Source organism: Flavisolibacter tropicus (genome assembly GCF_001644645.1).
In the GTDB taxonomy this organism is placed as follows: Bacteria; Bacteroidota; Bacteroidia; order Chitinophagales; family Chitinophagaceae; genus Flavisolibacter; species Flavisolibacter tropicus.
Map to the genome: position 1 here is coordinate 2,578,358 of NZ_CP011390.1, position 57,671 is coordinate 2,636,028.

Annotated in this window: 53 protein-coding genes (2 of these 53 running past the window's edge); 14 read left to right on the plus strand and 39 right to left on the minus strand. The window is 39.6% G+C overall.

Annotated features, from left to right (window positions below; all coding sequences use genetic code 11):
- The 3 genes from SY85_RS10760 to SY85_RS10775 all read right to left on the minus strand — a co-directional run.
- Positions 1-144 carry the beginning of an SdiA-regulated domain-containing protein gene (locus SY85_RS10760; protein ID WP_066404353.1) on the minus strand. The gene continues 696 nt to the left of window position 1, outside the view, so the window shows 144 of its 840 coding nt (coding positions 1-144); it begins with the start codon at positions 142-144; its stop codon lies off the left edge, out of view.
- 1,514 nt (positions 145-1,658) lie between these two features.
- A complete protein-coding gene (locus SY85_RS10770) occupies positions 1,659-2,612 on the minus strand; it encodes an SdiA-regulated domain-containing protein (protein WP_066404357.1) in 954 nt (317 codons plus the stop codon).
- 268 nt (positions 2,613-2,880) lie between these two features.
- On the minus strand, positions 2,881-4,737 hold the full coding sequence (locus SY85_RS10775; RefSeq protein WP_066404359.1) for an alpha-amylase family glycosyl hydrolase: 1,857 nt from the start codon (positions 4,735-4,737) through the stop codon (positions 2,881-2,883).
- Positions 4,738-4,921: 184 nt separating this feature from the next.
- Between SY85_RS10775 and SY85_RS10780 the strand changes: the two genes are divergently transcribed.
- Both SY85_RS10780 and SY85_RS10785 read left to right on the plus strand, forming a co-directional pair.
- Positions 4,922-5,980, plus strand: coding sequence for a sensor histidine kinase (locus SY85_RS10780; protein WP_158512962.1), 1,059 nt, complete (start codon positions 4,922-4,924; stop codon positions 5,978-5,980).
- The gene (locus SY85_RS10785) at positions 5,967-6,701 is read left to right on the plus strand and encodes a LytR/AlgR family response regulator transcription factor (protein ID WP_066404361.1); all 735 of its coding nucleotides are present in this window, start codon (positions 5,967-5,969) and stop codon (positions 6,699-6,701) included. Before SY85_RS10780 ends, SY85_RS10785 begins: the two co-directional genes overlap by 14 nt.
- An 88-nt stretch (positions 6,702-6,789) precedes the next feature.
- Here SY85_RS10785 and SY85_RS10790 read toward each other — a convergent pair whose 3' ends face one another.
- The 5 genes from SY85_RS10790 to SY85_RS10810 form a co-directional block, all read right to left on the minus strand.
- Entirely contained in the window at positions 6,790-8,352 is a 1,563-nt protein-coding gene (locus tag SY85_RS10790) for a sensor histidine kinase (RefSeq protein WP_066404362.1), read from the minus strand.
- Between the two features lie 538 nt (positions 8,353-8,890).
- Complete coding sequence (locus SY85_RS10795; RefSeq protein WP_066404363.1) at positions 8,891-9,349, minus strand: cold-shock protein; 459 nt, start codon at positions 9,347-9,349, stop codon at positions 8,891-8,893.
- Between the two features lie 423 nt (positions 9,350-9,772).
- Positions 9,773-12,355, minus strand: coding sequence for a zinc-dependent metalloprotease (locus SY85_RS10800; protein ID WP_066404365.1), 2,583 nt, complete (start codon positions 12,353-12,355; stop codon positions 9,773-9,775).
- Positions 12,356-12,669: 314 nt separating this feature from the next.
- On the minus strand, positions 12,670-13,110 hold the full coding sequence (locus SY85_RS10805; RefSeq protein ID WP_066404366.1) for a hypothetical protein: 441 nt from the start codon (positions 13,108-13,110) through the stop codon (positions 12,670-12,672).
- A 194-nt stretch (positions 13,111-13,304) separates the two neighbouring features.
- A complete protein-coding gene (locus SY85_RS10810) occupies positions 13,305-15,125 on the minus strand; it encodes a hypothetical protein (RefSeq protein WP_066409605.1) in 1,821 nt (606 codons plus the stop codon).
- An 832-nt stretch (positions 15,126-15,957) separates the two neighbouring features.
- Between SY85_RS10810 and SY85_RS10815 the strand changes: the two genes are divergently transcribed.
- Entirely contained in the window at positions 15,958-18,378 is a 2,421-nt protein-coding gene (locus SY85_RS10815) for a hypothetical protein (RefSeq protein WP_148661161.1), read from the plus strand.
- Between the two features lie 219 nt (positions 18,379-18,597).
- Here the strand turns inward: SY85_RS10815 and SY85_RS10820 are convergent, their stop codons facing one another.
- The 4 genes from SY85_RS10820 to SY85_RS10835 form a co-directional block, all read right to left on the minus strand.
- On the minus strand, positions 18,598-18,846 hold the full coding sequence (locus tag SY85_RS10820) for a hypothetical protein (protein ID WP_066404369.1): 249 nt from the start codon (positions 18,844-18,846) through the stop codon (positions 18,598-18,600).
- A 234-nt stretch (positions 18,847-19,080) separates the two neighbouring features.
- Positions 19,081-19,422 (minus strand): hypothetical protein, encoded by a 342-nt coding sequence (locus SY85_RS10825; RefSeq protein ID WP_066404371.1) that lies wholly within the window; start codon positions 19,420-19,422, stop codon positions 19,081-19,083.
- A 400-nt stretch (positions 19,423-19,822) separates the two neighbouring features.
- Positions 19,823-20,692 carry a sigma-70 family RNA polymerase sigma factor gene (locus tag SY85_RS10830; RefSeq protein WP_066404373.1) on the minus strand — a complete coding sequence of 290 codons (870 nt, stop codon included), beginning with the start codon at positions 20,690-20,692 and terminating at the stop codon, positions 19,823-19,825.
- A gap of 101 nt (positions 20,693-20,793) precedes the next feature.
- Complete coding sequence (locus tag SY85_RS10835) at positions 20,794-21,102, minus strand: RNA recognition motif domain-containing protein (protein ID WP_066404375.1); 309 nt, start codon at positions 21,100-21,102, stop codon at positions 20,794-20,796.
- Between the two features lie 316 nt (positions 21,103-21,418).
- Here SY85_RS10835 and SY85_RS10840 point away from each other — a divergent pair, with 316 nt between their 5' ends.
- Positions 21,419-21,682, plus strand: coding sequence for an RNA recognition motif domain-containing protein (locus SY85_RS10840; RefSeq protein ID WP_066404376.1), 264 nt, complete (start codon positions 21,419-21,421; stop codon positions 21,680-21,682).
- A gap of 121 nt (positions 21,683-21,803) precedes the next feature.
- Here the strand turns inward: SY85_RS10840 and SY85_RS10845 are convergent, their stop codons facing one another.
- Entirely contained in the window at positions 21,804-22,076 is a 273-nt protein-coding gene (locus SY85_RS10845; RefSeq protein ID WP_148661162.1) for a hypothetical protein, read from the minus strand.
- 898 nt (positions 22,077-22,974) lie between these two features.
- Between SY85_RS10845 and SY85_RS10850 the strand changes: the two genes are divergently transcribed.
- The 3 genes from SY85_RS10850 (at position 22,975) to SY85_RS10860 (ending at position 24,366) form a co-directional block, all read left to right on the plus strand.
- Positions 22,975-23,697 (plus strand): hypothetical protein, encoded by a 723-nt coding sequence (locus tag SY85_RS10850; RefSeq protein WP_066404382.1) that lies wholly within the window; start codon positions 22,975-22,977, stop codon positions 23,695-23,697.
- A 48-nt stretch (positions 23,698-23,745) separates the two neighbouring features.
- Positions 23,746-24,048, plus strand: a complete 303-nt coding sequence (locus SY85_RS10855) for a hypothetical protein (RefSeq protein ID WP_066404385.1) — start codon at positions 23,746-23,748, stop codon at positions 24,046-24,048.
- Between the two features lie 78 nt (positions 24,049-24,126).
- Positions 24,127-24,366: a hypothetical protein gene (locus tag SY85_RS10860; protein WP_066404386.1), complete on the plus strand. Its 240-nt coding sequence runs from the start codon at positions 24,127-24,129 to the stop codon at positions 24,364-24,366.
- Between the two features lie 318 nt (positions 24,367-24,684).
- Here the strand turns inward: SY85_RS10860 and SY85_RS10865 are convergent, their stop codons facing one another.
- The gene (locus SY85_RS10865) at positions 24,685-25,803 is read right to left on the minus strand and encodes an AI-2E family transporter (RefSeq protein ID WP_066404388.1); all 1,119 of its coding nucleotides are present in this window, start codon (positions 25,801-25,803) and stop codon (positions 24,685-24,687) included.
- Positions 25,804-26,411: 608 nt separating this feature from the next.
- On the opposite strand from SY85_RS10865, the gene SY85_RS10870 reads away from it, so the two are divergent.
- A complete protein-coding gene (locus SY85_RS10870; protein WP_066404390.1) occupies positions 26,412-27,056 on the plus strand; it encodes a hypothetical protein in 645 nt (214 codons plus the stop codon).
- A 58-nt stretch (positions 27,057-27,114) separates the two neighbouring features.
- Positions 27,115-27,525, plus strand: coding sequence for a fasciclin domain-containing protein (locus SY85_RS10875; protein ID WP_066404392.1), 411 nt, complete (start codon positions 27,115-27,117; stop codon positions 27,523-27,525).
- 402 nt (positions 27,526-27,927) lie between these two features.
- Here SY85_RS10875 and SY85_RS10880 read toward each other — a convergent pair whose 3' ends face one another.
- On the minus strand, positions 27,928-28,812 hold the full coding sequence (locus SY85_RS10880) for an alpha/beta hydrolase fold domain-containing protein (protein WP_066409608.1): 885 nt from the start codon (positions 28,810-28,812) through the stop codon (positions 27,928-27,930).
- A gap of 122 nt (positions 28,813-28,934) precedes the next feature.
- Here SY85_RS10880 and SY85_RS10885 point away from each other — a divergent pair, with 122 nt between their 5' ends.
- Together SY85_RS10885 and SY85_RS10890 are read left to right on the plus strand one after the other, a co-directional pair.
- Complete coding sequence (locus SY85_RS10885) at positions 28,935-30,215, plus strand: condensation domain-containing protein (protein WP_066404394.1); 1,281 nt, start codon at positions 28,935-28,937, stop codon at positions 30,213-30,215.
- A gap of 15 nt (positions 30,216-30,230) precedes the next feature.
- Positions 30,231-30,944, plus strand: a complete 714-nt coding sequence (locus SY85_RS10890) for a DUF6320 domain-containing protein (protein WP_066404397.1) — start codon at positions 30,231-30,233, stop codon at positions 30,942-30,944.
- A gap of 527 nt (positions 30,945-31,471) precedes the next feature.
- Here the strand turns inward: SY85_RS10890 and SY85_RS10895 are convergent.
- Both SY85_RS10895 and SY85_RS10900 read right to left on the minus strand, forming a co-directional pair.
- A complete protein-coding gene (locus SY85_RS10895; RefSeq protein ID WP_066404399.1) occupies positions 31,472-31,798 on the minus strand; it encodes a hypothetical protein in 327 nt (108 codons plus the stop codon).
- A 683-nt stretch (positions 31,799-32,481) separates the two neighbouring features.
- Positions 32,482-32,904: a hypothetical protein gene (locus SY85_RS10900; RefSeq protein WP_066404401.1), complete on the minus strand. Its 423-nt coding sequence runs from the start codon at positions 32,902-32,904 to the stop codon at positions 32,482-32,484.
- 295 nt (positions 32,905-33,199) lie between these two features.
- On the opposite strand from SY85_RS10900, the gene SY85_RS10905 reads away from it, so the two are divergent.
- From SY85_RS10905 to SY85_RS10915, 3 genes are all read left to right on the plus strand, one after another.
- Positions 33,200-33,631, plus strand: coding sequence for a hypothetical protein (locus SY85_RS10905; protein ID WP_066404405.1), 432 nt, complete (start codon positions 33,200-33,202; stop codon positions 33,629-33,631).
- A 968-nt stretch (positions 33,632-34,599) separates the two neighbouring features.
- A complete protein-coding gene (locus SY85_RS10910; protein ID WP_148661163.1) occupies positions 34,600-34,857 on the plus strand; it encodes a hypothetical protein in 258 nt (85 codons plus the stop codon).
- A gap of 14 nt (positions 34,858-34,871) precedes the next feature.
- Positions 34,872-35,108: a JAB domain-containing protein gene (locus SY85_RS10915; protein WP_066404409.1), complete on the plus strand. Its 237-nt coding sequence runs from the start codon at positions 34,872-34,874 to the stop codon at positions 35,106-35,108.
- Positions 35,109-35,114: 6 nt separating this feature from the next.
- On the opposite strand, the gene SY85_RS10920 is transcribed toward SY85_RS10915, so the two are convergent.
- The 22 genes from SY85_RS10920 to SY85_RS11025 form a co-directional block, all read right to left on the minus strand.
- The gene (locus tag SY85_RS10920) at positions 35,115-36,074 is read right to left on the minus strand and encodes a hypothetical protein (protein WP_066404411.1); all 960 of its coding nucleotides are present in this window, start codon (positions 36,072-36,074) and stop codon (positions 35,115-35,117) included.
- Between the two features lie 32 nt (positions 36,075-36,106).
- Positions 36,107-38,140: a Shedu immune nuclease family protein gene (locus SY85_RS10925; RefSeq protein WP_066404416.1), complete on the minus strand. Its 2,034-nt coding sequence runs from the start codon at positions 38,138-38,140 to the stop codon at positions 36,107-36,109.
- A 42-nt stretch (positions 38,141-38,182) separates the two neighbouring features.
- Entirely contained in the window at positions 38,183-38,557 is a 375-nt protein-coding gene (locus SY85_RS10930) for a helix-turn-helix domain-containing protein (RefSeq protein WP_066404418.1), read from the minus strand.
- A 257-nt stretch (positions 38,558-38,814) separates the two neighbouring features.
- A complete protein-coding gene (mnmE, locus tag SY85_RS10935; protein WP_066404420.1) occupies positions 38,815-40,194 on the minus strand; it encodes a tRNA uridine-5-carboxymethylaminomethyl(34) synthesis GTPase MnmE in 1,380 nt (459 codons plus the stop codon).
- 81 nt (positions 40,195-40,275) lie between these two features.
- Positions 40,276-41,112, minus strand: coding sequence for an energy transducer TonB (locus SY85_RS10940; protein ID WP_066404422.1), 837 nt, complete (start codon positions 41,110-41,112; stop codon positions 40,276-40,278).
- Between the two features lie 56 nt (positions 41,113-41,168).
- Positions 41,169-41,711 carry an ExbD/TolR family protein gene (locus SY85_RS10945; protein ID WP_066404424.1) on the minus strand — a complete coding sequence of 181 codons (543 nt, stop codon included), beginning with the start codon at positions 41,709-41,711 and terminating at the stop codon, positions 41,169-41,171.
- Positions 41,712-41,723: 12 nt separating this feature from the next.
- Complete coding sequence (locus SY85_RS10950; protein WP_066404426.1) at positions 41,724-42,410, minus strand: ExbD/TolR family protein; 687 nt, start codon at positions 42,408-42,410, stop codon at positions 41,724-41,726.
- 59 nt (positions 42,411-42,469) lie between these two features.
- Positions 42,470-43,339, minus strand: a complete 870-nt coding sequence (locus tag SY85_RS10955; RefSeq protein WP_066404428.1) for a MotA/TolQ/ExbB proton channel family protein — start codon at positions 43,337-43,339, stop codon at positions 42,470-42,472.
- Between the two features lie 166 nt (positions 43,340-43,505).
- Complete coding sequence (locus SY85_RS10960) at positions 43,506-44,780, minus strand: ABC transporter permease (RefSeq protein WP_066404430.1); 1,275 nt, start codon at positions 44,778-44,780, stop codon at positions 43,506-43,508.
- A 66-nt stretch (positions 44,781-44,846) separates the two neighbouring features.
- Complete coding sequence (locus SY85_RS10965; RefSeq protein WP_066404434.1) at positions 44,847-46,217, minus strand: NADH-quinone oxidoreductase subunit N; 1,371 nt, start codon at positions 46,215-46,217, stop codon at positions 44,847-44,849.
- A 1-nt stretch (position 46,218) separates the two neighbouring features.
- Positions 46,219-47,691: a complex I subunit 4 family protein gene (locus SY85_RS10970; RefSeq protein ID WP_066404435.1), complete on the minus strand. Its 1,473-nt coding sequence runs from the start codon at positions 47,689-47,691 to the stop codon at positions 46,219-46,221.
- A gap of 98 nt (positions 47,692-47,789) precedes the next feature.
- Positions 47,790-49,661 carry an NADH-quinone oxidoreductase subunit L gene (nuoL, locus tag SY85_RS10975; RefSeq protein ID WP_066409612.1) on the minus strand — a complete coding sequence of 624 codons (1,872 nt, stop codon included), beginning with the start codon at positions 49,659-49,661 and terminating at the stop codon, positions 47,790-47,792.
- Positions 49,662-49,739: 78 nt separating this feature from the next.
- Positions 49,740-50,078, minus strand: coding sequence for an NADH-quinone oxidoreductase subunit NuoK (nuoK, locus tag SY85_RS10980; RefSeq protein ID WP_066404436.1), 339 nt, complete (start codon positions 50,076-50,078; stop codon positions 49,740-49,742).
- Positions 50,079-50,144: 66 nt separating this feature from the next.
- The gene (locus SY85_RS10985; RefSeq protein ID WP_082886373.1) at positions 50,145-50,705 is read right to left on the minus strand and encodes an NADH-quinone oxidoreductase subunit J family protein; all 561 of its coding nucleotides are present in this window, start codon (positions 50,703-50,705) and stop codon (positions 50,145-50,147) included.
- 9 nt (positions 50,706-50,714) lie between these two features.
- The gene (nuoI, locus tag SY85_RS10990; RefSeq protein WP_226999063.1) at positions 50,715-51,218 is read right to left on the minus strand and encodes an NADH-quinone oxidoreductase subunit NuoI; all 504 of its coding nucleotides are present in this window, start codon (positions 51,216-51,218) and stop codon (positions 50,715-50,717) included.
- Positions 51,219-51,386: 168 nt separating this feature from the next.
- Entirely contained in the window at positions 51,387-52,433 is a 1,047-nt protein-coding gene (gene nuoH / locus SY85_RS10995) for an NADH-quinone oxidoreductase subunit NuoH (protein ID WP_066409613.1), read from the minus strand.
- 141 nt (positions 52,434-52,574) lie between these two features.
- Positions 52,575-53,744 (minus strand): NADH-quinone oxidoreductase subunit G, encoded by a 1,170-nt coding sequence (locus tag SY85_RS11000; protein WP_082886374.1) that lies wholly within the window; start codon positions 53,742-53,744, stop codon positions 52,575-52,577.
- Between the two features lie 45 nt (positions 53,745-53,789).
- The gene (locus tag SY85_RS11005; protein ID WP_066404439.1) at positions 53,790-54,167 is read right to left on the minus strand and encodes a GxxExxY protein; all 378 of its coding nucleotides are present in this window, start codon (positions 54,165-54,167) and stop codon (positions 53,790-53,792) included.
- Positions 54,168-54,202: 35 nt separating this feature from the next.
- Entirely contained in the window at positions 54,203-55,555 is a 1,353-nt protein-coding gene (gene nuoF / locus SY85_RS11010; protein WP_066404441.1) for an NADH-quinone oxidoreductase subunit NuoF, read from the minus strand.
- A gap of 65 nt (positions 55,556-55,620) precedes the next feature.
- The gene (locus SY85_RS11015) at positions 55,621-56,034 is read right to left on the minus strand and encodes a nuclear transport factor 2 family protein (RefSeq protein ID WP_066404443.1); all 414 of its coding nucleotides are present in this window, start codon (positions 56,032-56,034) and stop codon (positions 55,621-55,623) included.
- 51 nt (positions 56,035-56,085) lie between these two features.
- Positions 56,086-56,583 carry an NADH-quinone oxidoreductase subunit NuoE family protein gene (locus SY85_RS11020; protein ID WP_066404445.1) on the minus strand — a complete coding sequence of 166 codons (498 nt, stop codon included), beginning with the start codon at positions 56,581-56,583 and terminating at the stop codon, positions 56,086-56,088.
- Between the two features lie 165 nt (positions 56,584-56,748).
- Positions 56,749-57,671: the 3' portion of an NADH-quinone oxidoreductase subunit D gene (locus tag SY85_RS11025; RefSeq protein ID WP_066404447.1), read on the minus strand. 304 nt of this gene lie beyond the right edge of the window; only the last 923 of its 1,227 coding nucleotides appear in the window; the start codon falls outside the window, past its right edge; its stop codon occupies positions 56,749-56,751.

A 57,671-nucleotide genomic window follows, 5' to 3' on the forward strand; every position in this document is an offset into this window, starting at 1 on the left:
TAATATGGCGGGCAGCTCCCATTTACTTAAGCCATTTATTGTATGACCAACATTACTAATGCCAGGTGCAGGAGAGGCTTGTGCTACATTGTTTCCCAAAAGCATCCCTATGAATAGTACTGGTATGATGAATACTTTTTTCATAACTTCTTAGGTTTACAATTACAAAATCGGAGTAGTAGGAGGCTTGTGCTACCTCATCAAATAGTTATGCTAAATAGTTCTCTTAATTCTATGCTGAACGATCATTGGTAGAATTGATCTCAGCTATGCAGTTGCCATTATCCAATACAAAATTAACGCACCTAATTTTTTTATCCTCTCCGCCTGCCCACATTTAACCCTATGTTTCAATTTTTATAACAATACAATTAGCTTTTACTTTAGACTCTTGCCTTATGTGAAGGATGAGATACAGTTATGATCCCAGCTTATGAACTGAGCTGTGAAATGTAGAGGTGAAGCCTATGGAAGACCAGTAATAAGACGCTATGCACCCTATTGCACAGTAGAAGTATACTCAGTGACAATAACCTTCTCTATTTGCGGCTAATAGAGCCTTTAAATAGAGAAGACAGCGAAGACGCTGCCATTCAAATAAAAGGCCCCAGCGAGGAGGCTGAGACCAGCGAACTATAATTTGATTAGGCTTTAGGGGAATGATTTAATCAGCTTTTATCCTCTTCAATAACCTGGTGAATTCGTTTTATTATTTGCTGCATATCACCATTTGTAATAAAAACCCCGTTTTCCGAAAAATCATATTCACCTAGAGAATTTAAACTTATCTGGGGCTTCTCAGGATGATAAGCTTGCCAGTTGGAAATCAAAGTTTTTACGCCGTTGTTAGTGTTCCTCTTGGCCTTGTGCTGCGGCTGCACCAACAACGGCGTACAATCATCCACAACGTTATAAGGATTCCTAATGCCCCACCAATTAGCAGGTAAAGACCTAACGCTCTAAGCTTTGATTGCAACTTTTTCATAAGGGTACTTATATTATTAGCAAGGTTAAATAACGTTCCGGTTAACGCTCAAATATATTCACTAATACTGGCCTTGGTATGCTATGATACTAAGACACAAGTACCCAATTGCACATAAGCCAGTCCGGCATACTTCCGCTAGAAGGGGGATTTGTTCTACTCCCTCACAATGCCCCCTGTTGCAATTGGACGACCTATTTTTCTACCCTAAACCATGTCCCATCGCCGCCTTTTCTTCGGGGCTCCTTCGGGAATTGTTCGAGACTTCTTCGAAGCTGCCCGAAGAAGTCTCGAAGAAACCTCGAACAAGCCTCGAAGCAGTCCCTATGCTGAGGCGAAAATGAGACGAAGCAGAGTACAGCCATTACTTATACTGACGCAAGTACCCATCCGCATATGAGCGATCCCTGCATACTTACGCCTATTGGAGAGGTAGGCGGGTTCTTGAGCCACACCGTACATACCTAGCTGGGTTTTATTTCTGAGAATGATAAAGGAGCAGCGAATAGCATATACACGGGAGCGTTAGCTATTTAGGTTCTACCAGTTAATTATCCTGTCCCAGTCTACACACCATCTATTGCTTTAGACACAGTGCTTGTAACCTAAAAGATATCGATCAACGCTTTGCGTATAACAACAATAACAAAAAAGGCAAACCTATTAAACCTACTTACTGAACTCCGTTTATGTTTACTTTGACAATGCTACCCGTACCGGTTTTTCCCTCGCTTGAAATCATCAACTCCCCTTCAGGAGTAAACGCTACTCCTTCAGGCTGAGGAAACTGGGTTTCATCTAGTGAGAGTAGGTTTTTCTTCTTTCCTTCCGCATCCATAATCAACAGTTTAGGCTTTGCTCCATCAGTAATGTAAATATCACCCGTCAGGGGATGAATGTCTAAATCGGAGGGTTCTATCTTTTGCTTGCTTTTAATATCTTTCCATATCTCATGGGTGAGATCAATCTTCAAAACAGGTGTTTCATTTAATTTTTTATTGGCGAGATCAAAGGCATAAATACCTTTATATTCCGAGGTGTTTGGCTCATTTCCTTTAATAGCTAATAATAACCGGTTGTTCTTTTGATCATAGCATAAGCCTTCTACATCCTGTTTGGCTGTTAGGTGGGTTTGATGTTCTACCACAGTTGGCTTATTGTTATAGTTTGCCACTTCATATAATCGCCCATCAGCACGAAGTACATAAGCTGTATTACCGGCAATGGCAATTCCTTCATAATCGCCTACTGCGGCAAATGGTATTTCTTTTTCTATGCTTTGGCTTTGTGTATTATAGATATAGATCTTTCCCTCTTCATCCTCCACGCAGGCAAAGCGGGCTGCATCAACGTAGGCAATACCGGAAATCTCTTTCAACTTGGCAGGCATATTCCACTTCTGCGCAACAGCTAAAGTAGGGTTTGCTTTTGTCCTTTGGTTTTGATCTGCAGTATTACTTTCAGCTGCACTTTGCACCTGGGGTGCCGCTGTTTTTCTAGCTACCATGGATCTTATCTCATCCTTAAATGGCACAGTGGCAAAGGCCAGCAAAGCCACTATTCCAATTACGGTAAAAGCGATCCGATCTGCTTTGGGAAGCATTGCCTGCTTTGATTCTGGACGCATAGTTCTCGTTTTAAAAAAATAAACTATAGGTTTCGTCCTAAGACCTTAGCAATATACATGCCTGTAAGAACCGTTGCCGACTACCAATTGAAATCTACTTCAGCTTTGCTATAGACTTTCAGCAAAAGGGTCATGTTAACAGTATCCTGCAGATAAAGGGTCATTTTTCATAATCCATACTGGCCCTCTTCTATCGCAATCCAATAAGTTAACACTGTATTGCAGCCTGTAAACAAACTTTCGTTTTGTTGACAGGACCTAGATCAAACTATTTCTTCAATTCCAACACCCACATGCGCATCGGTGCGATGGTTGCTTTTTGAGTAGTAACCAAGGCATCTTTACTTAATACATTTTCGGCCTTTGAAAAACCAGCGGTGCGCTCAGCATACCGGTTAAAATCAATTGTGCGCTCTTTTGTGTCCGTATTCATGACACACATAATGGTTTGTTTTTCGTTGTAACGGAAATAAACATACAAGCCATTGTCTGGCACATAATGCATATACTTACCCGTTTGTAGTGCCGAGGAAGTTTTGCGAAAGGTGCCCAGTTGCTGCACCAGCTGCTGTACAGATCGTTCATCGGCAGTGAGTCCCTGGCCTGTAAAGGCATTCTTTTGATCGCTGGGCCAGCCGCCGGGAAAGTCACTGCGCACCTTACCATCTGGATTGGTAAATCCCTTTAGCAGCACTTCCGATCCGTAATACATCTGTGGTACACCCCTACAAGTGAGCAACCACTGAAATCCCATTTTCTGTTTCTCTACATCCTCTCCTACTACGGAAAAAAAGCGGGGCTCATCGTGGTTGTCCAGCAGCAGCACATTGCGGGTAGCATCCTGGTTTAACCAATCATTACTAAGGGTATTATACAATTTATTCACGCCTTCTGTCCAACCAAAGGGCTGCGTTAAGGCGGGTATGATACCAAAGTACAGACACTGGAAATCTACAGAGCCGGGCAGGTTGCTTTTGAAGGGAAGGTTGAACACATTGGTATTGAAATACGCCTGGTTGGGCGTACCGAATACCCTTGTTTCTCCAAACAAGGTAATGTTTGGGTATTCATCCATAATGGCTTTGTTGCAGCGGTTAGAGAACTCCAGGTCGCTATAAGTGTAGGTGTCAATGCGAACGCCGTCAATGCCAAACTCCTGTATATACCATACCAGGTTTTGAATAATATAGTTGGCCATGTAAGGGTTTTGCTGGTTAATGTCCGGCATGATATTATCAAACCAGCCATCACTCATTCTCTTACGATCGGATGGAGCGGCATACGGATCAAAAAGCGTTTGTTCCTTATAGGTAGTTTGGGTATAGGTGGGCCAACGGTGCATCCAATCTTTGGCAGGTGGGTCTTGCTCCAAAAAATGCTCCAGGCCTATATGGTTGTATACCGCATCCATGATTAGCTTCATACCATTCTTATGCAGCACATCGCTCAGTTCTTTGTACTTAGTAGCACTACCAAAGCGGGGATCAATCTTATAATGATTAGTAATAGCATAGCCATGTTCTGTACGCTCTGGCCGGTCGTTTTCCATAACAGGCAACAACCAAAGCGCTGTTACACCCATACTTTTAAAATAATCGATATGGTTGATAATGCCCTGAAAGTCGCCCCCATGTCGGAGATACATAGAGTCGCGGTTCAGCGACTGATCCCGCATGCTCGCCACACGGTCGTTAGAGGGATTCCCGTTGCTAAAACGATCGGTCAGCATCAGGTTAACAAAATCGGCCGATGTAACACCCTGCGCATAGCTGGTGCCTTTGCCTTTGCGTTGTTCCTGTAGCGGCCATTGAAGCGTTTCCGGCGCGCCCTGCCCGGTAAGCTGGAAAGGTATCATACCAGGCTTGGTACCGGGTGCAATGACAACATCTACCGCCAGGTAACGCGGGTTCTCAAAACGATGCGTTTTAAGAACAGAAACACCGGGGTAGCGGGTGGTGAGTTGTTTGCCTTCAAACGACTGACTGGTGCTGCGCAACAGTAATTGCAGCTTGTTCATCTTCATGCCTGTCCACCAATTGGTAGGGTAAATATCAATGGACTGCCCCAGAACAGCGGGTGCCATAGCGGCAAGGAAAAGAACCAGCAGGAATGTACACTTCTTCATATAGCTTATGGTTGTACAGGCAAATTAGATGGCCGGCAGCAGGCCTGCAATTACTGTATACAAACAACCGCTTTTCCGGTACAAACAGCAGCCTGGCAGGACAAAAAGGATACACGCCGGTTATTCACCATTTGTATGTAGTACATTCACCTGCAAGAAGACAAAGCAAGCTGCTTATTATTCCATGATCAGTATATCCACCATAACCAAAAAAGAAGAGCGCCAACTGCTTGTACTATACTGGATAGGCTACCTGGTACTCTTTAGTTTTATACAAGGCTTTGCTGCACATGACATCAGTACAGCGTTTTACAATGAAGTGTTTAGTCTGCCGCCAAAGCTTGTATTTGTTTGGTTGGTAACAGGCCCTTTAATGAACCGCTGGTTCTTTGCCAAACGCTTTGGCATTTTCTTTCTTTTCTATGCCATGTTATTGGTCGTTTTTGCCATACTTCTCCGGCTGGTTGACAACTATATAATCCTAACCTATTTTCTTACCCATTGGAGCAAACAAGCCTTACTAAGCACTTCCCCGCTGGTCTACAACTTAGTAAAGCTACAGTTCGTTGTTACCATACCGTTTTGCTTCAGGCTCTTTCAATATTGGACAAGAGAAGAGCAGCGGGCACAGGCCATTCAATCTGAAAAACTGCAGGCCGAACTTCATGCCCTGCAAAGCCAGTTTCATCCGCATTTTATGTTCAATGTGCTGAACAGCCTTTATGCAAAGATTCTCACTAAATCAGATGATGCCGCCGATATGCTATTGCGCATTTCGTCCTTACTCCGGTTTACCGTATATGAAGCCAATGGCAAAACCATTCAGCTGGAGCAAGAGCTCAATTACCTGCGGCACTATATAGCCTTGCAGGAGTTGCGGTTTGGCAGCCGGGTGGAGGTTTGTTTTACCGTAACGGGTAATACGGCAGGCAAAATGATTGAACCCTTCCTAATTCTACCCTTTATAGAAAACGCTTTTAAATATTGTTTGAATAATGAAGAGGAAGAAGGCTGGATAACGATCTATGTTTTTGTGAATGAAGAACAGTTGTCTATACAGGTAGAAAATAGTCTGTCAAAAACAGAGAAAGCAGACAATACTGAGGACCAACAGGGATTTGGCATTGCTCATGTACAGAAGCGATTGGAGTTGTTGTATCCCGGCAATTATTCACTGAAGCTCACACCCGGTAAAGAAAGCTTTTTTGTGTCATTAAAATTGCCCCTGCATGCTGCCTGCTAAGATCAATTGCCTGGTATTGGAGGATGAAAAGCCAGCGCAGGATATCATGCTGCTGCATATTCAACGCATTCCCTCCTTGTCGTTGCGTGCAGTGGCTGGAAGTGCAGCACAGGCATTGGACTACTTACATACAGGAAACATTGATCTGTTGTTTGCCGATATCAACCTTCCCGGTATATCGGGATTGCAGCTGGCACAGTCGTTGCCGGCTACCACAGGTGTTATCTTCACCACTGCCTATGAGCAATATGCGGTAAAGGGCTTTGAGTTGAATGCAGTGGACTACCTGGTAAAGCCGATAGCTTTTGAACGGATTGAAAAAGCAGTAAATCGCTACTTTCAGCATTTCCACAAACAGCCGGCAATAGTAGCAAGAGAAGGACAGACAGCACAACGTTCCTTTCTATTTATTCGCTGCGAGCGTAAGATGATGAAGCTCCATCTAGATGAAATACTTTACCTGGAAGCACAACGCAATTACCTGATTATTCAAACAAAGGAAGGTGTACACAAAACCTATCAATCCATTTCTGAGATAGAAGACAAATTACCTGCTGGTCATTTTCTGCGCGTGCACCGCTCCTTTATTGTTTCAGTAGACCAGGTAACCGCTATTACCGCCAGTCAGATCCTTATTCAACAGCACACGATACCAATTGGAAGATTGTACCGCAAGGAGGTGGTGGATGCTATACATCAATTGAAAAAGGACTCTCTATAATTCTTCAGCACCCGGTGAGGATCTAAATACAAAAAGCCTACTTGTTGTAGGCTTTGACTTAAACAATTTACTTATTGGCAATAATGAATTAGACCGCTGGCAATAAAATTTTAAACGTTGTTCCTTCACCTGGTTTACTTTCTGCCCACACATATCCATTATGGTTTTCTGCCACCTTTCTTACAATAGAGAGGCCAACACCGGTTCCTTTGTATTCAGCCATACCATGCAGGCGGGTAAAGACATTGAATATGCGTTCAGCATCGGCTTGCTCAAAACCAATCCCATTATCACGCACTTCAATTAAATGATACGCTTTACTTTCTTCTTCTTCAGACAGGTGTAAGGCCGTATCGCTTCCTTTTATACGTGTAGATGAAAGCTTAATTACTGGCGTGCTATCTGACTTGCTGTATTTCAGCGAATTGCCAATGAGGTTTTCAAATAACTGTTGCAGCTGCAGCCTATTTCCTTTTATAACAGGCAAAGCATCAATTATTATTTTGGCATCCTTTTCTTCAATACTCAATTCCAGATCTTCCAATACCATTGGCAATGTTTTATTAAGATCTACCACCTCTTCATGACTTACGCCTCGTGAAATATGGGAATACATCAGCAGATCATCAATGAGGATGCCCATTCTCTTAGCTCCCGTTTCCAGGCGATCAAAATAGCGCAGGTCTTCATCCTGTAGCTTTTCTGCAAGCCGCTCTCTTAACCGTTCCGTAAAAAAATGGATCTTCCGGATAGGTTCTTTCAGGTCATGAGAAGCTGCATAAGTAAATTGCTCCAATTCTTCATTTTTCCGGCTCAGTTCAAGAGTTCGTTCCTTTACCTTATGCTCCAGCTCTGCATTGGCCTTTGAAAGAAATTGCTCAGCTTTCCTTTTTTCAGTAACATCTAAAGTAAAGCAGCGGGTATGCACAAAATTCCCATCTTCCCAAAGAACATTTGAGTTGATAACTACATTCCGGATTGTACCATCCTTACAGCGCAGCAACGCTTCATATTGGTTTAGTGTTTCATTTCGGGAAAGACGTGTAAGAATATCATCAATGATTGGTCGGTCTGCATGAAATTCAGCAATATGATGACCAATATATTCTTCTTCCGTATAGCCTAACAATTGCAGCTCTGCTTTATTAGCCCAAACAATAATACCATTACTGTCTACCCAATGCAGGCCTACAGTAGCATTATCAAAATAATCCTGGAGCTCTTTGGCTTTTTTCTGTAGCTCAACCTCCATTTCTCTTTTCTCTGTTATGTCGCTTACTAAAACCATTAAGCCCCCAACTATTCCATCATTGTCAATGTCTGGTATGTATTTAAGCTGCACATAACGTATTCCTTTTTTATAAGGAACTTCTGCTTCAAAATCTAACGCATTGCCGGCTAGTGCTGACTGTATTTTATCTTTAAGGATTTCAATGGCAGCTGCTCCCATCACCTCGGCAAAGGGTTTCCCAATAATATCTTTCTGTGCTAATTCAAGCCAGCCCTCACAAGCCTTGTTGGCATATTGATAACACAGCTCATTATCAATATAATAAGTAGGAATGGGTGATATATCTACAAGACGGTTTCTAATATCTTCCTGGGACTTAGATAACAGAATAGCTTCCGTTATTGGATTTCGCGTTTGCATGGTTAGAGTAATAAGAGATATAAGGGTTATAGATAAAATTACGTATGATACCTCTACCTTTTCAAAAGAATCTTTTGGCTGGCAATGTCTTGGAATAACAAAGGAACATTATTCTTGATCTGGGCGCTGCTACAAAAAAAGGCTTCAAAATGAGCAGCATGATACAGCTCTGCTATTGGGAAAGTAGTAGGTTCGTAAGTCATACAGGGTTAGCAAAGGTAGACTTATAAACGTCTCTATAAGGCAGTATAGTGGGGTTTTGTGGTTTCTTTGACTTAATAAAGCAGGCTATTGCTGAACATTAATACTATTCCACTCTCTTTGCTTTTTTCAAGTTTTCTTACCCACAAGGCATGTGGGAAAAAGCCTCTGCCATTGCAGCACAGAGTCCACAACCTCAGCAACATAGGCAGAAACAAGGCTTAGGCGGAAAGGTAAAAAAGAACTGTTAATCTTGACACCTAGAACCGTTGGTTAGACCACCAACGGCAACGGCAGGTTATAGGTATATAGCACACCTTCCCTATTTTGATCCTAATTATTTTTTAGGCAGTTTCTTTACATTAACTGCATTCCATCCTCTATCGCCTTTTTCCACTTCATAAGTCACTTTATCATTTTCATTTAGCGGCTCCAACATTTGACTCATGTGTACAAAAATGCGTTCACCGGTTTGCGCATCATTTATAAATCCAAAGCCTTTCCCTGTATTAAAGAAGCTCAGCACTCCTTGTCTAAGAAGATCTTCTTCCTGGGGCTCATATTTAGGAACACCAATTTGGATGTCTTCCAGGTTGTACACTTTTCTCATTTTGGGATCTGGTGGCGTAGAAGTAATGTTTCCATTTTCATCTATATAAGCCATCATATCATCCAATGATTTGGTTTTACCGGCATTTGCCTTACGCTCTTCCATTTTCTCTTTCTTTTCCTGGCGTTGTTTCAGGCGTTTCTTTTCTTTCTCTTTTTTATTGAAGGTTTCTTTTGATTTAGCCATATATAAGATTTAGGTTAAGAATGACATATTTTACTATAGAAAAAACATGCCGTAGTTTAAAAATATGTTTTAATTGCTGAACTATGAGGCGTTAAAAAGCCCTGCATTACAGGGTTTTTCAATAATCTACCATCTGCTTTTCCTGTAACCTCCGCCCTTAAAATTGCGGAAGGGAATATTACCGGCAGGTTGATCTCCTATTGGTGTTGCTACCATCGGTTTAATGGAGCGTTCCACAAAGGTACCATTTTTCCCGCTCTTCAATGGCTTTTATGCAGCAGAGCCGTTTACCATTTCTACAAAACCCAAGCCCACCCTCACTTTCAGGCGAGCTTCAGGCTCTAGCTTTGGCCAGGTCCATACACAAAAACGCCGGAATACGAGTATTCCGGCGTTTGAGATTGTTTTAACCTTAAACAAATATTATTTAGGATTCAAGGTTTGATCAATACGTTGAGCAATATCCATCAGGTGGTATTTGCTCACTTTGTCGTTTGTTCTATTAATTGCAGAACGCACTTCGGCTAACAATTCTGTTAAGTGCCCTCTTGCAATAGATGGAACATCTGTATTTTTTGTATTGATAACCGGTACAGGTGAAGCACTCGGTGTAGCTGCCGCGTCTGTTGGCAATAAAGCAATCACTCTTTCTACATAAGCCTTTTGCAGATTTCTGCGGTACATATCGGTGGCACTGCCTGTACGTAATTCGCTGAAAATACCAGCTTTCAGATCAGCAATCAACTCCAATGCGCTGTAGTTAGTACTACCAAAGCGCTCTGATGCTTCAATCATTCTGGCTAGTCTTGACGCAGATAAAACACTGCTTAATACGTTTGTCTGAAGCGTATTAACATTGTTATTTACAGGTTCTGCAATCTTATTCAGAATGTTTTTATCCAGCAACCAGCTAGGGGTAGTAAATACTTGCCCTTGCAACCAGTTTACTGCTTCTCTTTGTTTTGCTTTTGGTGTTGGCGCATACACATCACCGGCTTGCTCAATGCTCTTGTACGTTTGCTCTACACCGCCAATATTTCTGGCAACGTGGTTGGCATAACGGTTAAACTGGCTTAGCACGGCACCATACATTTCACTTAGGTTCTCAAATCGATCACCTTCTTCTTTAGTCCACTCAGGTAGATTCTTTACAACGTACTTTAAGTTTTTAACACCATAGTCGCTTGCTTTCATGGCGTTATCACTTAAGTCTTCTGTTTGTGCACGAGGGTCATTACCGCGGCCTTCACCACCAAACCATAGTTTTGGATTCTTGCTCAAGCGGTCAATGATCAACTTATTGCTTTCTTTTCTGTCTTCTTCTTCGCTTTTATCTGTCCAGCGGTAACCCCATTCAATAGCCCACATATCATACTCACCGATTCTTGGATACAGACCTTTGCGGCTAATATTATCACCAGGTTGTGCTACATAGTTAAAACGGGCGTAGTCCATAATAGAAACGGTATGACCATTCTTTTCAACCCATTCTTTGTCGCGTAACTTTTCAACAGGAGTAAAGCTGCTGCTACCCATGTTATGGCGTAAGCCCAGCGTATGTCCTACCTCGTGAGAAGAAACAAAACGAACCAGGTCTCCCATTAACTGGTCATCGAATACCATTTTACGAGCACCTGGGTCCACAGCTGCAGCCTGGATAAAGTACCAGTTTTGCAGAAGCTTCATTACGTTATGATACCATCCGATATGGCTTTCGAAGATCTCACCACTTCTTGGATCGTGAACGTTTGGACCATAAGCATTAGAAATATCACTAGCCAAATAACGGATAGCAGAATAGTTAGCAGCCTCCAAGCTCATGGTGCTGTCTTTAGGCCATTCCTTACCAATGATGGCATTTTTAAAACCAGCTTTTTCAAAAGCTACCTGCCAGTCGTTGATACCAGCAATCAAATAAGGCTTCCATTTGTCCGGAGTAGCCGGATCAATGTAATAAATGATTGGCTTTTTAGGTTCTACTAATTCACCACGTTTGTATTTTTCAACATCTTCTGGTTTAGGTTCCAGTCTCCAACGAGCGATGAAAGTTTCAGTGCTCGCTCTTTGAGCTGTATCCGCAAACTCAGAGATCTGGTCGGCAAAGAACCCTACACGAGGATCAAAAGCACGACGCTTCATAGGTACATCTGGAAGACGTATAAAAGAGGTATTTGTTTCAATGGTCACCACACCCGCAGTTCTTGCCGCCGGTAAGCTGGCAGGTCCGGCGGCAGGTTGTCCAAAGCCACCAGAAGAGGGAACTGACGTGAAGGTTTTTGAAGTGCGGATCTCAGTATTATCGTTAAAAGAGCGAATGGTTTCGATATAAGAGCGGTCCGAAGCAATACTAGCCAAACCAAACTGGCGCTTTGTATTGGCAGAAAGTGACACCACCTGGTTATCGCCTTTAAAGAAATCCGTAACATCGATAACTACGCCTGTAGTATCTCTATTAAAGGCCTTAATATCAAAAGCCGCAACGATAGGATCTACGTTAGAATTACGCACGGCCTGGTAGATAGGTTTTGTGCTATCTGGAGAAGCCACTACGTTTAATACAGTACGTAAGAACACTTTGTTTTCTGGCCCCTTTTCAAAACGTAAAACGTTTTCATTGGCCTGTTCACCACCATAAACGCCAGCGCCTGGTGTCATACGCACGTAACGGGTAACCGTTAAGAAGTCCTTATTCATTAAGGCGTTGGGAATTTCAAAATAGTATTTGTCATCTTGAAAATGCACAACAATCAGTCCTTTCTCTGTACGCAACTTAGAGCGGTCGAAAAAAGAAGCAAATGATTTTGGACCTGATTTTGGAGCGACAGCCCCTGGTGTTCCTGTTCCGGGAGTTCCATTTGTACCTCCTGTTCCATTGGTGCCAGCCGGAGGCATGGGTCTGACGGCAGTTGTACTTGGTGTAGTAGTTTGCTTATTGTTTAGAGTGGCGCAGCCAGTAACCACCATAGCAGCTGCAGCCCCCATAATAAGCGAGATCCTTTTTCCCATCGATTCTCATTGAATTTTAAGTGTGATAAAACGTTGACGTTATCTAAAAGGGTAACAAGTTATTCATTTTAAGTATATGAAAGTCAACACTAATTGTATACACTTAATTAACCAACTGTTTCAAACAGTTGATAATCTTCCAAATCCCTACTTTGACAAGATGGTGTTAGAAGCGAAACAAGGAAGAAGGGCTCTGATCCTAACAGGATCTCGAGAGCGAAGGTTTAGACCTAATCCTTTGAGAAAAGTATCATTGACCAGACTGTCAACGGCAACGATAGGCCGATCTATTTTAAAGATGCTGATGTGTCCGTTTAGTTTTTCGTTTTAAGATTCAATTCAAAAATGCCTCCTACAGCCTCACCAATGATGTGGACATAATACTTACCATCAGGCAGTGAAGTCAAATCAATAATAGGATATCCATCTTCTTCAATATAATTATCGATGATTGGCTTTATTGGCTCATCGCGAACAACTTCCATTTGTTTTGGGTAAGAGGAATCAAAAAGCTGCATTTGCATATTTCTTGTACTTATCAGAAAACGAACAGTTGTTTTAGCCTCTTTGCTTTGTCTTTTTACTTCAATGGGTAGACAGTTTCCCTGTCCCGTTTCGCAAGCAGCCAACTGTTCCAATTGCACTTCAGAGGCAGGCTTTGCACCAGTTTTAAGTTGTGCACCCGGCGCAGATGGAGTGGGTTTACAAGAAGTAAAGAATAGGATTAATCCAAGGATATATACAGAAGCTTTCATAAAGTAACACACAATGGGACAGATTTTGCTGCCACAAGTGGCATTCTATGTTCTGTTGTTTAGTTAAAGATAAGAGTTGAAGCTATATATAATCAGGGCACTTTCCGATACGGCCATTAAGGAACTGCATTTCCCGCATAGTTATTATTGAATAGTAACCAACAAAGACTCTATTCAATGTCTTCGGTTATTTATCATGAAAGAACAGCTGCCTTTAAAACTACTGTAGCAAAATTCAAATCGGATTCTAAAGCATCTAATTCTTCTTTCATTTTCTTTTTAAACTCAACGGGCTCCTCTACCATCTTTGTCAGAAGAGTTCTGTAATATTCCATTCCTTTAAACAGATTGCCCTTAAAAGAAGAAAAATATTTTGCCTGCTTTTCATTCATTGAGATTACATTTTTATCGATCTCCTTTCTCAGGTAATCAACATACATTTTAAATTCATTGATAAACATGTGTGGCCGATACAATGAATTTAAAATAGTAGTACGTCCGTAAATGTGCCCAACCATTTCTTCTAAAGAGAACACTTTGGAAAAATAGGCCAGGTTGGGGCCTGGACATATAGTAACAGCTACCAGCTTATGAGGGTCGGGAATATTGTTCGTTAAGAGTGCAGATGAAGCAAGGCCTTCGCACAAACAGTCTTTTTCCGTGATCTCATTGCTTCGCTCCGCCCTCTGCTCCTCAGACAAATCAGGATCGGCCAGTACAGCTTTTAATTTTTTATGTTGGTATTCCCTTGATGCCGTGCAAATAGGTTGTTCGGTAAACTCAGTATTAAAAGCAAGGAGTTTCTTGTAACAAGGGCTTCCCGGCCTGTTTTTTTGGATCCGTTCTTTCCGTTGTTCTTCAGAAGAACTTTTTCTGAAGTTGTTAAAGGGAACCCCAAGTGGTGAGGCATGGCTCAAAAAATAATCAGCCTGTTTTGCATGGGCAAGCTGTTGCAAGGTTGCCTCATCCACGTTTGTAGCTTCAGGCACCAGTAAAAATGGGCTACCCCACCCGGTGCTGTCTATATTGTAATATTCTCTTAGAAATTTATCCTCGCGGCTAGTTCCAATTCCCCCTTGTACTGTGATCTGAATTTCGGAGTTTTCTGAAAGCCTTAGACGGTTTTTCTGGCTTAAAGCCTGATTGCATATTTGAGTTAGCTCTCTTGCCAACTCTTGTTTTTTAATTTTGAATTCTTCCAGTATTGGTCCAAGTAGGTAACCCTCTGTAGGAAACGCATGGCCGCCACAATTTAAACCGGACTCGATACGAAATTCGGAAACCCATAATCCCTTTTTCGCTAAAAATTTTCCCTGGATAATGGCCGAACGATAGTCACTTACTTTAAGAATTATTTTCTTTCTGATGATCCCGTTCGCATCGGGAAAAAAATCTGGAAAGTTTTCAAGGAACGCGAACAAGCGGGGATTTAAACCAGCAGAAAAAACAACAGATGAATTAAGTGTACTGTTAGCAAACCCACGAAGTGCAGATGTAGCATCGGAATACTCTACAGGAAGAAGCTGGCCATCTTTTGCATAATTCAGGTTATCCACCTTGGTCATAATGTTTACATTAATGGCGCCTGTAACAATCTTTCCTCTTAGTTGTATTTGAGCAACATCTTTCTCCGCCCCCTGCATCTTGGTCATTTCAACATAGAGGCCCTTTAGAGGAGAATCTTCCGGAAGCAGTTTAAAGTATTTTACGATATCGTTTCCTTCCTCAAAAGGTTCATTTTTCATGTCTTCTACTTGCTTATCTACAATTCGCTGCATTAAATCGAGATAGGCTGTTACTCGCTTTGCCCTATGATCTACGTCCTCAATCGGAATAGGAGTGTATTCCTCACCAGACTGCTTACAATAAAACTCCCGCATCTGTTCAATCAAATCGACCTGTATAATTGATACTACAGATGATATTCCGAAACGGGCAACTTTTATAGGAGAATCAATGGTAAAGCCCAACCCCATAACAGGAATATGAAATGTATGCCCGGATGCGTTTTTCATAGATAATAGCATATAGAAGGTCAACTAAAAATTTAGCACTCGTTATTTGCGTTCAAAAGTATTGGAAGAATAATACCTGAAAATATGACACTAGTCATAGTTGCAGTTCTTATCAAAGCGTATCACTGAGTATAATGATATCCATTCTTCCAACTTTTCTTTATAAGATCCTGCCTTTTCAATTTGGAACCACCATCACAAGAAAAAGAGCTATTAAAAGCAGCTAAATACTTTCTACCTTATTGAAAAGCGAAGAAAGGCAACAAAGAGAATAGTGCATTACTTTCAGATGTAGCACTTGCCCACCTTTATTTAGCGAGGCCTTCGGGGCAACAGGCAGAGGAGATGTTCAAAATAGCGGTGTCCCTTTTTCTTTAGATCATACTCCTTAGCATAACTCTAAGCGCTGCATTCAGCTTTAACTGAGGTACTACCTTCTGATTTATTGCTAGGCTGTGTTTTTGTAGCAATAAAATTATTTCTGGTCGCTACTTTTTGTGTGTTTGTCTCATCTACAAGGCACACTACTTAACAATATCTCGGCTTTACTTACAAAGGGGATTTTTTTACTAATTATTTCATGAAAAGGATTATGCTGCTTATCGCTATTTCAGACTTATCATGTTCGACCAACGTCTAACTACTATCAGGTGCAGACTCTTTTATTAACGTTCAGCCAATTAGTGATAATCACTGAACGCATTATAATAAATACGCAGTTCCGCAACAATGGTTATAAAAAGAATAGTGATGCGCATTTTTCAACACTATACTGAGAATAGCTTAACATTATGTAGAATTCCTTATGTCTAGCAAATTTTACAGTTCTGTTATGCCCAAGCGTTTAATCATCTTACTACTCCTGATTTTAAGTTTTCAATCTGTCTTCAGTCAACAGCTGGACTCTCTATTAGCCATTCAACAAAAAGCAGACCCCCAGGAAAAAATATATATTCATTTTGACAAGGGATATTACAATCCCGGTGAAACCATTTGGTTTAAAGCTTATCTTTTTTCGGGTATTTATCCAACGGAGGTAAGTAAAACCTTTTATACTGAATTGCTAGATGAAACGGGTAAGATTCTATATCAGAAAACAGCACCTATATCTTTTGCTAGTGCAGTTGGCAGCTTTGATATTGATTCCAACTTTTCGAAGCCTGTTATTTATTTTAGGTCCTATACCCTTTCGATGTTGAATAGCGATACCAACTTTATCTATACAAAAGCGATTCGCATTCTTTCAACAAAAGAATCAGTAACAAAGCTAAAATCTTCAGTCACTAAAACCAGGCTTAGCTTTTTACCCGAAGGTGGTGACATGGTTGCAGGATTACCCTCTACCGTTGCTTTTATTTCAACCAACGATGAAGAACTCCCTATAAAGATAATCGGTCAGGTATTGGATAATCAGAGGAAGAAGGTTGCTGAATTAAAAACACTCCATGATGGAATGGGAAAGTTTGTTCTTACCCCGGAAGCAGGTAAAACATATACTGCTACCTGGCAAGATGAATTGGGGAAAAGCTATTCTACTGCATTACCCATTGCCAGCTCCCAAGGAGTAATTCTAAAAATAAATGATGAAGAAGCAAACAAACGCTTTACCCTTTATCGTACAGACCAGGCACCAGAGGAAATGAAGCAGTTACATGTTATCGCTTATATGAACCAAGAGATAGCATTCAGGGCGGATGTAAATTTGGCAAACAAACTTACTGCCACCGGAATATTTCCAACGAATACCTTACCCTCAGGCATTTTACGAGTTACCGTTTTTGACAACAATTTCAAAGCAGTTCTTGAGCGTATAACATTTGTAGACAATGATGATTATGAGTTTGACGGTGATGTTTACATGGTGCAGAAAGATTTAAAGAAACGTGGCCTAAACAAGGTAGAAATCCTAATTTCTGATACCATACCCTCTAATATCTCGCTGTCAATAACAGATGCGGATCTACAAGAGTTTAACCCTTTGGAGGATAACATTGTAAGTCACCTGCTCTTAACCGGTGAGTTACGGGGTAAAATTGTAAATCCTTATTACTACTTCTTCATCAACAATGACAGTACTTCCTTTTACCTGGATCTGGTAATGTTAACGCACGGCTGGCGCCGTTACAATTGGGACAATGTATTTGCAGGAAAAACAGTTCCACTACAATGGAAAGAAAATAATTACCTGGCTCTTAATGGACAAATTTCTGGTTTACCACCCAATAGTATTGGACCAGACCTGCAACTAAGTGGCATTTTGAGAACATCAGATTCAGCAAATAACTTTATTGTGCTGCCAGTAGATCGTAAAGGAAAAGTATTTTCGGATGGTCTTATTTTTTACGACAAAGCCAAGCTTTTCTTCAACTTTAATACACAGAAGTTGATTTTTGATAAAAGTATGCTGGTTTTAGATAATGGTTTACGTAAGAATAATACAAAGGCCTGGTTAGATTCAAACCTCAAAAAGAGTTTACCCCAATTAAATGCGGCTGTTGTAACAAGCAATAACCAGGTAAACAAAAAAGCGTTACAAATGCGACAGCAGGTTAAATCCATAACGCTGGAAAACGTAACGGTGCAAGCAAAGACCAAAACATCCAAAGAAAAAATGGACGAAAAATATACAAGTGGCTTATTTTCTGGTGATGCCTATAGTTTCGATTTATTAAATGATCCCTTTGCTTCAAGTGCATCTGATATTTTTCAATACTTACAAGGCAAAGTAGCAGGTCTACAAATTTCAACTGGAGGGAACGGACCCTCACTAAGCTGGCGGGGTGGCACACCCGCTCTTTACCTGAATGAAATGCAGGCAGATGCAAGTTTGCTTTCAGCAACACCCGTAAGCGATATTGCCTACATTAAGATATTCAGGCCCGGTGAAAGTATTGTATCGGGAGGTGGTGGCGGAGTAATAGCCATTTATACACGGAAGGGCGGCGATGTTAAACCTGACCCCAATACCAAAGGCCTAAATTATGTACAGGTAATGGGCTATTCCGCAGTAAAAGAATTTTATTCGCCGAATTATGCAACTGTTGCAGAAAAAGATGTAGAGGACGTACGCACAACTCTTTATTGGAATCCCTCCATTTATTTAGACAAAACCAAACGGCGTATCCGGTTCCAATTTTATAACAATGACATAACCAAACGCTTTCGCCTGGTTATGGAAGGGATTAATGCAGCTGGCAAGCTGATACATGTAACAAAGGAGGTGATTAGTGCCTCTAATGAACCCTTAAAATAATCATACAACCTTTGTGTGGGTGCTGGCAAGAAAACAACCACCACCCTTTTCAAAGTACCTATGCAAGGAATAAGTAGTGTCGCAAGAAGTTGCCCGATTTGAGACGATAATTTTTTAAGTGATCCTATGTCTATTCATTCACCCATAATACACGAATAATATTAGATGCAACTTCACTCGCACTTTAGTATTCTACTTCAATGAATACTTGCACCTACTTCAGTTTAACAGATCATCAATATTGATTGCCTCCAAATAAGGTGTTAGTGTTTGCATATTTACCGACACCCGAACTTCCTCTACTGCTTTGCTTGCCTTATTGCAATACATTTCAATATAATAATCATCCAATTGAAATAGAAACACCATGTGTGTTGAATGGTTTCGCTTGGCTATCAATACGCCTTCATGAAGAAGGATTAACTGCATTTCCTGTGCATTTAATAAGAAAAAATCAGAAAGCTTCATAGTTTGCAATTTTTAATACGGTTAACTAAAAGGCTTACCACTAACAAATGCTGAAACGATAACTGATGCTAAGAAAACTAACGGGCTTAAAGATGGGCTTAACTAGATAAAACGGAAAACGTGGACAAGAAAACAAACAGCCCTAAAAATATAAACTGAGGCGATTATTTTACAAAAGTATTTCTATTGCTTGACTGCTTTAGCGTCTTTAACAAATTCATACAAGCAGACGCATTAATTTGATGTATTACCAGCAGCATTATTCATGTGCTGTTGATTCAGATGAAAAATTAAGGCCGATATCCCTTCTATCGCCATTTCACTGGCATTTCGAAAGCCTGTTATGCGTTGTTTTTCGTCATGGCCATACCTGGCATCTTTTAGTTCATTTTCCAAAGCATCTATTCTTTCACGATAAAACATAGTGTTATTTTCCGGATCAGCTGTTTGAGCAACCTGGTTAAGTATTTCCTGATAACGGGTAACCAATTGCTCAAGTGAATGCAGGTTATCGTCGGAATAATTCTCAGGTAGTTTTTCCAGTAACGTTTTTAAAACACGATAATGTTCTTCCATAGCTCTATAGATTACTTAAATCATGCCTTATTTGTTAAAACAATTAAATTAATTGACAGTTCCTACCAATAGTCCGTATTTAATTGTAACTGGGTATGGTATTACCAGTCTATAGGTATGACTACAAATTGGATAAAAAACAGGATAGGATATAATGAAGAATATTTCAATTGGAAGGCTGTCGTTTTGGTATTATTCTTATTTATTCTCTTTATTGGAGCGCAGGTCTACTTTATATTGGAATACTTTCTTTCTACGTAATTGTAGGAAAGCAATTTTGAATCAGTATGTTTCCGCCTGCAAAGGTATAAAGGCAGGTTCTCTACCCACTAAAGCATAATACAGATTCTGAAGGTCATGCATAGTGTTTTCTTCTCTCAGGATTAAGCAATGTGCTTGACTATGAACAGAGGTAGCTTCTTAAAAGATCATGTTTTTGCGAGGTCCGCAACTTTACAATTGCCGATTCTTTTATTTGACGGACCCGCTCACCACTTAAACAAAATTTCTCACCGATCTCATCTAAACTCATAGCTTCTAATAGCCCAATTCCATAATAATCACAAATCACTTCACGTTGCCTGACGGTTAATACCTGCAGTACGCGCATTACCTCTATTCGTAGCGATTCTACTTGAAATAATTCCTTCTCAATATTCTCTGTATCCTCATTGGCTATTGTATCTGCTAAACAAGTTTCTTCGGCTTCTGAAAGCGGCGCATCCAGACTTATATGCCGACTTGAACCATTTAGTGCAACAGATACTTCAGCAATATCAATTTGCATTTCTTCAGCTATTTCGGCTGAAGATGGTTCCCTTTCCAGCGTTTGATAAAGGGAAAGCGAAACTTTTTGAATGCGGTTCTGTTGCAGTGCCCTATTTGAAGGCAGCCTGATCATTCTGGCATGTTCAATTATAGACTGCAGAATGCTCTGTCTCACCCACCAAACTGCGTAAGAGATAAACTTAAACCCTCGCGTTACATCGAATTGCCGGGCAGCCCTGATCAATCCCACATTGCCTTCATGTACCAAATCAGGAAGTGAAAAACCCATATGTTGGTATTGTTTTGCTACCGATACCACAAACCGCAAATTGGCTTTGATCAAAGCATCGACGGCCTGTTGATCTCCTTGTTGTATTAAAGAAGCTAAGCGCACTTCTTCATCAAGCGAAATCAATTCCAGCTTGCCTATTTCTTGCAAGTATCTTTCGAAACTCCGTGCTTCACGATTGGTAATCGATTGGCTAATCTTTAACTGTCGCATAGTGAATAAATATCTTAAGCAGTTTAATTAGTTAACGCTTGAAGAAAAAAATATAAGAGCCCTATTAAATAGAGCTCTTAGAAATCCCACAAGCATATACATTACCAGCGGCTCTTGTTATATGAGCTACTGTCGTCTCTGAAATTATTACTTCGCTCAGGTCTTTCTTCTCTAGGCCTGGCCTCTACTACGCTTATTGCACTTCCGTCTACGATGCCATTATTTAATTCCGTAATAGCATTTCCGGCTTCTTGTTTATCCGGCATTTCTACAAATCCGAATCCCCTTGATTTACCTGTAAACCGGTCCAAGATTACTTTGGCAGATTCTACCTGGCCATAACTACTAAAAGCACTTTTTAAAGCCTCATCAGTTGTATTGAGACTCAAATTGGAAACATAAAGGTTCATACTAAAATTTTAATGATAAGAAAAATTGAGTAAGGCAAGAGGCTAGACTGATAAAAATGCAGGTTGCTAGTGCTGTATGATTAGGAGAATACTACTGCAAGGCTCAATAGATTCCCTCAAGATACCACTATTAAATAACAAAACGGAAAATGCTTTCTATTTAATTAATAATCTTGTAAGCCAGTCAGCTTATTGCAAAATCTTAACGTAATGGCTTAATGATTGAGCATACCTTAGAAAGAAGAACTATTTCATCAGTACCATTCAAGTACACTTCTTTTCTGCAATTTGAAATTAATATCATTAACATTCTGACATGAACATCTATGTATATAATATTCCGATCCATTTAAGCAATAAAGAATTGGAAAGCCTGTTTTCATCATACGGAGAAGTATTGTCTGTAGAAATTGAAAAAAATAAAGAAACCAGTCTGTCGCTTTGTATAGCATATGTGCATATGCCCATAGAAACACAAGCCCAGCGAGCTATCGTTGCATTAAATGGAATGGAACTTTATGGCAGAAAGATCATTGTACAGCAAGAAGGTGGCTCAAATTACCTTCAAACATTTACGTAGGCAGTTTTCAGGCCATGATCCAAATCCTTAACTTATCAAGTACAGCAGCTATTAACCGATTGTTTATCCCTACCTATTATAACTATTCAGATCGTCATTGCCGGCTTCATTTGTTCATTAATCAACTTCTTTTGGGGGGATTTTGTTGTTGTGGAGGAATATTACCTCCTATTTGTTGTTTTACTGTATAACAAAGTTCATCCATTAACTCTTGGTTATTGGTGTTGCCAAAACAATGTCTGCCTTCTTCTATAAATTGTAAATGGCTTGGTGGCTCATTTATGGGCGCACCACCATATCTGGTCAAGTGAGCTTTATAGAGTTGCCCGCTACCCTTATCTACTATATAGTAGGCTAATGCACCCTTATACATCACTACTGCGCTAATTTCCATACTTGCATTTACTGAATAAGATACAATGATGGTGCCCATTAATAATTGACTCCGGTAATGCTGAAATTGCAATAATTAATAGGTCCATAACAAATTATGGGTAATTCTAGTATCTATATTGACCTTACTGGGCAATCCTTTACCGGTAAAGGACTACTTCAAGCATTTTTCGTTGTCCGTTGAGCGAACGGTTTAGGTCTCTTCACGCCACATTACAATTTTAAAGTGATGCTTTCTTTATTTAACCGCAAAAACAGTTTAAACAGATTGGCCGTAATTGAAAGGAAAATATATAGGCAGGCAACTAAGCATTTAATGAAATAAAATTTTTCAGGTGAGATGCTTAGCTATCTCAGATTTATTTATCGATGCAAAATTTACTAACGCTTATCCAGCAAGGCCTTCAGTGCAACAGGTTCAAGAGAGGTATCAAAACAGAAATTGCATTATCTAAGAACCTATGATACAAAAAACATCCAATCAGAGTTATTTACTATTCAATACCCACGAGGGATTCGACTCCCGCTCTGCACACTAACATTACACAGGAACACTATAACTCCGGAGTAACAATCTAATGACTTTACAATTTATCAGAAGACCCGAAAAACAAACGTAAGACAACAATTAATCATAACAGATTCAATACAATAATTCTCAAATAATATGCAATATGAACGTCTATTGTATTTATCAATAGTTCAATAGGCCAGCTGCATATTATATACTGTATTGGCGAGCACCCTCCATTAAATTTACTGTTACGAATAATAAATAGTGGATATCCATTTTACAAGCGTACCTTACACTATTAGACAGAAGAACCTAAGTATCAATTTAACTCCTCTCGTTCCATTCTTACATCTTCTTCCAGCTTTATTCACTTTTAAATGATTGTATGAAAAAGAATCTCATTCTGATGAGCTTTCTTGCCCTGTCAATCTTCGCATTTGGACAAGCTCAAGAAAGCATTACACCGCAACACAAAGAAAAAATAACAAGCACGGATGCAGTAAAAATCACCCTCCCTTATTCCCCGGAAGTAGTGGTTAAAGCACTCAACAACTTCGTTCTTATAACTGGAAGAGCTGAAGCAATAAAAGCAAAAGGCTTTAACTTATCAGAGGACATGCGGTTAGTAAATAATAACATAAACGGCGTTGATATGCACTTCTTTGTTACTCTTAAAGAATCCGACAATCCGAATGTAACTGACCTGTATTTGAACCTGGCTTCTTCAACAACCAATAATGAAGACAATGGTGTAGTATCTTACTTTGATATGAAAGAAGCAAAAGATTACCTAGACAATTTGGAAATTGCCATTACGCACTTCGCAACCGATTTGCAATTGCAACTCCAAAATAAAAACCTATCAAAGTCTAAAGCTGCAACTGTACGGTTAAATGGAGAAGCTGATAAGTTAAATAAGAAACAGCAAAGCCTGCAACAGGCCATCAATAGAGAATACGATTCGAAAAAATATGATCGACTTACCAAAAGAATACATGTCGTCAATCAAAAAGTTGATAAAAATATCATCAATCAGTCCAACCAAAGAGCTGAAACCTTTAAACAAAGTATTGCTTTAGCCATATTGATAAATCGGATAAAAGCATAATCTTTTTCCTTCTGAAACCTATTATACACAAGCTTAAAATTAATTCCAATGACAAAGGTTACAGAAGTAAACTTGGATGAAGAAACTATACGCCAGGTAGGTTTACAACAAACAGACAAACCCATTAATGCACAAATAGCCCCAGATGCCAGGGTCTTCAGCTATCCTTTTTTAGAGGAAGTCTATATTATGGAAAGTGATCTTTATGGCAATACAATGCCTAAGGGTTCCTGCTTCCTGGCTTTTAATGGAAAGCATGGTTTAATAGGAAAACACTTAAAGGTGGAAACGCTTAAAAATGCCAGCGTAGAAGAGATCAAAAAAATGATTGAAGCCAACTCCGAAGGATAAAAACCTGGCAATTGATAAGAAGAAGGCAGTCATAAAAAATGACCTGCAGGCATAGTAGTAAATGCACAAAAAATTATTATGGCAACACTTAACCGCATACTTGTTTTGAATACCCTTATTAAGCATGAAACACTCACTTTGACAGATATTGGCAAAGAAGAAAACCTAGGCATGATTCCGAACAAGCAACACCTCCAGTTTATATTAGAGGAACTGGGTGAAAGTGGATATATACAGAAGCTTAATGGAGCTATGGTATCTACATACACAATAACTGATAAGGGAATTGCAGAAGGTGAAAGATTAAAAGAAGTATAAATGATCTCAGAATCCATATCGTACCACCCGTAGGTAGCATTAAAACAAAAGCACACATCTCACACAGCTCACTATACCGGAAACTGTTCAGTATAATTTGACCATTTTCAGAAGTAGTTGCAAAAATGCAGACCATTCGAACAACCCTGCTCTATAAATAACATATAATCCTGGCAAAATAAAAAAATAGCAGGGCCCCTGTTAAAGATCAACTTTGCCTGAATAAAAATCATACATAAAGCGACTGAGGGCATTCTCTATAAATAATAAATTTAGTTACAAATTATTCAAGGCATCAACGCTGGAAGACCGTTCTTGTTATTTAGTATTCTTTACAATTTCTTCAGAAAGGGAAGCTTTTGTATTTCTTCGCCCCGAAAGTAACCCTCCGTATTTTGTGGGTACCTCATCGCCCAATAATTTACCAAAAGGGCGGAGCCCTTCTACACGATCACAAATAATTTTAACTATGGCAATAAAGGGAATTGACAAAAACATTCCAGCAATCCCCCACAATGCACCCCCCAGCAAAACAATCAGAATAGAAACTAAGGCATTGATTTGCACTTTGGATGATACAATTTTGGGGACCAGGAAATTGTTATCAACAAACTGTATTGCGACGTAGGCTATAATGATGCCGAGTTGCGTTGAGTATCCTTCCTTTGTAACTGTTGCCATGAGAACAGGCAGTGCTATGGCAATAATTCCTCCGATATAAGGCAGCATATTGAGCAAGGCTCCAAGCAGGCCAAGCAGAATGGCATACTCTACACCAAGAATAAGAAGGGCAGTTGAATTCAGGGTTGCCACAATCAGCGCTTCGATAAGCAAACCAACCATATAACTCTGTATAGCCGATTTGGTTTGCCTGAGAATATCAGCTACCTGCCCTGAGTTTTTTTCTGCAAATGATTCGTATATAAAATTCAGGATAAGCGTTTTGTAATATAACAGAAGAAAAACATATACAGGCAATATGAAAACAAGCAGCAAGGTGGTAAGGGCAGAACCCAGTGTTTGGCCAACAAGCCCGTTACTGCTGCTGAATGCTTCGTTAACTAGTTGCACCTGTCGGGCAAGGGAAATGCCAAAAGTTGTTTGCACCCAAGCCTGGAAATGCACCAACAATTCGAAGAGTTTGTTTTTAAGGATAGGCAGTTTTTCACTGAAGCCAATTATTTGGGAAGAAATAAAATACATAATTCCCCCAAACACAAGAAAAGCTATCAGCATGGAAAAAATAATGGCAAAGATTTTTCCTATACCCTTTCTTTGAAAATAATTAGCCAAGGGGTTGAGCAAAATGGCAATAATCAGCGCAAAAGAAAAAGGCACAAGTATTCCTCTTAGGGAAGCCATCGCATATACCAGCAGTATAATCCCGAAAAGGATAATAGTGCTTTTAAAATAAAAAGGGAATTGCCTGATTTCCATATTTAAACAATAATGTTTTCAAGTAAATCTATCATTTCATGCTGAGGCCATTTGTATCAGCCTGCCAACTTTTGCTTTCCTATCTATTAATCTAACAGGAGCAATCAAGTAAGATCTTCATATATACTTAGTGGCGTGATAAACTACTGATAATTCCAGGGCTTATCAAGCAAATCCAGCACTTCTACTCTTGATAGTGTATCTTTTAGAAATACTAAAAGATAGGTTGACCGCATATCATCTGCAACATCTTTTGTTGCCTGAATTATTCAATTAAATCCAAATCAATTATATAGTTGGCAAGTATCCCATTGCGTCATACCCAATGTTTAATCGATTGCATACTATTCTCATAATAACTTATATTCTAAAGTTACCACATATAGTATAGGCCCCGGTATTATTCTTTAACTGCACATACATAGAAGTAACACACGTCTCCGGAGCCACACAGAATAATATATCATTAAGTATGGATTATTAAGCGTACCTTACATATATTCAATTAGAGCACTTTGTAATCTCTCCAACTTCCTTCTCTTCCTTACAGTTCCATTCCTTACAGTGTCTTTCCTTGAGTCTAGATTTAATCATCTTAAATTCTTTTTATGAATAGAACTATTCTATTGTTCTGTCTTCTATTAACTATTAGTATAGCATATGGCCAGGCCCAGAAAGGGTCGGTCTCCTATCAAAAAAGACAGCAGACAGCGGCTGTAATCGAATTACCCTATACGCCCAATATTGTAATGGCAGCACTCAACGACTATCTCTCCAAAAAAGGCCGGTCAAAGAGCACAGACTTAAAGGGCTTTACTACTTACAGAAACACTACGCCTGTGGCGAACGACAGTACAAATGCAGATCTATACTTCAAAGTAGAACGCAAAAGCAGGCAGGACAAAGAAACCACTATTGTATCCTTATTGCTAACCATGCCTTCAGATGAAACTACTAATCCAACTAATCAACACTATCTGAACATGGATGAAGCTAAGGTTTACTTAAATGAGCTAACACCAGCTATTGAAGCCTATAATCTCGAATTGCAGATAAAGGATCAAAACGGAGCAGTAACCGCCGCCGAGGATAGATACAAAAACTTAACAAATGAAGGCTCCAACCTTGAAAAAAGAAAGGAAGAGCTGGATAAGAAGATCCATAATAACAAAATGGAACAGCAGGCACAGCTTAACGAAATAGAACTGCAAAAACAAAAGCTAGCAACCAAGGTTAGTGAAAGAAAAGCTTAAACGATATTACTATAACATGCCCTTTGCTTTCAAATACAAGGACAACAAATAAAACGATATGACAAATATAACAACGCTTCTCGCCAAGGATAATTACATGACCACATTCGTAAAAGGGGTAAAGATGACAGGATTAGAAGACACTTTAAATACCGATGGCCCATTTACAGTATTCGTTCCCACCAACCTATCTTTTGGAAAGCTTGATCGTGGTGTAATTAAGGAGTGGGAAGAAGGCAATCATACACCCGAGTTAAGAGCCATTTTAAACCATCACATTATAGCAGGACGTATTAACATTACTGATTTAACCGATGGAGCCATCATCGAAACAATTGATGGGCAAAGGCTGGCCGTTACCGTTATTGGTAAAACCGTAATGATCAATAATGCAGTAGTGCTAGGACATGACCTGGAGGCATCCAATGGTGTTATTCATTCCATTGACAGGGTGATTGTAAGTAATTGATTGAGTCCGCTAACCATTTACAGAAGTTTTGCAAATAGACCTTTTATGAATACGGGGTCAAACTTTACTCACATTATCATGTTTGTTCCTTTTCCAAGATCAGGCAATGCTGTCACCAATAAAAGGGTTGTTTTCCACGTTCAACAAGGAATCACTATTTCATCGCCACACCTATTATAAGCCATGAAGAAAAGATACTGACCAACCTACTCCAAGAATTGATTTAAAACTCATTAATCAAGCATTTACTTCCAGCATGGGTAGTAATGAATAAAATACAGATGTATTAACAGGTATTGTACAGACATTAAAGGAAAAACTATACACTTCAAACCTGTTGCAAGAACGTAAAAAAAAGTTTCTGCCTCCTGTAAGATCCTTTCCGCAACTTCTTTAACCCATTTAACTTCGCCCTATTAAATCAATAATCTGTTGCCGGGCTTTTTTAGCTTCAGGAAAACGCAAAAGCATCCAGGCATGAAACATATCGGCATATTCAAAATAAGTAAGGTCAACTCCTTTTGAATCAGCCAGGGATTTTAATTTTCTGGCATCTGCTACCAGTATTTCTTTTGAACCAGCAAACACAGTCATTTTCCCAAGATGCTCTATGTCGCCATTAATTGGACTCAGTAAATAATGATCCGGATTGGTATCTCCGGCATATAATTTACCGGCTTGTTGCAGGCTTTCTTTTTCCAAAAAAGGATCCACGGGGTCTAAATCGTTTATATCTGGATTTGAAAGCGTTATGTCAAGCCAGGGAGAGAGTAAAATAATTTGACTAGCCTGAGGTATATGCTCGTCCCTTATTTTTTGAGCTAACGCCAATGCAAAACCGCCACCGGAAGAATCGCCCATAATAATCAGATCGTTAGTATCAACAGCAGAAAGCAATTGCCGGTAAAGGTCAAGTACCATAGCGAAGGAGTCTGTATAGGTATAAGCTGGAGCCAACGGATAATCCGGCACCGTAATAGTACAGTTTACGGCGTTGACTAAGGCAGCTAGAAAATACCAATGAAACCTGACAAAACTCTGGATATAGGCACCCCCATGTAAATAAAGGATATGTTTGCTACTGCTTTTCCCTTTGGGTTGTAACCTAAATACATTCCGGCCTTTCACTTGAAATCGGTACACCTGACAAGTCTTGGAAAGGCTAACCGGCGGTTCTGGGCAACTAAATAAGTCAAATCTCCTACTGGCCAGTTGTCTTTTAAGCAGCTTCTTTTTATTGATCATCTGGAGGAGTATTGTAAATAATTTACTCTGGGAACTTGCCAATAGGAATGGTTTAATAATTGCAGAATTAAAAGAACAGCTGACTTCAGCCAATGAAGTTACCGTTTATTTACTGGTTAACTCCGGCAGATGGTTGTTAATCCTGGAAAAGGAATTCCTCAACTATGATAGAGGCAATTAGCAATACCAATGACTTTTGGCTACGTCTGGATAACGCGGCCAAAATTTACCCTGCTGTAAAAGACAAGGAGCTGACATCTGTTTTCAGAATAGCCGTTGAGTTAAAAGAAAGAATAAAAGCCAAACCATTTTTAGAAGCCGTGCAGGCTATTGAAGAACGGTTTCCCTATTATAAAGTCACCTTGAAAGCAGGCTTTTTCTGGTACTACCTTCAACCACATTCATTACCTATAGCTGTAAAGCCTGACCATACCCTACCCTGTCGTGCTTTCGGTAAGCGCGAACCCATGTTCCGGGTATTGGTAAAAGATAACAAGATCAGTGTTGAGTTCTCTCATATTCTAACAGATGGAACAGGGGCTTTAGAATTTTTGAAAACATTGTTGATTACTTACTTTGAAAAATGCGGTTTGCACTTTTCAACAGCGCTTTCCTTTTTTCATCCAGAAGAAACACCATCAGCAGAAGAATACGAAGACGCCTATAATAAGTATTTTAAAAAGATAGATGCCCACCCGGTAAAAGGACCAAGGGCATTCCATGTGCCGTTTCCCCTAAAACGCACCCCCCGGTTTGAAGTATTGTCTGCTGTGGTACCAATGGAAGCTATTACCCAAAAAGCAAAAGCCTATCAGGTAAGCCTGACCGAATACCTGACAGCTGTTTACCTGCATTCACTCCAGCAAATTTTTAATCAACTACCAACTTTCAAAAAACGAACAAGCCATAAAATACTGCGCATTGAGGTGCCGGTTAATTTAAGAAAGCTATTTCCTTCCCGTACTATGAGAAACTTTTCACTTTATGTACTCCCCGGAATTGATCTGCGTCTAGGGCAGTACACATTTGAAGAGATTATAAAAACAGTTTATCATCAAATGCAGCTGGAGACAGATAAAAAACTGATTAGCAAAATGATCTCAAAAAACGTAGGTGGCGAAAAAAGCCAGTTTCTTAGACGTGTACCACTTTGGATCAAATCGTTCATCTTATCAAAGTTATATGCGCGGGGAACACAGCAATACAGTGGGGTCATCACCAATCTAGGGAAAATAAATTTGGGTCCTGACATCAATAGCCTGATCCATAAATTCATTTTCATTCCCCCGCCACCTAATCAGATAATAAAAGTCAATTGTGGGATTGCAGGGTTTGACAATCAACTTGTATTGACTTTTGGAAATATCACTCAATCAAAAGAACTGGAAAGACAGTTTCTGACATTTTTAACTGCACAGGGCATACCTGTTAGCATTATTAAATAAAAGAGTTGATTAGCTATGATTTGCAAAAACTGCGGTGTACAGCTGGAAGAGACAATGCAAACCTGCCCATTATGTGGAGAGTCTGCTATTGGCGAAAAGCCAAGCACTAGCACATTCTCCCTTTCGTATGGCAAGCGCCATCCTTCACATCTTGCAGCTGTACAGATGAGCCCGCCTCAGAAAAAATTTACCTGGGAAATTGTGTCGATCATTTTACTTTCCGGTGCCTTAACCACTTTTGTTGTTGACTTTATTCTCAACCGGCGCATTACCTGGTCGGAATATCCGCTGGCCATTTGCCTGACCATCTTTTGTTATTTGTCTTTGTTTGCCTTCTGGAATCAACCTACCTTACTTAAAATGACCGGCGGGTTGCTATTGGCTTCTTTATGTCTCGTAATTCTGGATGCCGTTACAGGAGGTCTTCACTGGTCTGTTCGGTTAGGGATACCGTTACTCCTAATAAGTAACCTGATCGCTAGCGCTTTGATTGTTATTACCCGCCGATCCAGATACAAAGGCATTAACCTGATTGCCTATATTTTTTTGGGAGTCGCCCTGATATGTATAGCTATAGAGGGCGTTTTGTCCTTCTTTGAAATGGGATGGGCTCAATGGCACTGGAGTGTGATTGTGGCTGCCTGCATCATACCGGTGGTTGGTGTGCTACTTTTTGTACACTTTCGATTAAAAGAAGGACGCAGCCTCGAAAAAACGTTTCATGTCTAACAGAATTGTTGGTATTTAATTAGGGCGCTTCCTTTGGGTAATTGAAATGCAATCATAAAGCTGCAACCTGCTTGTATAATCTCTTTTACCCTTATAAAGAGTGCACTGCTTTTTCGCTCTGCACATTTCGCACTGTGACTTCTACTGCACCTAGCCACTGCGGGCAATAAAGCCTACAATGTTCAGAGCCTGTAGTATAGGCAATATCATTAAGCATCTTTTATAAGGATAAGGAAAACCTGACCTTAAACTCGAGATATCTATTATTATCAGTAGTAAGTAGTACTTTTTACAGCGGTGGCGGTTGCTGTTAAAAGTACAATTTCATAGCAACTGCATAACCGGATTGATATACTACCATTGTTGGCATCTTGGGTAAAAAGCTGCCCTTGAGACATACTATTCTTTACGTTTCATACATTCTATTTTATATAGCAAAACCAATCTCAATAGCAGATTGCTGATACTTCATTTGCAACAACCATCGTCTATACGCTAACAAAAAATACCAGTGTTTACATAAATCATTACCCTGCTTGAAATCTTCTTGTTAGATATTGTTCAAATTGCTGTTGAAAAAAGAAATGTTTGCTACTGGTTTCAAATAAAGATTCCATATTCACTATAGGTAATACACCCGAAGTAACTACTGCAACAAACTTTGGGTTAGCCATAATCCATTCGTTTTTTAACGAATGAGTCTTAGCAAATGAAATCAGTATTTCCGCTTTGAAATGATGAGGAAGATCAGCTGTCCTGTTACTTATTTGATTCAGGTCCTCGATTAGATCGGGGTATTTGTTTATATCAAATTCATCAAAGTCTTTAATGAAGTTTTTTGAGTATTTAAGCATTATATATTTTTTAAGAAATTATGTATTGAAAGTTTTTATATCCTTATTAGAATTGAAGTAGACTGAACCAAAAATTTCGCCTAGAAGCAGATTCGCCAGCACTTACACATTCGCAGTAATATTTTTTACCAATTTCTGCTTCACATCGTGCATCTATTCCCTGTTCAAGTAAAAAACTAAGCCTCTGCCATCCGCTGTTTCTCGGTGTGGCCTTATCTGGATCTTATAACTACCCCCTGGTACATTTATCCTCTCACAATAATGCAAGATGTTTTTTCAAGATCGGCTGGCTAAGTATTTCCTGATAACAGTAGCCAATTGCTCAGGTAAATGCAGCTAGTCATCAGAATAAGAATCAAGCACATTTTACTGTAAAGAGATGATAGCACTATAAGGTTCTTAGCGTTTTAGAGTACTTGAATCATGCCTTAACTGTCTGTACGGATCCAATTAAGCTAGACGTTAATAACAGTTGCCTCTGTATGAGTGAAACAAGGCATGTTATAAACAGTTGTTAGATATAACTATAAATTAGATAAAACAGCACCGGGAATAATGAAGAGTCTTTTAACTCGAATGAAGTAATTATAATACTTTTACTGCTTATGTTTTTCTTTAGCACGCAGCTTTATTAGTATTGAAATATTTCCTCACTAAGCAAAAACATAAATGCATTAATTGTCTCAATACGTTTCCGCTAGTACAGGCTCTAAGGCTAGTTCTCTATCTAATAATGCATGATACAGGTTTTGAAGTCTATGCATGCTCTTTACTTCTTTCAAGAGTGGCCGGCGCATAAAATCCACCACATTAAATTCACGATCCAGTTCCATTTCCATACCAGTTCCGGTAGCCGTTTTCGCTTTCTGCCACAGCTTAAAATAGTTGTCAAACGAAAATCCACTTTCCTCTAATATGTTGACGGTTAGCGGCAACGCCTGCAAGTACTTGCTGTCACAACCAATATTTTGCAGATGCGCTCCTACATAATAGCCAACTGAGGGAAATTGTTTTTTATCTTCTATGCTGCTGACCATGACAATCTTTCTTACTATAGTATTAACTAATACATAATTGCCTATGCGTAATTCACTAAATGGTATCATATAATTTGCTTTAAAATTGTAACCAGGTATTCGCAACCGGGTTATAAATGCTTTTGAAGAATAATAATCAGTGAAGTGCAGCTATAAGGATTAGAACAAAGCAGAATAATGTAAAATAATTATAAGGTGCAAACCTGTTAACTGTAAGATACGCTTAATAATTGGCATTCACTTTATTATTATAAATAAAGCAAGCACGCATCCAATATTGGCGTAACTTACAGATACGCTTTTCTCTTTTCATTGATTAGCTCGGCTATTTGCATCTCTCATCCTAAATATCCTAGATAAAAATATGACGCGATTTAAAACATGGAAAAGTAGTGTACTACTGATTGCTCCGCTTGAGTTGTTATTATTGGCCGTAGTGATTAGCTTATTTATAACTGCCTTTATCACAGCAGCCAAGTTTACAAAAGGCCCTTTAAGTATTACGGCATTAAAAGAATATCTTTTTGGTCTGCGGTCTTTGCTGGAAAGCCGTACCGATCTGGATGCGGATACAGAGCGAAGCACTTTGGAAAAGCTATTCAACCAAGTAAAAGCCAATTGTGCAGGCACCGTAATCACTAAAAATGAGGAGTTAAAAGAGGTTTTACAAAGCACTTGCCAAAATATTCAATTAACAATGGAAAGCAAGAAAACCGGACAAAGAAATGCCTGGCAACAATTAAAAGACACAGCATTTGGCTTTCATGAACAATACTTCTCCAATGCAATAGCTTAGCAGCACCCATATAAAGAACTAATCTTTATCTACAAGTATAACCACTACCCTTAGTCTATTTCGTATTCTCTTAAGTAAAGCGGAACGCTACAAAGCACTCTAAGAAGTAAGGAAATAGTCAAAAATTGTATTTATAGCCAGTTTAACACTCTTCAATCAGGCTGTTCTATTCTTTAACGTTTTATCGAGATAAGCATTAGGATTATGCTCCAAAGCTCCTTTGGGCAGCCCCCATGCAACTAAACAGAAAGATATTCAACAATTTCTTCCGTACATCTCGTTTTATATGAAACGAGAGAGGTAACCTACGATCTATCGCAGGTTTTCTACAATAACTCTTTGAATATCAATAATACGATATAGCAGAGTCATAAGCAATAAATACAGAAAATGTAACGTCCGCGATCTCCTGAGCGCCGATTTCCACTAAAAAACAAGCAACTTAATCTCCGATCTATCGCATGTATTTCTTTCTGAACCATAGAAGCTCAACATCAAGCATCACAGGTACAAATTGGGATAAAAAAAGTCAGAAAAGACCAAATTTGGTCAAAGTCTGACGCAATGTATTAATTTATAAGTTGTTGCAAACTATGAGATAGTTTGATTCAGTTAGATTTATTTAAATGGAATTACTTTCCAATACAGAAAGTAATCATGCTTTTAGCCAATAAAACTGCTAAATCCTACAAATCCTATGAATCTGAATTCAATAATTACATCTCTAAGTTTTTATAGACTAGATTCTCTAATTAAGGGATAAAGACTATTATTTGATGGTTTACGCACCTTAAAAACGCCTGGAATAATAGACAAGATTACACTTGTTAACTACTGTGCTATTTACGCTGATGTACAAGGAGTTAGCCAGAAATCTCCATAAAAAAAATATCGTCAAATTTTACATTAACCGTTGCCTCCTCCTAAAAGTCTGTGGAACTTTAGCTTGGCAAACTATACAAACAACAATGAAAGAAAACCAGAAGAGAAATCGCCTCAAAAAACTTAGCGGAGAAGAAAGCTTACAGAAAATAAAAGGAAATTGTACAGTATCTAAGAACAGCATTAGTTATAAGCCAATCATTTCTAATCTGCCAACAATTAGTTCAATTGAAAATACTCATGGTTTAATCCGAAAGCTGTGGGACAAAGAAAACCTTTCCACTCAAGAACAGTTTGTCGCTTATTTTTTTAATTCTAACTCTCATCTATTGGAGATCGGATAATTTCAGTAGGAAGAATGAGAGATTGTTTAGTAGATATGAAGCTTTTGTGCAGTGTGGCTTTGCAACTCTTATGTTCATCTGTAGTAATTGCGCACAATCACCCTTCTGGCAATATTAAGCCAACTAAGTATAATGAAATAATTTCAATTAAGATCAGCCAAGCTTTAAGGCTAATTAATGTAGAACTTTTGGACCACTTTATACTTGTAGAAGATGGTTATATATCGTTTGCAGATGCTGGACTACTATAATATATACTAATTGATCATTTTTGGATTAATAGTGCTTAATGAATTCCTGAAATGCACATTGTTTCTTAACCTAGCCCACTGTTTATCTAACTGACTATGAACTTCAATATCCTTGAATTGGTCTTTATTACTTTTATCAAAAGCATCTTTCCACTTTTCAAACCGCTGTAAATTGACAGGATCATCTATTGCCTGAAATAATACATTTCCTCCATTACGTTCAAATATGATTGTCTTTTTACTGACATCCATTTTAACATTTGTCGCTTCTAGTAGTGTAGCAAACGGTAAACTATCGTCTTTCCCACTATCAGTTTCAAGCTTAAAAATCGTTTTGTAAAAGAAATGATATGTAGATGGTGTATTTACATTATCAATGAATAAAACCTCTGCGGAATAAATTATGTATTTTATTTCTCCAAAAATTACAAAGCCTCCATTGCCAACTATCTCTTTTAAACTAGCATTAATTTCTTTCCTCTTTTGAACTCTTGCATTTCTCAACTCCCGATCTTCATATAAATCATTAATCATTCCTACACAATGGTCAAATATGTTCATTATACCAAAGCCTCCTCCGAAATGCTTCTCTGGATGTGAAAAGTTATTACGCATACTTCTCAGTGCATCCAACAGGCCTTTTCTATCAAATTCAAAGAATCCATTGTCATTAAACCAATACATCAATGATTGTAAGTTATGATGTCTTCTTGTTTCACCGATCTCTTTATACTTGACTTTTAAAGCCATTTCAAAGGTTGTCAATGCCTTTGCCATTGCAGGATCCAAAAAGTCATACTCATAATATGCATGTATTAAAAGCTTGCGAATAATTGCAAAGCTTTTCTGCACTTCATCTGGAACTTCATCTTTTAACGTGAGCATTGGAACTACTTTCGTACAATAAGTAGCAAATGTTTCTGCGCCTACTATACAATTCCAAAATTCTTCCTTCTTCAAATCCATTATTAACTTATCAATTTGGTCTCAAATGTTATTTAGATACAAAGCTTATCAAATAGTATTTTGTTTCTCTCTTGTGCATCTTTTAATAATTTATTAAAAGTGATCAATTCTAAATATGCATTTAATTCTTTCTTAAAGCAGAAATAACCTAATCCATCTGGTGTTTTGGTAAAATCATGCCTCCTTAACAACACCTCTAATTTGGATGTATCATCACTAACTATATAGGCATAGAATGGAAGATTCGCAGGAACTTTGATTGGTCTTCCTTCGTATGTAACAACATTTCCATCCTTTATTAATTCTATATATTCCAATACTTGATCAATAGGATTCTTTTCAGGATCGTCTGGTTTATAGTCATTTCGCATTGGCCGTTTAAACTCCACAATAGTTATTGACCCAATATTTAAATGATTATCTGCAAATGCAATGGCCTTATTAAAAATCAGCAGATCTGCCCTTTTTGTTGAATCTAGTTCGTCCAAAACATCGTTAGAACTTAAGGGTTTATCTGAGGACAAGTATAAATGATAATTAAATCTATCATCTATTAGCCATAAATTCTGATCGTCATAATTTATATCATCAGAAGTTGTACGCATAGGAAAAAACAGCTTGTGAATTGCGTTTTCCCATTCATACTTCTTTTCATCTTTCTTTTTCAATAAATTACCCAAGTGGTCAATAATAGCTTTACGCTGTACAATATAATTAGCAAGGTCACTTTTTGCAATATCATTTTCTTTTTCAATGTACTTATTATAGCGTGCTATATAGTCTTCTACGTTCTCTATGTTTGAGCCTGTTAAAATATTATTGGATAATACTTTAAGCTTAATAACTTCATTAGCCTTTATTTTGTACAATTCTATATTTAGCTTTTCTTCCGATAAGTCAGGCTCGAGCCGTTTCAGTTTATCCAAGCAATGTTTAAGTAGGAACCTAAACTCAGGAGCTTTATTTTTTATATGTTCTTCTATCTTTTTGATTTTCCTTTCTCGATTCTCTGATAAAACATCAGAAAAAAGTTCTTCAATTTTCTGTGTAACCCTTTCAAAAATATCTTCAGAAGTAATAAGTTCTTCGGCTCCATCATCCTCTTTTCTTTCAGGGAAATTAAAGCTCAATCTTTCCTTGTTTACATTCGTATCCAAATACTCTCCAGTTACATAAACAGCTAGACTATAGCTTAAATTATCTTCTTCAACTTTTTGCGGAAAATCTGGTATATAATCTGAAACCTTTCTTGATGTAACCACACGATTATGCCCGCATAAATTACAAATATTTGCTTTCTCCTCCCTCGACTTTACAATATATAAGTTGAATACTTTTTTCTTAAATTCAACAAAGTCTTGTAGTATATCTGTTTTGAATGTTGTTTCATATATCTCATCTAAATCATAAATAGTCCCATAATCTTCTAAGCTTATCTTCGGAATCGCATCTAACAAATAATAAAGCTTGAAATGATTTATTATTTCCAAACATATTTCACTAGCGCTTTTGGGGCATTTAGAAGAATATCTTTCTATAAAATCATTTAAGTAAGCGATAGTACCTGCTCCATTTTTGCCATTATATGGCGAAACTTTCAGATCAAAAATTCCAGGCTCTTTTGGCTTCATTTCAAAAGACCGCTGGACGAAAGTTTCTCCTTCTTTATAAAAGCTTTCATAGCTAACTGACTTAAACGCTTTTAAGCAAACGAATCGTCCGTTTCCTTTCCCTCCTTTACTTTTCTTATTTGTAGTATCGGACTTTAAAAAGTGCTTATAGTTATGTTTATTGAAGCCGATCCCTGAATCTTCAACTTTGAAACCTATAATTGGGTATTGATCAAAATTTGAAATGGAAGCAAGCGTTTCTTTCTTTCCCTGCCTTTTTAATGTAATACGGATAACGCCCCTTTTGTTATTCTTTAATTCTTCAATAGCATGTATTCCATTGCTTATTAATTCAAATAAAGGAAGTAAAGGCTTGCTGGTCGGAAGACTAGTATTTTCGATTTTGCCTTCTATATCAGAAGTGAATGAAACTTCGTTTTCTATTACGGTTTCCATAAACAGTTAGGTTTAGTAAGATTTATGATCCAAGCTCAAAAATCATGTTCTTACAAGGTTACTAATATTTTCCTTTTTAAATATGTGCTTCTTCCCTATTTTCTCGGAATTTATCTTTCCACCTAACACCCACCTCCGCAATGTGAGTGGTGTTATATTCAACAAAATAGCCGCTTCTTTAAGTGTTAGTAGCTCTTTTGCTTGAATAACCTTAATTAGCTCTTCATTTATAAAACCTTCTGGCCTCCGACTTATTTCAGTTTTTAGTTCAGCCTGAGCAATCTTCTTATTTTTTTGATTGAGCTTATACAAACGCTTTGCGCAAGGATCAGAACAAGTTTTAGAAGTCGTTTTCTTAGCGATGAATTCGTTTTTACAGTATTCACAGATTTTTACAATTCTAATATTACTACTCATAGTATTTGTGGGATTTGCATGATTTACTGTATAATTCTGTATCAAACCGTATCATTGAGTATCATATCGTATCAACTTTTACGGCTTCTACAGTATAAAATCCCACCTTTTTCAATTTGTAACCAACATAACAACAAAAAAAGAGCTACTAAAAGCAGACAAAAGCCTACTAAAAGCAGCTCAATACTTTCTAACTTATTGAAAAAGAGAGAAAAAGCAACTAAAACACTACTAACAGCAATGAAGTGAATAGCAGCTTACTTTCCGATGCAGAACTTACTAAAGATGTAATCCAATTGATCGTCGCTTGTCACTTCCCCGGTAATCTCACCAAGAAAGTACAGGCAGCGCCTTATATCTAAAGCCAATAGATCGCCGGGAATACGTTGTTCTAGACCGTTATAAACATCCTCCAATGATTTCAGCACCTCCTGTAAGGCATGGAAATGGCGTGCATTGGTAACAATCACATTTTCGGATTGAACGGTATCTTTCAATACCAGATCTACCATGCGCTCTTTTAATACTTCCAGGTGTAAACCACTCTTGGCTGAAATAAATATAACATTTGGAATAGCAGCATAGAGGCCTTTGATATTAGAGTCGGCATCTGCTTTATTACCTACCAGCAAATAGTGTAGTCCTTGTTGTTGCAAATCGGCGCTAATGGTATTCAACTCGTCTGCGTTTACTTCATGGACGTCAAACAAGTAAATAACAATATCTGCCTGCTGCATTTTCTGATAGCTCTTAGCAATACCCACACTTTCAATTACATCCACTGTATGTGCGCGAATGCCAGCTGTATCAATCAAGCGAAACAAAATACCATCAATATTAAGTGTCTCTTCAATAGTGTCTCGTGTAGTGCCTGGTATCTCGCTTACAATAGCCCGGTCTTCATTTAAAAAGGCATTCAACAAGGTAGACTTACCGGCATTTGGCTTACCTACAATAGCTACCGTAACACCATTTTTAATGACATTACCCAATTTAAACGACTGTAGTAAGGTGTTGGTTTGATACATGGCATTTTCCACCAAGGCTTTCAGTTTACTGCGATCGGCAAACTCTACGTCTTCTTGTGAAAAGTCAAGTTCTAGCTCTATCAGTGCAGAGAATTGAATCAATTGTTCCCTCAGGTCCCTTAGCGCTGATGAAAAGCCTCCTCTGATATTTTGCAACGCGGTTTTATGAGAGGCTGCGGTGTTACTGGCAATCAAGTCAGCAACTGCCTCCGCTTGAGTTAAATCTAAACGACCATTTAGGAAGGCGCGTTGGGTAAACTCTCCTGGCTTGGCTAGGCGGGCGCCACCTTGCAAACAGGCATCAATTACCTGTTGGTGAATAAAGGGTGAACCGTGGCAGCTAATCTCTACTACGTTTTCACCGGTATAAGAACGCGGACCTTTAAAGAGGGAAATCACAACCTCGTCTAGCACCTGAGCGTTTTGTGTTAACATACCTACGTGTAGGGTATGGGAGGACTGTGCGGCCAAATTTTTAGAGGGGAACAAGTCATTTACAATATCAATGGCTTTTGCACCACTTAAGCGAATTACGCCAATTGCACCAACCCCAGGCGGCGTTGCTAAGGCTATAATTGTATCATCCCACCCTAAAAGCTTTGTACTCATATTTGTCAAAAGTAAACTGCTTCTAATAAAAAAATCCCTCCTAAGCGGAGGGATTTGTAAGTAAGTATGCGAAAGTGATTATTATCCTTCAGATACAACGAACGTAATAGGCTGCTTACGATAAGCTTTTACCTGGCGTCCGTTTTGGATAGCAGGTGTCCATTTTGGACCTCTTTTAATTACACGTACCGCTTCATCTTCCATACCGTAGCCATGGCTGGTTAACGCTTTTACATCTGATACGTTACCTTCTTTGTCCACGATAAACTGAACCTGTACTGTGTAAGATCCGGGAGGTGCACCGTTATCAACTGGAGCAGAAGCGTTCAGGTTTCTTTCCAGGAACTTACGCCATTGGCCTTCACCACCTGGGAAAGAAGCTTCTACTTCCACTTTTGTAAAGGTTTGGTCGTAGTTAGTCTCATCTTTAGGAGCTTCTACTACAGCCTTTCCTTCGTCAACAACAGGAGCAGCAATACCTTGATCCTTGATACCTTCCTGGCTGATCACGTCAATTTTAGTGTCTTCCAGTTTTTCAACCTCTGGTGGAATGTCTTCTTTCTTAACCTCTTCATCTTTTACGATAACAGGAGGGGTGAATTTGGTCATTTCCACTTTTGGAGGTGGCTCTTGTTTTGGTGGTGGCGGTGGTGGCGGTTCAGGCTTCTGCTCTTCGGGCTCCTTGATATTTGCAAGCACCACGTCTTCTACTTTCAACTCCTTAGACCCCTTATCTTCCAATTGATTGGCTAAAAAGGATGTTAAGAATATCAGTAAAAGCAAACCAGCTGTAATCAACAAGGCCGTTGTGATACGCTTGTTATACGTTTTTCTGAGCTGATAAGCACCGTAAGCCTTGTTACGATCTTCAAACAGCAGATCCAGAAAATCAGTTTTTAAAATCTTGTTTGCTTCCATTTTAGTTATTTGTATTGAGATGTCTGTTTCAACATCTTTCCATAAAAAATAGCTACTTATTTAACGCCATTTCTAGCTTCTGTTGCTTTCAGCGGCTCATTTTCATTAGGCGTAATGTCTACAAGGGCAAAACGCTTAATTTCATTGATCGCCATTTCATCCAGAATGTCTACTGTATTCTTATAGGTAGCTTCATCATTTGGCTTAATAACCACTACCAGATCTTCTGCATTTGTTCTGCGCTTCTTATCGATCAGCACTTCACGAATACCTTTGAAATTAGTAGACTTGAAATTAGAACCATCTGGTGCTAACTGACCTTCATAATAGTATACTTGGTCAGCTTTACCTAACATGATGGTTAAGGCGCCGGACTCTTTAGCTTTGTTCTGCTCTTCTTTCTTATCGGTATCCTTTGGCATGAACAGCTGCATAGCTGCAGGTGAGCTCATGGTTGAGGTAAAGATAAAGAAGGTGATCAGCAAAAAACCCAAGTCCACCATTGGAGTCATATCTACACGGGTAGAAAGCTTTTTGGCCTTTTTGACCCCAGGTCCTTTCTTATGGCCACTATCTCCACCAGTATCTAAACTTGCCATTTCTGAGTTTTTTTAGATTAAGAAATTATTTTTTTTGGGTACACGACCTTCACTTCTGGTTTTGTAAAGATCAGTACCTGCAGGTGCATCTTCAGGAGATGTAACTAACTGAAACTTATAAATATCGTTTCTTTTAAACGCATCAAGTACGTTTTTAAAAGCAGGATATTTAGCTGAGTTGTCACCCTTGATAAGGTAGTTAATCTTTCTCTGCTGAAAACCTTTAACACCGGCATTCAGCCAATAATACAGTTCATTGCTGGCTGAATCTGTAATAGGAATGCCTGGCACAGTTGCCATTACGGATTTCTGTTTGTCAGCAGGCAAAGCCAGGAAGCTTTTTAGCTGTGTAAAAGGAACGCCAATAGACTGCCCTTTTACGAAACTATTGATCTCGTTAGGTGTCAAACCCAGGTTCTTAGTTTGATTGATATTATCAATAACATACTTTTTTGCCTCTGGATTAGCGTCAGCCAATACTGTGAAAAATACACGGCCTTTGGCATCCATTTCTACCAGCAACGCATCATTTTCAGGAAGCTTGTCTGTTGAAACAGAGTTAGGTGTAGTGATTGATACGGGCTCTGGTGGCTTCATTTTAGTCGCCATAATAAAGAAGGACAGAATCAGGAATGCAATATCCACGAAGGGCGTCATGTCATTCTCTGTACTCTTCCTTGGTATCTTAACACTTGGCATTATTAATTAATTTTTAATGAGATGCAATGGGTTTACAAATTCCATAAAACGTTTGCTTCTTATTTATACATAGAAGCAAAGCTCTGTGTCAATGTAAAGCCAGACTCATCAATACCATAAGTAATGCTATCGATCTTAGTAGTAAACACGTTGTACATTACAAGAGATAAGGCAGAAGTACCGATACCTAATGCTGTGTTATAAAGGGCCTCAGAGATACCAACCGCTAGGTTACTAGCTGCACCGGCACCACCTTCAGCACCCAACGCCGCGAATGAACGGATCATACCTAATACCGTACCTAACAACGCTACCAGGGTACCAAGAGATACGATTGTAGAAAGGAAAACCAGGTTCTTCTGTAACATAGGCAATTCCAAAGCAGTAGCTTCTTCTACTTCTTTCTGGATAGCCAATACTTTTTGATCAGTATCTAAATCAGTTACGTTGATCATTTCTTTGTAACGACGTAAACCAGCTTTCATAACGTTAGCTACTGAACCACGTTGCTTGTCGCACTCAGCTAAAGCAGCGTCTACGTTACGGTTAGCCAGGTGATATTGTACTTTTCTTACGAAGTCAGCAATAGAACCTTTACCTAACGCTTTGCTGATGGTCATGAAACGCTCGATAGAGAATGATACCACCATTAACAATAAGCCAATCAATAAAGGAACGATAATACCACCTTCATAAATTGCATTGAATGCGCTTTTTGGGTCGCGGTGGTGAGGCCAGAAGCCACCTGTAGTATCAGGTGTCTTAAAACCATCTGGATTACCCATTGCAAAGCGCCAAATAGAATAACCAACGACGATACATAGGATTGGAGCTAACCAGGAAATAAGGTTAGAGCTTTTCTTAGCCTGAACAGATGTCGCCTTTACTGTTGTGTTTGTAGTACTTGCAGATGGTCTTTGTTCTGCCATGATCTTAATTTTTAATTTTTAAAAATGAAAATTGATATACAAATTTTAAGCGGTCACAATTCTACTGAAAAAATGCAATAAATGTTTACGAGGTTGCATTTTTTTCCTTATTTAATTTTGGAAAGATAATACATTAGTTTTCAAAACTTTCTATTCTTAGCTGTACTTATTCATAGCGAAGTGCTTCTATAGGGTTTAATTTGCCCGCTTTCAGAGCCGGATACAAGCCAGCTAATAATCCAACGCTAGTACAAATAACAATGCCGTAAGCTACCCATTTCCAAGGTACTACAAATCCTGTGCTCAATACCATTGAAAACAAATTGCCAACGAATATTCCCAGTACAATACCAAAGATGGCTCCTAAGATACTAATCAAAATGGCTTCTGTTAAAAACTGATGCCTTACTGTTTTACTTTTTCCTCCAATTGCCTTTATTAAGCCTACCTCTTTAGTACGTTCTGTAACAGATACCAACATGATATTCATCAAGCCAATGGCGGCCCCAATCAACGTGATCATTCCGATAACAATAACTGCGGTTGTTAGACTTCCCAATATATTCATTGCCTTTTCAGCAATGCTATCGTTACGATCCAATACAAAATTGCTATCTTCTGTGGTGCTTAATTTTCGTATAGATCGGAAAACACCTTCTGCTTCACCCATGGCCTCTTCAACTTGATTGATATCATCTGTCATCACCCCTATGGTCGCAGATACATTGGAAGAAAAATTACGCCGAATATTTTTATATCCTGTTAAAATCAAGTTATCTCGGCTTATTCCAAAAGAGCTGCCACGACTGGCCAATACACCAATTACTCGATAAGGAAGACCATTGACACGAACAATACTATTCACGGCCTTGGTTAACCGATCTTTGAATAATTTGTTAGCCACATCATAACCAAGAATAACAACATTACTGCCGCTTTGAACTTCCTGGCGACTAAAATTTCGACCATTAAAAAATTCATATCCATTTAGGGCTATATAATTCTCGTCTCCGCCAAAAACCAAAATATTGGGACTAGTCTTTTTTTGTTCATTGTTTACAATTGCATCTCTGGCAGCAAATAAAGAGATACCAATATGTGCAGGAAATTGATACTGTTGTACAAAAAGTTCCGCCTCATCTACAGTAATTGGGCGCCCCAAACTGGATGTTTTTTCCTTGCGGTTATTTCTTTTTGAAACTTTCAGTTCTGAATTGTTACCACCGATTCTAATATTACGCTCTTTAAAACGGATGGTAAAGCCATTAGCTCCCATGGTAGAGAAGCTTTCACTAAACTTTTGATTCATGGCTTTAATGGCTGTAACAATACCAATTAAGGCCATAATGCCAAAAGCAATAATGGCGACGGTTATACCCGTACGCAACCTGTTAGCACGAATCGTTCTAAAGGCAAGAGAAAAAACATCACCGGTTTTCATCAAAAAAAAGAAGGTCTACTAAAATTAGTAAACCTTCTAAACAATTTTTCAAAATATTTATTACCACTAGAAGTAAAGCCAATAGAGCAATACATTAGGGAATAAGCCCAAGATAATAGTTGCAGCCGCTAAGCCTACTAACGTATATTTAAAACTGCTAGTCAACTCCAGAACCGGAGCATTGCCTGTTTTAAAATACATAGCTTGTATAAGGCGGAAATAGTAATACACGCTTATTGCAGCCATTAATACAGCAAAAATGGCTAACCATAAACTTCCACTTTCCACAACCCCTTTCAACATATAAAACTTCGCCAGGAAGCCCGCCGTTAATGGGATACCGGCTAATGATAACAGAAAGATAACCAAACTAGCGGCTACTACAGGTTGCGCTTTGGCAAACCCGTTAAAGCCGTCGAACGTATAATCCTGCATCTTGATGAGTACTGCAAAAATTCCAATTGTAGCAAATGAATAAGCAGCGGCGTAAAGTAACAAACCGTCTTTCGCTTCAGAGCTCAATGTATAAACAGCCAACATCATGAACCCTGCTTGTGCAATGGAAGAGTAGGCCAGCATACGCTTTACACTTTGCTGAAACACTGCAGTGATGTTGCCAATAAATAAAGTAATGACAGTTATAATGGCTACTATTAGTTTCCACTCTGCTCTAATACCACCAAAAGCTTCATCAAATAAGCGCATGAAACCTATAAAGCCGGCTGCTTTCACTACTGTTGCCATAAAGGAGGTAAACACAGTTGGCGCGCCATCGTACACATCTGGTGTCCAGAAGTGGAAGGGAGCAGCTGAAACTTTAAATGACAAGGCAAACAGCAACATCAACAAGCCTGTAATAAACAAAACAGGTACTTGTCCTTGAGGCAATTGCATCATTGTGGTATAAAAAGTTCCGGTTGCGCCATAGATCAAGGTTATACCCATCAACATCAAGCCTGTTGAAAAAGAACCCATTAAGAAGTATTTCAACGCAGCTTCATTGCTTTTCAGGTTGCGTTTATCGCTACCGGTAAGGATATATAATGGAATTGATAAGATCTCTATACCGAGGAATAAGATCAACATTGACTTGAAAGATGCAGTCATGGTAATTCCGCAAAGCACAAAGAAGATAAGAGCAAAGTAATCGCTGTAATTCATCCCTACTCTTTCCATATCTTTTGAGGATAAGACAAAGAATATAAGCGTGCTAAGCGTAGCAATGATCGTAAATAGCAATGCAAAATGATCAAATACCATCATGCCTTTTGTATCAACCGCTACTAATTGAATACCACGTAGCTCTAATACTGCTACAGCTATAATTGCAATCAATAAAATATGTGCTAATGTGCGAACAGCTGACTTTGTCTTTAAGAAAAAGCCACTGAACATCATGATAACACCACTAAGAGCCGATAAGATTAATGCGTTCATATTATTTTACCAGTTGCGCAACGTTTGCATCTTTTAATAAGGTTTCAACAAAACCATCTGTCAGGTTCAGTAATGGCTGAGGATATACCCCAAATACCAGGATCAATAGAACAATAGCTCCTAAAGCCAGGCGTTGGTTCATAAGGATATCTGTAGCAGTAGCCGTCAATTTATTAGTTGATCCGTAAAACACTTTCTGGATCATATTCAGTGTATAAACAGCAGAAAGAATTATACTCAACCCAGCAAAAACGGTGAAAATGACTTTGTATTGGGTTAGGCCATTCCAAATACCATTAAACATCAGGAACTCACCCACAAATGCATTTGTTAGCGGCAATGAAATATTGGCGAAAGCAACAATAACCAATAGTGTGGTTAGACCGGGTGCCTTTTGAGCAATACCTCCTAATTCAGACAGCTTACGCGTTCCGAACTTATGCTCAATTGCGTCGACTACAATCCAAAGTCCGATAATGTTTATTCCATGGTTAAACATCTGGATCATTACACCTTGCCATCCGATGTGATTTTCAGCAAAGATGGCCATTACCATTAACCCTATGTGAGCTATAGAAGAGTATGCTACCAGGCGCTTAATATCGTCTTGACGCATAGCAATTAGTGAAGCGTAAATAATACCGATAACAGCAAGACTCATTACCACATCACCCCAAGCATAAGATGCAGATGGCACTACAGGTAGTACCCAGCGAATGACAGCAAATACACCCATCTTCACCATGATACCACTTAGTACCATTGTAACAGCAGTTGGTGATTGTTCATAAGCATCTGGCTGCCAGGTATGGAATGGGAACACGGGCATTTTAATAGCAAATGCTATAAATAACATCCAAAAGATCCAGGATTGAGTAGCAGTAGGAAGCTTCAAGTTATAGAATGCTTCCATTGCAAAAGAATGATCTGGTGTTTGAAAATAAAGATATAATAAGCCGATCAGCATTAATACAGAACCAGCAAATGTGTAGACAAAGAACTTAAAAGTAGCCTGAATACGTCTTTCACCACCCCAGCCAGAACAAAGGAAATAAACAGGGATCAGTGCTAACTCCCAGAAGAAGTAAAACAGTAAGGCGTCTATAGCAACAAATACACCTATTAACCCTGCTTGCGTTAATAACATCAGCGCAAAGAAATTGTGCGCATTACGATATTCATTTTTCCATGTGGCCAGGAAGATAACCGGATATGCGATCCCTGTTAATAAACACAGTAATGACGACATACCGTCCAGGCGAATAGAAAAAGAGCTACCTAATGTACCCAACCAAGGAGCAGTATAACTCAAACTATCTCCACCGCCTTTTAACATGGTTGCTCCGGCAATAGCCACAGCCATTGTAGCAAAAGATACCAGCAGAGACCAACCTTTTGCAGCTGGCTCATTCTTCAAGAAGAATGTTACAAGTCCACCTATCAGTGGCAGTAATATCAGTAACAGTACGATCATATTAAACCCCCATTCCGCCTAAGGCGGACTGTTTTACATTTATTATTTCAACTGGCTTAAGAGATAACTCTTTATCTCCTTTACCTCTTACTAATCTCTTAGCGTTTCAAAAAGAACTGTAACACAAAGAATACCACCATGCTAATCACCATCAACAGTACATAGCTTCCTACTTGTCCACTCTGTAACCAGCGCATTTGGCGACCACCATAATTGACTAAACGTCCAACTCCGTTTACAATTCCATCAATACCTAAGCGCTCTACAAAACGGTTCAACACTCCACCAATAGCCGATACAGGCTTTGCGATAATAGCATCATAGATCTCATCAACATACCATTTGTTTTCAAGCACCTTTCCAAAAGCACCCACCTGCTCCTCTTTATAAGTGCGGTAGCATACCCATGCAATCAGGATAGCAGCAACAACTATAGCTGTAGTCAATCCCATCAACATCCATTCTGTAGAATGCTCTACATGATGGGCTGCAGAAGGAACAACAGGTGCTAAATACTCTGCTAATTTTTCACCGCCGTGTACAAACAGCTCAGGAACACCAACAAAGCCACCAATGATAGAAAGCACTGCCAATACAACCAAAGGAATGGTCATGGCTGCAGGGCTTTCATGTACATGATGACGCTGCTCTTCTGTGCCTCTAAAGGTGCCAAAGAAGGTAATGAACAACAAGCGGAACATATAAAATGCCGTTAATGCAGCGGTAATCAATCCTATAGCATATAATGCTTTATTATGCTCAAAAGCACCTAATAAAATGGCATCTTTTGAGAAGAAACCGGAGAATGGAGGAATACCGGCAATTGCCAAACAACCAATCAGGAAGGTGATATACGTGATCTTCAACTTTCCTTTCAGGCCACCCATAAAACGGATATCCTGTTGTCCGCTCATGGCATGAATAACACTACCTGATCCCAGGAACAACAAAGCCTTGAAAAAAGCATGTGTCATTACATGGAAAACGGCAGCTACATAAGATCCTGTACCTAAAGCCAGGAACATATAGCCAAGCTGGCTAACTGTTGAATAGGCTAATACTTTTTTAATATCGTTTTGTCTTAACGCAATAGTAGCAGCAAACAAAGCCGTAGCCGCACCAATAATAGCAACGATATTATTCGTTAGTTCAGCATGTGCATACAAGGCATTGCTACGAGCAATCATGTAAATACCAGCCGTTACCATCGTTGCAGCATGGATCAAGGCTGAAACTGGTGTAGGACCTGCCATGGCATCTGGCAGCCAAGTATAAAGCGGAATCTGTGCACTTTTACCGGTTGCACCTACAAAAAGCAATAAAGTAATACCAATGATATCTGTAGAAGTCAGTTTGCTTACGTTAGCAAATACAGTAGTATACTCTACGCTACCAATCTTTGCAAAGATCCAGAACACCGCCAGCAAGAAACCCAGATCACCGATACGGTTCATCACAAAGGCTTTTTTAGCAGCCTTGGTGTAATCAATATTCTTAAACCAGTAACCTATCAATAAGTAAGAACATAACCCTACGCCTTCCCAACCAATGAACATAATCACATAGTTAGCGCCCATTACCAGTAGCAACATTGAGAAAACGAATAGGTTCAGGTAGGAGAAATATCTTCCAAAATGCTCTTCTTTTTCTTCATGCATATAAGCAGTGGAATACACATGGATCAAAAAGCCCACACCAGTAATGATTAATAAGAACAGTGTAGACAACTGATCAATTTGAAAAGCAAATGGAATTCGCAAGTTGGCTACTTTGATAAAATCAAAATAGCTGATTGGCGAAGTGGAATAGTCCTTTTGCAAGAACAGCATTAGACTGATGATAAACGAGCCTAATACGGTACCGCTACCAATAACACTTACCAATCCTTTCGATAAATACTTTCTTCCCAGGCCATTGATCAAAAACCCGATAAAAGGTAAAAGAGGAATGAGTATAATTAAGTTCTTCATATAAAAGAGAAGCTGTGAGCTTTGAGCTGAAAGCCGCGAGTTGATTCTCATAGCTCGCAACTAATAGCTCATAGCTGTTTAATGTTTTAGTCTGTTCAAAAAGTTTACATCTACAGAATGTGTATTACGATACAGCATTACAATAATGGCAAGACCGACACTTACTTCAGCAGCGGCTACCACCATAATAAAGAATACAAATAGCTGTCCTTCGGCTCCTATCATATTATTGGCGACACCTGCGGTCACGGCTTTCAAATGGTGCATTTTTGAAAACGCCACCAATAAAAGATTCACAGCATTCAACATCAACTCAATACACATGAAGATGATGATGGCATTACGGCGGGTTAATACCCCCACAATACCAATGACAAATAAGGCTATCGATAAAAAGATGTAATAATTGATTGGCATGTTACTGCTTTTTTATTGCCACTTTGAGGTGCGGCTGACCTTTAAAAGGACCAAAGCCCAAATGTTTTATACGGTGTGAATTTCTTCTTCTGCGATATATTTAGCCTGTGCTCTTCTAGTGGTAGTGGCATCCTTATCGCGTTTACCGATCACAACAGCACCTACCATAGCACTTAAGAACAGTACGCTACTGATTTCAAAAGGCACTACATAATCGCTGAACAGCACCTTACCTAAGTTTTGGATCAAGCCAATATCGCCTTCTTTCATCTGTGCCATTGCAGACTCCGTATGGCGCAACGCTGCTACCATTACTAGCAATAAGCTACCGCCGGCTACAGCACCTGCCAGCTTTAACCATTTGTTCTTTTGTGGTTCAGTTTCCTTGCTCAAGTTCATTAACATGATCACGAAAAGGAACAATACCATGATGGCACCTGCATAAACAATGATGTTTACGATAGCCAGAAACTGGGCATTTAATAAAATATAGTGTCCGGAGATAGCAAAAAAAGTAATGATCAGCGACAGTACGCTGTACACTGGGTTCTTACTGGCAATAACCGCTATTGCACTAATCAATGCCAGTGCAGAAAGAACATAAAAAAGGATTTCTGTGATTCCCATGTAGCAGTATTATTTAATTTCTTTTCCAATTGTTCCCTTAGCCTTTGCGTACGCTTCAGGTTCTGTCTTTGGATTGGGGATTAATAAATCGTCTTTCCCGTAAATAAAGCCTTTGCGAGCATAGTTGGCTGGTGCAAATGTTTGCGACAAGTATATCGCGTCTTTTGGACAGGCTTCTTCGCAAAGGCCGCAGAAAATACAACGCAACATATTGATCTCATACTTTGCTGCGTATTTTTCTTCACGGTACAGCCCCTCTTCACCTTTCTGACGCTCTGCGGCTTCCATTGTGATTGCTTCTGCGGGACACGCAACAGCACAAAGACCGCAGGCTGTACAACGCTCACGACCTTCTTCATCACGGTTTAAAATATGCACCCCGCGAAATACTGCGGAGAAGGGACGCGTAACCTCCGGGTAATTAATCGTAGGCTTTTTCTTGAACATGTGGCTAAACGTAATGCCCATACCCTTTGCAATAGCCGGCAGGTACATTTTTTCCCATATTGTCATGGGTTTACGTTCAACTCCTTTTGATCTGTTTGTTAATGATTGCATTATTAAATGCCTCCTTCTTATTTCCCCAGGGGAGGAAGGATTTTAAAAATTTCGCAAATATATTTTATCAATCGCACTTACCCACCGAATCACGATGCACTCAGCAAAGAGATTTGATAGGTTTTATTTATTTAATGCCAATAGCACTACAGCCGTAATGATCATATTCACTAAAGCCATAGGAATCAACCCTTTCCAGCCCAGGTTCATCAATTGGTCATAGCGGAAGCGAGGTAGTGTCCAGCGGATCCACATGAACAGGAAGATGAACAAACAAGCTTTCAGCATTAAAACAGAAAAGCTGATCAGACCTACCCACCAATGGTTACCCCACGCTGCTTCGTTTACAAACGGAATATCATAACCACCGAAAAACAAAGTAGCCATTACCACGCTGCTGATAAACATGTTGATGTATTCCGCAAACAGGAAGAAACCCAGCTTCATAGATGAGTACTCCTGATGGTAACCAAAGTTCAACTCGTTCTCCGCTTCTGCTAAGTCAAAGGGTGTACGGTTACACTCAGCCAATGCACAAATAAAGAAGATCAGGAAACCTAAAGGTTGATAAAGAATATTCCACCCATTGGCTATTTGATGATCAACAATGGCACTCAACCGCAATGAGCCCACAATCATTAAAACGGCAATCAGTGACATACCCATTGCCAATTCATAAGAGATCATTTGAGAAGCGCCACGGATAGCTGCCAGCAATGAGAATTTATTGTTAGATGCCCAACCACCAATCATGATGCTATACACACCCAAACTCACTACTCCAAATACATACAAAACACCAATATTGATATCAGCAATCTGCAAACTCACATCACGACCGAAAATATGGATAGTGCCTCCCCAAGGAATTACTGCGCTGGTCATCAGGGCTGTAATCATGGCTAACATAGGGCCAAGGATAAACAGCGATTTTGATGAAGCCATTGGAATGATTTCTTCTTTAAAGAACAACTTCAAACCATCCGCCATTGGCTGTAGAATTCCAAAAGGCCCCGCACGGTTAGGACCACGACGATCTTGTAAGACGGCCGCAATCTTGCGTTCTGCATAGGTACTGTACATTGCTACTACTAAAGCTGTTGTTACAATGACAGCAATGAGAATAAACTTCTCCAGCAAAAACCACCAATCAAATTGTAATAAATACATAGTATAAAAGCTGCAAGCTGTAAGCTGCACGCTACACGCAGTAGCAAGCAGTTATTCGCTTTTGTGTTTTACTTTTTTGTCAACTCGTCGTTCTCTTTCACGTCTCACGTTTGACGTTTCACGATACTCACCACTCAACCCTTATGGCGTATTCGGATTCGTCGAATCCGTTCCCGCCATATTTCTTCCTTGCCCTTCTTTAATATCAGTTACGTTAGTTCCTGCTACCTTTGACTTACCATTAAAAGTAGCGCTGGTTGCAGGTCCTTGAATCTCATTTAGGTCCACGGTATTTACTTCACTTATGCTATGGATGTCCATCAACAGTTTAGGTTTACGACCATCCATTACCGCTTCAAATGTTTCCTGTGGCTTCACGATATTATTATAGTGTCCTGCGTTTATTACTGAATGACGATCCAAACGGGTTGGTCCTTCAATAACCCAATCACTAACTTTCTTTTTCTCAAAGCGGCAAGTATTACAGATCCAATCTTCAACTTCACCCCACTGGTCTTTACGAGCTGTAACACGCAACACATCATCACCACGCATCCACAAACGTACCTTACCCTTACAAGTAGGACAATCGCAATGCGCATCTACCGGCTTGGTAAACCATACGCGGTTTTTAAAGCGGAAGGTTCTATCCGTTAAAGCCCCAACCGGACAAACATCAATTACGTTTCCAATGAACTCATTGTCCAAAGCCTTTTCAATATAGGTAGCAATCTGTGCGTGATCACCTCTATCCAGTACACCATGCTCACGGTTTCCAGCCACTTGGTTTGCTGTGTATACACAACGGTAGCAAAGAATACAACGTGTCATGTGCAGCTGAATATATGGTCCCAGATCAATGCGTTCAAACGTACGACGCTTGAACTCATAGCGGGTACCTTCTGCGCCATGCTCATAACTTAAGTCTTGTAGATCGCACTCACCAGCTTGGTCACACACCGGACAATCCAGTGGATGGTTGATCAACAAGAACTCTACTACACCTTTGCGGGCTTCCAGCACCGCGGGGTTTGTGATATTCTCTACGATCATGCCATCCATTACCGTTGTACGGCAAGAAGCAACCAGCTTGGGCATCGGGCGTGGATCTGCAGTAGAACCTGCTGCTACCCGCACCAGACACGTACGACATTTACCACCGCTCCCTTGCAACTTGCTGTAATAGCACATGGCAGGAGGCACTATATCACCACCAATTTGACGAGCAGCCTGTAGGATCGTTGTTCCCGGCTCCACTTCAATGGTGATGTTATCTATCGTTACCTTAAATAATTGTTTTTGTTCGCTCATATTTGAGATTTCACGCAAAGCCGCAAAGAGGCTAAGTCGCAAAGTTTATAAGTTATTTACTATTCGATGTATCCCATCTTTTATTAAAGGAACATTGAAATTGACCAATAAGCCAAGTTTCAACTTCGTTAATTTCAGATAAGTCGTTACCTGCTTATAATGTAAGTCAGCTAATACTTCAACTGACTTTAATTCAATGATCACTCTATTGCTTACAATGACATCGGCCCTAAAGCCAACTTCCAATCTGATCTCTTCATGTATAAGAGGAATGCCCTGCTGTCTTACATAAGGTAAACCAGCTTTGCTCAACTCATAACAAACCAACTCCTCATATACGCTTTCAAATAAGCCCGGTCCATATTTCTTATGAATGCGGAAACAGATATCAACTACTGTTTTCGCTATTTCATTCTCTATCATCTAATCCTTAGCGCCCTTGCTCCTTTGCGAGCAACTTACGCCACGGACACTCCAAGGGGATCAGCGTAATGTGCCAATCCAAAGTTTCTTTTCTGCGCTTCTTCCGGATGCAATACGTGCCATTCAAATTCATCACGGAAATGACGGATCGCTGCTGCCACTGGCCATGCGGCAGCATCACCCAATGGACAGATCGTATTTCCTTCAATCTTCCGTTGAATATCCCACAACAGATCAATGTCACTCATTTTACCCTTACCGGTTTCAATGTTGTGAAGGATCTTTTCCATCCACCCTGTACCCTCACGGCAAGGAGAACACTGACCGCAACTTTCATGACGATAGAAGCGGGCTAGTGTATAAGTATTCTTTACGATACACTGATCTTCATCTAATACAATAAAACCTCCGGAACCTAACATGGAGCCGGTAGGGAAACCACCATCGGCCAGACTTTCATAAGTCATCATCCGCTTCTCACCCTTAGCTGTTGTCAGTAACAGGTTAGCTGGCAAAATAGGAACAGAAGATCCTCCCGGAATACAAGCTTTTAATCGCTTGCCATTGGGAATACCTCCACAATACTCATCGCTGTAGATAAATTCTTCAACAGAGATGGTCATGTCGATCTCATAAACGCCAGGCTTGTTAATGTTACCACAGGCAGAGATCAACTTGGTACCGGTAGATTTACCAATACCTATCTTGGCATATTCTTCAGCGCCAATGTTCATAATAGGAACAATGGCCGCTAACGTTTCTACGTTGTTTACTACCGTTGGGCAATCCCACAAACCTTTGATGGCAGGGAACGGAGGCTTTATACGAGGGTTACCGCGCTTACCTTCAAGTGATTCAATCAACGCCGTTTCTTCACCACAGATATAAGCACCTGCACCGCGCTGTACATAGATCTGGCAATCAAAGCCAGCACCTAAAATATTTTTACCGAGGAAACCTGCCTGATTAGCTTCTGCAATGGCTTGCTCCAGAATATCTACGATCCAGGCGTATTCACCACGGATATAGATATAAGTTCTGTTAGAGCCTAATGCAAACGAAGAAATTAAAAGGCCTTCTATCAATAAATGCGGAATGAACTCCATCAGGTAACGGTCTTTAAATGTACCGGGCTCTGATTCGTCCGCATTACATACCAAATAGCGGGGCACACCTTCTGGTTTTGCCAGGAAGCTCCATTTCATACCGGTAGGAAAACCGGCACCACCACGACCTCGCAGACCGCTTTTTTTCACTTCTTCCACGATATCTGCCGGAGACATTTTCAATGCCTTTTCAGCAGCATCGTAACCACCATTCTTGCGGTAGGTATCGTAATAACGAATCCCTTCAACGTGTGCTTTTTCTAATAAAAGTTTTCTTCCCATATGACTAAATCCTTGCGGACTTATTTATAATTAAAATCGTCAACGTTTGATCTATCAGCTTTTCTTTAGGCTTTAACGGCCTGCCTGGCAAATAAGTACCATTTCCGTTTCTGCTTGATCCATATTTCCAGTACGCGCAACTTGTATGTAGCCCGATTACCATTTACGGCTACATCAATGGTAGCTATAAAACGAGCCTGTGCCACTTTATTCTGTGCGGCTATGCTAACACTATCCTCTTGAATAGAATAGTATTTCGTATAACCACTTGCCAGGTTGCCTAATAATTCCCGGCGCCCTTCTATCCAACCATTACTATGACCATAACTCAATTTCTCGTGCACGTAACGTTGAAGTTTGAAATCTTGCGACACCAGTAGCTGATGAAAATCTTTCATGGTTTGAAGCACTTCATCCTGTTGTCCAAAACTTACCAGGCCTTTGCCAAAGAACAGTATAATAAAAAGCCATGTTTTCATACGGACATAGACTTTTTATTAATAGACTTATAAAGAGTCACCTTCATAAGTTTAATTGTTGCGGGCTGCAGCAGCTCTGCATTCTTCGATGATCTGATCCACTCTTTCTTTGGTCAAATGCTCTTTAAAATGTTTACCTAACTGCATCATTGGGGCATACCCACAGGCACCCAAGCACTCAACTGTTTTCAACGTGAACATACCATCTGGAGTAGTTTCGCCTACCCCAATACCTAACTTCTCTTTGATATAAGCAATGATATCATCACTACCTCTCACCATACAAGGACCTGTATGGCATACTTCAAATAAGTATTTGCCAATAGGTTTTAGGTTGTACATGCTGTAGAATGTTGCAACCTCATATACTTCAATTGACTTTATCTGTAAGAGCTCCGCTACATAATCCATCACCTCAGAACTCAGCCAGCCGCCATTGTCCTCTTGTGCCATATGCAAAACAGGAATCAACGCACTTTTCTGCTTTCCATCCGGATAGCGCGCAATGATCTCTCTTACCTTTTGTAGACGTTCTTCTGAAAATTTCATATAAACCCCCAACCCCTAAAGGGGAGTTTTGGTTTTAATTATTATATCGGTCCTGTTAAAGTGAGACAAGGCAAACATCTATCAAGTTATTACCCGGTCCATACTATCAACAATCTATATTTTGAAAGCGCACCTAAGTTCCCCTCAAGAGGGACTGTGTGCTGCTTATCCGTCCATTTCACCGGCAATCAGGTTCAGCGATGACATTACGATGATCGCATCACTCAACATGCTACCTTTCACCATTTCCTCGTACGCCTGGTAGTAAATAAAACACGGTCTGCGGAAATGCAGGCGATACGGGGTACGGCCGCCATCAGAGATCAGGTAATATCCAACTTCCCCATTACCACCTTCTACACTATGATAAACCTCTCCTGGTGGAATATCGATTTCACCCATTACTATCTTAAAGTGATAGATCAGGGCTTCCATCTTGGTATAAACATCTTTTTTCTCGGGCAGGTAATACTCCGGTACGTCGGCGTGGAAAATAGTAGCTTCCTCACCTTTGAACTCCTGGATCTTACGGTAAGCCTGCTTAATAATTTCAAGCGACTGCCACATTTCGCCATTACGCACTAAGAAGCGATCATACGTATCGCCGGTAGTACCTACTGGAATATCAAATTGGAAGTCTTGGTAACTGCAGTAAGGAGAATGGACGCGCACGTCATAATCTACACCAGCGGCGCGCAGGTTTGGTCCGGTAAAGCCATAGTTCAAGGCTCTTTCAGCACTAATAGGCCCCGTACCAATGGTACGATCCATGAAAATGCGGCTGCGTACAAACAGGCTTTCAAATTCTTTCAGTACCGCAGGGTATTCTTTTAAGAACTTTTCCAGCTTGGTAAAGGCAATGTTATTAAAGTCGCGCTCAAAACCACCAATACGACCAATATTAGTCGTTAAGCGGGAGCCGCACACTTCTTCCCAAATCTCATAGATCAACTCGCGGTATTGCATCACATACAGGAAACCGGTAAAGGCGCCGGTGTCCACACCAATCACCGAATTACAGATCAGGTGATCCGCAATACGGGCCAGCTCCATAATGATAACACGCAAGTAATCGACACGCTTTGGCG

What these genes read in the sequence shown, in the direction of transcription:
- SY85_RS10770 (WP_066404357.1), bottom strand. Translation starts at nt 2,612, where the DNA reads ATGCGTCCAGAATCAAAGCAGGCAATGCTTCCCAAAGCAGATCGGATC.
- SY85_RS10775 (WP_066404359.1), bottom strand. Translation starts at nt 4,737, where the DNA reads ATGAAGAAGTGTACATTCCTGCTGGTTCTTTTCCTTGCCGCTATGGCA.
- SY85_RS10780 (WP_158512962.1), top strand. Translation starts at nt 4,922, where the DNA reads ATGATCAGTATATCCACCATAACCAAAAAAGAAGAGCGCCAACTGCTT.
- SY85_RS10785 (WP_066404361.1), top strand. Translation starts at nt 5,967, where the DNA reads ATGCTGCCTGCTAAGATCAATTGCCTGGTATTGGAGGATGAAAAGCCA.
- SY85_RS10790 (WP_066404362.1), bottom strand. Translation starts at nt 8,352, where the DNA reads ATGCAAACGCGAAATCCAATAACGGAAGCTATTCTGTTATCTAAGTCC.
- SY85_RS10795 (WP_066404363.1), bottom strand. Translation starts at nt 9,349, where the DNA reads ATGGCTAAATCAAAAGAAACCTTCAATAAAAAAGAGAAAGAAAAGAAA.
- SY85_RS10800 (WP_066404365.1), bottom strand. Translation starts at nt 12,355, where the DNA reads ATGGGAAAAAGGATCTCGCTTATTATGGGGGCTGCAGCTGCTATGGTG.
- SY85_RS10805 (WP_066404366.1), bottom strand. Translation starts at nt 13,110, where the DNA reads ATGAAAGCTTCTGTATATATCCTTGGATTAATCCTATTCTTTACTTCT.
- SY85_RS10810 (WP_066409605.1), bottom strand. Translation starts at nt 15,125, where the DNA reads ATGAAAAACGCATCCGGGCATACATTTCATATTCCTGTTATGGGGTTG.
- SY85_RS10815 (WP_148661161.1), top strand. Translation starts at nt 15,958, where the DNA reads ATGCCCAAGCGTTTAATCATCTTACTACTCCTGATTTTAAGTTTTCAA.
- SY85_RS10820 (WP_066404369.1), bottom strand. Translation starts at nt 18,846, where the DNA reads ATGAAGCTTTCTGATTTTTTCTTATTAAATGCACAGGAAATGCAGTTA.
- SY85_RS10825 (WP_066404371.1), bottom strand. Translation starts at nt 19,422, where the DNA reads ATGGAAGAACATTATCGTGTTTTAAAAACGTTACTGGAAAAACTACCT.
- SY85_RS10830 (WP_066404373.1), bottom strand. Translation starts at nt 20,692, where the DNA reads ATGCGACAGTTAAAGATTAGCCAATCGATTACCAATCGTGAAGCACGG.
- SY85_RS10835 (WP_066404375.1), bottom strand. Translation starts at nt 21,102, where the DNA reads ATGAACCTTTATGTTTCCAATTTGAGTCTCAATACAACTGATGAGGCT.
- SY85_RS10840 (WP_066404376.1), top strand. Translation starts at nt 21,419, where the DNA reads ATGAACATCTATGTATATAATATTCCGATCCATTTAAGCAATAAAGAA.
- SY85_RS10845 (WP_148661162.1), bottom strand. Translation starts at nt 22,076, where the DNA reads ATGGAAATTAGCGCAGTAGTGATGTATAAGGGTGCATTAGCCTACTAT.
- SY85_RS10850 (WP_066404382.1), top strand. Translation starts at nt 22,975, where the DNA reads ATGAAAAAGAATCTCATTCTGATGAGCTTTCTTGCCCTGTCAATCTTC.
- SY85_RS10855 (WP_066404385.1), top strand. Translation starts at nt 23,746, where the DNA reads ATGACAAAGGTTACAGAAGTAAACTTGGATGAAGAAACTATACGCCAG.
- SY85_RS10860 (WP_066404386.1), top strand. Translation starts at nt 24,127, where the DNA reads ATGGCAACACTTAACCGCATACTTGTTTTGAATACCCTTATTAAGCAT.
- SY85_RS10865 (WP_066404388.1), bottom strand. Translation starts at nt 25,803, where the DNA reads ATGGAAATCAGGCAATTCCCTTTTTATTTTAAAAGCACTATTATCCTT.
- SY85_RS10870 (WP_066404390.1), top strand. Translation starts at nt 26,412, where the DNA reads ATGAATAGAACTATTCTATTGTTCTGTCTTCTATTAACTATTAGTATA.
- SY85_RS10875 (WP_066404392.1), top strand. Translation starts at nt 27,115, where the DNA reads ATGACAAATATAACAACGCTTCTCGCCAAGGATAATTACATGACCACA.
- SY85_RS10885 (WP_066404394.1), top strand. Translation starts at nt 28,935, where the DNA reads ATGATAGAGGCAATTAGCAATACCAATGACTTTTGGCTACGTCTGGAT.
- SY85_RS10890 (WP_066404397.1), top strand. Translation starts at nt 30,231, where the DNA reads ATGATTTGCAAAAACTGCGGTGTACAGCTGGAAGAGACAATGCAAACC.
- SY85_RS10895 (WP_066404399.1), bottom strand. Translation starts at nt 31,798, where the DNA reads ATGCTTAAATACTCAAAAAACTTCATTAAAGACTTTGATGAATTTGAT.
- SY85_RS10900 (WP_066404401.1), bottom strand. Translation starts at nt 32,904, where the DNA reads ATGATACCATTTAGTGAATTACGCATAGGCAATTATGTATTAGTTAAT.
- SY85_RS10905 (WP_066404405.1), top strand. Translation starts at nt 33,200, where the DNA reads ATGACGCGATTTAAAACATGGAAAAGTAGTGTACTACTGATTGCTCCG.
- SY85_RS10910 (WP_148661163.1), top strand. Translation starts at nt 34,600, where the DNA reads ATGAAAGAAAACCAGAAGAGAAATCGCCTCAAAAAACTTAGCGGAGAA.
- SY85_RS10915 (WP_066404409.1), top strand. Translation starts at nt 34,872, where the DNA reads ATGAGAGATTGTTTAGTAGATATGAAGCTTTTGTGCAGTGTGGCTTTG.
- SY85_RS10920 (WP_066404411.1), bottom strand. Translation starts at nt 36,074, where the DNA reads ATGGATTTGAAGAAGGAAGAATTTTGGAATTGTATAGTAGGCGCAGAA.
- SY85_RS10925 (WP_066404416.1), bottom strand. Translation starts at nt 38,140, where the DNA reads ATGGAAACCGTAATAGAAAACGAAGTTTCATTCACTTCTGATATAGAA.
- SY85_RS10930 (WP_066404418.1), bottom strand. Translation starts at nt 38,557, where the DNA reads ATGAGTAGTAATATTAGAATTGTAAAAATCTGTGAATACTGTAAAAAC.
- mnmE (WP_066404420.1), bottom strand. Translation starts at nt 40,194, where the DNA reads ATGAGTACAAAGCTTTTAGGGTGGGATGATACAATTATAGCCTTAGCA.
- SY85_RS10940 (WP_066404422.1), bottom strand. Translation starts at nt 41,112, where the DNA reads ATGGAAGCAAACAAGATTTTAAAAACTGATTTTCTGGATCTGCTGTTT.
- SY85_RS10945 (WP_066404424.1), bottom strand. Translation starts at nt 41,711, where the DNA reads ATGGCAAGTTTAGATACTGGTGGAGATAGTGGCCATAAGAAAGGACCT.
- SY85_RS10950 (WP_066404426.1), bottom strand. Translation starts at nt 42,410, where the DNA reads ATGCCAAGTGTTAAGATACCAAGGAAGAGTACAGAGAATGACATGACG.
- SY85_RS10955 (WP_066404428.1), bottom strand. Translation starts at nt 43,339, where the DNA reads ATGGCAGAACAAAGACCATCTGCAAGTACTACAAACACAACAGTAAAG.
- SY85_RS10960 (WP_066404430.1), bottom strand. Translation starts at nt 44,780, where the DNA reads ATGAAAACCGGTGATGTTTTTTCTCTTGCCTTTAGAACGATTCGTGCT.
- SY85_RS10965 (WP_066404434.1), bottom strand. Translation starts at nt 46,217, where the DNA reads ATGAACGCATTAATCTTATCGGCTCTTAGTGGTGTTATCATGATGTTC.
- SY85_RS10970 (WP_066404435.1), bottom strand. Translation starts at nt 47,691, where the DNA reads ATGATCGTACTGTTACTGATATTACTGCCACTGATAGGTGGACTTGTA.
- nuoL (WP_066409612.1), bottom strand. Translation starts at nt 49,661, where the DNA reads ATGAAGAACTTAATTATACTCATTCCTCTTTTACCTTTTATCGGGTTT.
- nuoK (WP_066404436.1), bottom strand. Translation starts at nt 50,078, where the DNA reads ATGCCAATCAATTATTACATCTTTTTATCGATAGCCTTATTTGTCATT.
- SY85_RS10985 (WP_082886373.1), bottom strand. Translation starts at nt 50,705, where the DNA reads ATGGGAATCACAGAAATCCTTTTTTATGTTCTTTCTGCACTGGCATTG.
- nuoI (WP_226999063.1), bottom strand. Translation starts at nt 51,218, where the DNA reads ATGACAATATGGGAAAAAATGTACCTGCCGGCTATTGCAAAGGGTATG.
- nuoH (WP_066409613.1), bottom strand. Translation starts at nt 52,433, where the DNA reads ATGTATTTATTACAATTTGATTGGTGGTTTTTGCTGGAGAAGTTTATT.
- SY85_RS11000 (WP_082886374.1), bottom strand. Translation starts at nt 53,744, where the DNA reads ATGAGCGAACAAAAACAATTATTTAAGGTAACGATAGATAACATCACC.
- SY85_RS11005 (WP_066404439.1), bottom strand. Translation starts at nt 54,167, where the DNA reads ATGATAGAGAATGAAATAGCGAAAACAGTAGTTGATATCTGTTTCCGC.
- nuoF (WP_066404441.1), bottom strand. Translation starts at nt 55,555, where the DNA reads ATGGGAAGAAAACTTTTATTAGAAAAAGCACACGTTGAAGGGATTCGT.
- SY85_RS11015 (WP_066404443.1), bottom strand. Translation starts at nt 56,034, where the DNA reads ATGAAAACATGGCTTTTTATTATACTGTTCTTTGGCAAAGGCCTGGTA.
- SY85_RS11020 (WP_066404445.1), bottom strand. Translation starts at nt 56,583, where the DNA reads ATGAAATTTTCAGAAGAACGTCTACAAAAGGTAAGAGAGATCATTGCG.